Source organism: Lachnoanaerobaculum sp. OBRC5-5, assembly GCF_000296385.1.
GTDB lineage: Bacteria > Bacillota > Clostridia > Lachnospirales > Lachnospiraceae > Lachnoanaerobaculum.
In genome coordinates this window covers 1,781,076-1,835,424 of sequence record NZ_JH815185.1, presented here as the reverse complement: position 1 = coordinate 1,835,424, position 54,349 = coordinate 1,781,076, and the positions used below count along the sequence as shown (strand labels likewise).

Below are 54,349 nucleotides of genomic sequence, written 5' to 3'. Positions count from 1 at the left end.
GAGACTATGGCATGAAAAAATTATACATTTATTGCCTAAAAATTTGCCTATAAAAATATTCTCTTAAATATTTATACATATTTATAGTATATAATAGTGAATACTTTACAATAACTTATTTTATATGGAGGAAAAGTGAAGAAGAAGGTTTTAACAGGTATTGTTGTAGTTCTATGTATCATGCTTGGAATTATATTTATATCAAGAGAAATGGACGGAATTATAGGGTCAAAGGAGAAGGTTACGCAGGCGCAGTTATACCAGGTTGAGGGTGATGATGTAGCGCTTGTATACAATTATTCTTTGCAAAAGGCCAAAGCAATATATAAAGACGGAGTGGTATATGTACCTCTAAATTGGACCAGAGCCATACTCAATGATAAATTTTATTACAGTGATGATGAAAAGCTTCTTTCATACGCTTTGCCTACAGAAATAGTATATGCAAATTTTGAGAATGTGGATAATAACGGAAAGCCGCTTTTGCTTGAATCTGACGGAAAGGTTTATCTGTCTATTGAAACTATAAAGGCTTACACAGATATTTGGGTAGACTCATATACTGACAGTGAAATTAAAAAGGTATATATCAATAATACTTTCGGTAAATATGATGTTGCCACAATAAAGTCAAAGTCCGGACTGAGAGTGAATGCCGACAATTGGTCTGCAAGTATAGAGGGTATAGAACTTAAGAAAGACGAAAATGTTACAATAGTGGAGCAAAATGAGAAGTGGTATAAAGTTTTCACACAAAGCGGTTTGATGGGATATGTAAAGAAAAATCACTTGAAAAATTTCACACGGGCCGAAAGACAAAGTGCATTTGTAAAGCCGGAATATACTTCCATATCAATGGATGAGAAGGTAGTTCTCGGATGGCATCAGGTAACGACAACTGCCGCAAACAGCGGTATGGAAAAGGTTGTTGCAAATACAAGCGGGATGAATGTAATATCACCGACATGGTTCAAACTTTCAGATAATAAGGGAAATTATACCTCTATAGCAAGTAAGGATTATGTGGATGCGGCACATAAAAAGAACTTACAGGTATGGCCTTTAATTGATAATTTCAGTAAGGATATCAGTACATTAAAGATATTGTCTTCTTCTGCAAACAGAAAGAATCTTATTTCAAATCTGATTGCGGATGCAAAGAAATATGGCTTTGACGGAATAAATATAGACTTTGAGTCGCTCACACAGGACAATGCACCGCATTTTATTCAGTTTATAAGAGAGCTTTCCGTTTCATGCAGAAACAATAAAATAGTATTAAGTGTGGATGTTCCTATTCCGGCATCCTACAATATGTATTATGAGAGAGATGAGCTGGCTGAAGTTGTGGATTATGTAATAAACATGGGATATGATGAGCATTACAGCGGATCTGATGAAGGAAGCAGTGCTTCTATAGACTTTGTAAAAAATTCCATTACAGACAGCCTTACGGAAGTACCTAAGGAAAAACTTATAAATGCTGTTCCGGTATATACAAGAGTTTGGACCAAGGAAAACGGTAAGGTTACATCAACGGCACTCGGAATGGTAGGAGCGGCTACATGGGTTAAGGAAAATAATGTAAATCTTACCTGGGACGATGAGGTAGGCCAGTACGTAGGGCAAACCACAGTGGGAAATGCCACCAAGTACATATGGATGGAAGATGAGCGTTCTATGAAGCTTAAAATGGATGCGGTAAAGGAAGCTGATTTGGCGGGGGTAGCAGTTTGGAAACTGGGACTTGAACCGAAAGAAATCTGGGATATAATATCATTTAAATAATATTGGATATTTAAAATAAAATGTAGTAATATATAATTGTTTGCAAAACTTCAGTCATATTGATGTGGCTGATTTTTTGTGCAATTTTGAGTAATGAAAGGGTAGTAAAGTGAAAAAGAATAAATTTGTCCCGACAGTTTTGGGGCTTACCATGTTGATGTCCTTTAATGCCTATGCAGGTACAAAAGGATGGACATTAGAAAATAACAAATGGAAATATTATAAAGAAGATAAGGCTTTAAAAGCTTGGCAACAGATAAATAATAACTGGTATTTCTTTAATGAAGACGGAAGTTTAAAAACCGGCTGGTATATGGATGCTTCAAATAATTGGTATTTTTTGGACAGCAGTAAAACTTCCAATGAGGGAGTACTTTTATCAGGATGGCAGTGGATAGACGGATATTGCTATTATTTTGAAGGAACAGATAATACTACATTTGGAAAAATGTATTCAAATACTGCTGTCAGCGGATATAGAGTTGATGCTTTAGGAAGATGGATTAATGAAAGCGGAACAGAGTATTATGAAGCCGGTAAGGGGATAAGTACAGGTAATGCTTCACAGAGCTCATCGAATACAGCAAAGAAACAAGGTACTGCAGTTGGTTCGGGAAAAAGTAGTGGAAGCGGAGGCTTGGGCAAGGGCGGAAGCTCCGGTAAAAGCGGAGGCTGGGGTAGAGGTGGAAACTTAGGAAAAAGCAGCGAATCAGATAGTCGGGGAAAGGGTGAAAGTTCAGGTATAAGCGGCGGACCAGATAGCCGGGACAAAGGTGAAAGCTCCGATAAAAGCGCCGGCTCAAATATTGGCGAAAATACCGGAAGAAGCGATGGATTAAGCGGATTAAATCAAGGAGAAAAAAGAGAAGAAAGCAGAATATTAAGAGAATCAAAAAAGGACGGAAGTTTCAGTAAAAGTGAAGGCTCGATAAGTCAAAGAAAAGAATTAAGCCCGGATAAAGATGATACCCAAAAGCCGAATGAGAGCCCTGTAAAGCCTGCTACATCTTCAAATGTAGAGATACCGAAAGAAGAGGAAAAACAGAATACTCCTCCAAAGAATAATAAAAATCCCGAAACGGAAAGAAAAGAGAGCACACAGGACAGGGCTGAAAAGATAAAAGAATCATTGATTACTCCGGAGAATAACAATGTTGTTCAGTATACGACTGAAGACGGTGAAATCAGAACCATTATCTGGGTAAAGGGAATTAACGGTCCTTTTATGGGAGAAGGCGGAGATTTTCATAAAGAGATTATACAAGGCGGTAAAGATACTTATGTAACATATACTGTACCATATTCAAGCGGAGACGGATGGTATGATGTTAATAAAACGACAAGCGGTGGAAATATCGATATAGATAAAAATCTTTGCTTTGCGGCGGTATCATCAAATATGCTTCATTGGTGGTTTGATCAAAATATTGAATATGTTGACAGATATATAGAAAAAAACGGAGATATAATTCGTGCAAACAGAAAACTTTCAGATTTAAAAACTTCTTTTGAAAGTCCGGAAAACAGTAAGTTATTTGAACTTTATAAGGTACTGTACGGATATAATGAGAGAGGCTTTTATTCGGATCTTTTGATGGATTTGTTCATTAACGGATATACTCCAAAAACAACGGGTGCTACTAATATAGAGAGTGACGACCTCATTCCAAATAATAACGGCGGATTTTTCTATGATGTTTTTAAAGGGGAAAAACTTACAGACCGTACCTATGGCGGAAACTATGAATCCTTAAGTAATCTTCTTAAAGAAATTCTGGGTAATGGTGGAATAGTAGGAGTTTCTCATAAAGTGTTTTCAAGGAGTAATCATATTGTAACTTTGTGGGGTGCGGAATATGATTTGAACGGAAAGCTGAAAGCTGTATATGTCAGTGATTCTGACGATCAGGATGAAAGAAATGTAGGTATGAAACGTTATGAAATCCGAAATGTCGGGGGAAGGGCAAAATTATCTACAAACGAGACTGATAAGTCTGCAGGTGCTGAGGTAGGCTATCTTCATATCCTGTATCAAGGAACAAATCAGTGGAATAATTATTTTAGATAATAACAAAGGTCTGAATCTTACACAAGTAATCTTGTGATATAGATTCAGACCTTTTATTATACAAAATTATACTATCTTAGAAATATTTTTTGAAAGAATTTCATCAAGCTCGGTTGAGAATTGTCCGTTTGAAATTAAAACGTCAATATCCCTAAAATCTGTGAGTTTAAAAAATCCTCCTGCTTCTTCCTTTGTGTTGTCGCAAAGAAGTATAGTCTTGTTTGCATTTTCTATCATACTCTTTTTGACAAGTCCCTGAGAATCATCACCCTCAAATATACCCTTTGTATTGATGGCTTTACAAGAAATAATCGCAAGCTCAGCATTGAAGTTTTTGATAAAGCTTGAAGCAAATTCTCCAACTATGGACAAACTTTTATGTTTTAATACACCGGGACACAGAAAACATTTCAAATCCTGTGCATTTGAAAGTTCATTTGCGATATTGATACCGTTGGTAATAATAGTGATATTATGCCTTAATTTAAGCAAAGGAGCCAGCTGACAAACAGTAGATGATGAGTCTAAAAATATAACCATACCGTCCTTTAAAAGCGGTGCTGTCTTGCCTGCAATAATCTGTTTTTTATCCAAATTTTCTATCCTTCTCATACCGATAGGGCTTTCATTGGCTGATTTAACAATCACAGATACATAGCCGTGGGACCTCTTAACAATACCTTCTTCTTCCAGTGCAATCAAATCTCTTCTTATAGTAGAGCGTGAAGCAAAAACTCTATGACATAAGCCGTCTATACTTGATATACCGTTGCTCTTATTTAAAACATCAAGTATCTGTTGTTTTCTTCCATTCGAATCCATAAATAATCCTCTTACTTTTATTTTACAGTAACTTCCGTTAAGCAAATACCGGAGTTGCCGACAGGTTTGAACAAAAAAATTCACACATGAACATTATAGCATAAAATAAAAAAAAGTATTCAAGAATATATCCATATATATATTTTTATTATTAAATGTGTTATATTGTATTCACTGAAAAACATTTTCGGCAATGTTTCGTAGATATGAAAATAAAAACAAAAAAGAAAAAGTTTTGGAATTTTTTGGGGGTTATAGCATGTCTCCGAAAGATTGCCGATTTTATTATTGAAAGTTGGTGAAGTATGAAAAGAGTATTGGCTTTCGATATGGGAGCGACATCCATCAGAGGTATTATCGGATATGTTAAGGATGGAAAACTTGTAACTGAAGAAGTTATGAGAATGGCCCATAGTATAAAGAATAAAAACGGAAGATTGTATTGGGACTTTGATGCTATTTTAGAAAAAATAGTAAGTACTATCATTGAGAACAAGGATGTATCATGCATCGGTATTGATACATGGGGTGTTGACTTCGGAGTGATAGACAAGGACGGAAAACTGATAGACATTCCATTCTCCTATAGAGATGAGAAATATGCTGTAGGAAGAGAAGAAGCGAAAGCAAAGATAAGTGAGCTTGAAATATTCAAAAATTCCGGAAATCAGATAATGACCATAAATACAATATTCCAGTTGCTTACATTAAAGAAGTTAAATCCTGATATATATGAAAAAGCGGATAAGATGCTTATGATGCCGGATTTGATTTTCTATATGCTTACAGGAAAGAAAATAGGAGAAGAAACTATCTGGTCTACAACAGGACTTTATGATATGGGACAGAGAAAAGTTTCAGACACTATATTTGAGAAACTTGAACTTAAAAAGAGTTTGGTTCCGGAGATTGTAAAAGCTACAGAAGTAGTCGGAAATACAAAAGATTCCGGAATAGAGGCATTAAGGGGACTTTCAATCGATGTGATACCGGTATGTACTCATGATACTGCAAGTGCACTTCTTATGACAGACAGCTTTCTGGACGAGGACAGTATGTTCTTAAGCTGTGGAACATGGTCACTTATAGGTAGCGTGGTGGATAAATGTATCATAAACGAAGAAGCTTATGAGAACAATCTTACAAATGAATTGGGATTTGACTCAAAGCCTATGTTTTTCAAAAATATCACAGGACTTTATCTGTTGGAAAAGTACAAAGCGCAGCTTGAAGCAAAGCTTGGCAAAAAGATTCCATTTGATGATATCAGTGATTATGTAAACAAACTTGATAAGAAACTTTCACTCATAGATATGGATGCGGAAATATTTGCAAAAGAGGGTATTGATGTAAAGAGTGAGATTGATAATTTTATAAGAAATCAAGGCGGTGATACTCCTGAACATGACTTTGACTATTTTGCGGTTATTTATGAGAGCATGGTAGCAAAGTATATGGAAGTAAAAGCCGACATTGAAAAGATTTTAAATAAGAATTTCAAGAAGATCCATATGATCGGGGGCGGTGCTAAGTCAAGCGTACTTACATCTATGATTGCAAATAAAATGGGGGTAGATGTAAAGGCGGGACCTTACGAGAGTTCAGCTCTTGGAAATATTCTTCTTTCACTATTACATCTGAATGAAGTAAAAGATTTAAAAAGCGGTATTGAATTGATCTTAGGATCATGTGAGATAAAAAGAATAGATTCAAAATAATAAGGAGGGAATTATGAATCATCCAAAGATAGGTATCAGACCTACAATCGACGGCAGATGGGGCGGCGTTAGAGAGTCACTTGAAGAACAGACAATGGGAATGGCAAAAAGAGCGGCTAAACTTATAGAGGACAACCTTAGATATCCTGATGGAGAAAAGGTAGAGGTTGTAATATCACCTACAACTATCGGTGGCGGTGCAGAGGCTGCTGTTTGTGAAGAGTTTTTTGCAAATCAGAATGTAGTGGGAACACTTACAGTTACACCATGCTGGTGCTACGGAACAGAGACAATGGACTTGAATCCGAACACAATCAAAGCTGTTTGGGGATTCAACGGAACAGAGAGACCGGGTGCTGTTTATCTTGCGGCAGTTATGGCGGCATATGCACAGAGAGGACTTCCTGCATTCTCAATTTACGGAACAGAAGTTCAGGATAAGGATGAAACAACTATCACAGCAGACGTTGCAAAGAAGATCTTAGACTTTGCAAGAGGAGCGGTTGCTGTCGGTATAATGAAGAATAAGTCATATGTAAATATCGGTTCAGTATCTATGGGTATTGCAGGCAGTGTGGTAAACGTAGACTTCTTACAGAAGTATCTCGGAATGAGAACCGAATGGGTAGATATGACAGAGGTTCTTAGAAGAATTACACTTGGTATCTATGATCATGAAGAGTTTGCAAGAGCTCTTGCATGGGTAAAGGAATACTGCAAAGAGGGTATGGATATCAATGCAGGTAAGGACTTCCCTGAGATAATCAAGAAATCAAGATATATTAAGGATGACGAGCAGTGGGAATTCTGCGTAAAGCATGCAATGGTAGTAAGAGATATCCTTGAAGGAAATCCGAAGCTTGCCGAAATGGGATGGCATGAGGAGTCACTTGGAAGAAACGGTATTGCAGGCGGATTCCAGGGACAGAGAATGTGGACAGACTGGCTTCCAAACGCAGACTTTACAGAGGCTATTATGGCTTCAGGTTTCAACTGGAACGGTAAGAAGATGCCGACACCGTTTGCAACAGAGAATGATACATTAAACGGTGTAGCTATGATGTTCGGATGGCTTTCTACAGGAAAGGCTCCTATCTTCTCAGACGTTAGAACATACTGGTCACCGGATGCGGTAAAGAGAGTCAGCGGAAAAGAGCTCAGCGGATATGCTAAGAACGGTATCATCCACCTTATCAACTCAGGTGCAAGCTGTCTTGACGCAAGTGCGGCAGCTAAGGATGAGAACGGTAACGGAACAATGAAGGAATGGTGGAACCTTACAGATGAAGATGTTAAGGCATGCTGTGAGGCTACAGACTGGTGCAGAGCCGATTATGAGTACTTCAGAGGCGGCGGTTTCTCATCACACTTTAAGACATCAGCAGAGATGCCTGTTACTATGATAAGAGTAAATATGGTTGAAGGTGTAGGACCTACACTTCAGGTAATAGAAGGACATACATGTGTACTTGATGATGATGTACATAGAATCCTTGATGAGAGAACAAGCAAGACTTGGCCGACAACATGGTTCGCACCGAAGATTGGCGTAGGCGCTGCAGATTCAGTATACAATGTTATGGCTAAGTGGGGTGCAAACCACGGTGCAACAGTAGAAGGACATGTAGGAGACAGACTTCTTACATTGGCTTCAATGCTTAGAATCCCTGTAGCATTCCACAATATTGAGGACGAGAGAATATTCAGACCACATTCATTTAACGGATTCGGAACAGCTGATTTAGAGGGACAGGACTACAGAGCATGTGCTTACTACGGTCCGCTTTATAAGTAAAAATTAAATACAGGAGGGCAGTATTGCCCTCTTGATAGTAAAGGGGAAAAAATATTATGTTGATGGAGAAGGAAAGACTGCTTCTAATAGAGTACGGAAAGAAACTTGTAAAAGCGGGACTTACCAAGGGAACAGGTGGTAACCTGAGTATATTTGACAGAAAGAACGGACATGTGGCAATCACTCCTTCAGGAATAGATTTCTTTGAGATACAGCCTGAGGACATAGTTATCATCGATGTTGACGGAAATGTGATAGAGGGAAACAGAGTTCCTTCATCAGAGTGGGCAATGCATGTAATGCCATATAAGTACAGAGATGATATCGATGCTGTTATTCATGCTCATACAATGTATGCAACCGTTATGGCTTGTCTCAGACAGGAACTTCCTGCAACTCATTATATGATCGCTGTAGCAGGTGAGAATGTAAGAGTGGCTGAGTATGCTACATACGGAAGCCCTGAGCTTGCAAAGAATGCTTTTGAAGCAATGAAGGACAGAAAAGCTGTTATTTTGGCAAACCATGGAATTCTTGCAGGTGCAAATGATTTGCTTAACGCTTTCAATATTATAGAAGAAATTGAGTACTGTGCCGAAGTTTACACCAAGGCTAAGGCTATCGGTGAGCCGGTAATATTACCTCACGAAGAAATGACTCTGATGGCAGAGAAGTTCAAGACATATGGTCAGAGGGTTAGTATCAAAGATAAATAGGAGGGAGATCTTATGTCAGCATTACTCACAATGAAAAATATAAAGAAATCTTTCTCCGGAGTTGCAGCATTAAAAAATGCCGAACTTGAACTTAATAAGAGTGAAGTAGTAGCACTGATGGGTGAAAACGGTGCCGGAAAATCAACTCTTATGAAGATTTTGACAGGAATATATTCTAAGGATGAGGGTACTGTAACTTTTGAAGGAAAAGAAGTAGAGTACAAGTCTGTATCCGAATCTGAAGAGGCGGGAATTGCAATCGTACATCAGGAATTAAATATGATGAACGATCTGACAGTGGCACAGAATCTTTTCATCGGAAAAGAGAGAAAAAAAGGAATCTTTATAGATGATGCAAAGATGGCTGAGGATGCCAGAGAACTGTTCAAAAAGCTTAATGTAGATATAAATCCTAATGTAAAAATAGGAAGTCTTACTGTAGGAAAGCAGCAGATGGTGGAGATTGCAAAGGCTATCTCAACAAATGCAAAGGTTATAGTTTTTGATGAGCCTACAGCAGCGCTTACAGATTCCGAAATAGAAGAGCTTTTCAAAGTTATAAACGATTTGAGAGCTAAGGGTACGGGAATAATTTATATCTCACACAGAATGGACGAAATTAATGTCATCTCGGACAAGGTTATTGTTATGAGAGACGGAGAATATGTAGGCACTTTGGTAACAAAGGAATGTACAAAAGACGATATCATTAAGATGATGGTCGGAAGAACAGTCTTTATGGAACCAAAGACCAAATCTGATGTAAGTGCGGATGCGGAAGTTGTACTCAGATGTGAAAATCTGAACAGAGGAAAGTACGTAAAGAATGTTTCCTTTGAGCTGAGAAAGGGTGAGATACTCGGTTTCTCAGGACTTATGGGTGCAGGAAGAACGGAAGTTGCAAGACTTATCTTCGGTGCGGACCCGATGGATTCCGGTAAGATATATATTCACGGTAAGGAAGTAAGTATAAAATCCACAAAGGATGCCGTAAATGCAGGTATCGGTTATCTGTCAGAAGACAGAAAGAGATATGGACTTTTGGTAGATAAGTCTGTAGAAGAGAACACCTGCCTGTCTTCACTTGAAAAATTCACAAAAGGACTGTTTATAGACGGGTCAAAGTCAAAAAGTGTCAGTGAAAAATATGTTCAGGAATTAAGAACCAAAACACCAAGTGTTACACAGATTATAAAGAAACTTTCAGGTGGAAACCAGCAGAAGGTCGTTATAGCGAAGTGGTTGGTAAAGGATTCTGAAATATTGATATTTGACGAACCTACAAGAGGTATAGACGTAGGTGCAAAGAGTGAAATATATGATTTGATGGAAAGATTGGTTAAAGAAGGCAAATCCATAATAATGATTTCATCGGAATTGCCGGAAGTACTCAGAATGAGCGACAGAGTCGTAGTAATGTGTGAAGGCAGAATAACAGGTTGTCTTGACATTTCTGAGGCCAGTCAGGAGGGAATCATGACATGTGCAACAAATAGACAGGGGGCAAAATAATGAACCTAAAAAAGATTTTTTCAAATCAGCAGGCAGTGGTTATCGCCGCGCTGGTAGTAATATGTATAGTGTTTTCACTGTTAACAGATAAGTTCTTACAAGCTACAACATTTACAAACATTTCAAAGTCTGCTTACTATGTAGCATTTATGGCAATCGGAGTTACTTTCGTTATTGCTACAGGCGGTATCGACCTTTCAATAGGTACAGTTGCTATATGCTCTGCACTTATAGGCGGAACCTTTATGGAAAAAGGTACACCGATGTTTGTTGTTATATTGATAATGCTCTTGGTTGGAGCCGTATTCGGACTTATAAACGGTATTTTGGTATCACATTTTGAGTTGCCGGCATTTATCGCTACACTCGGAACCATGATGGTATCAAGAGGCTTGGGCTCAATCGTATCAAAGACAAAGACAATATCATTCCCGCAGGGAAGCAGTGCAGGTGCTTGGTTTAGAGAGATATTCATGGTAACAAAGGATGGCGGCATCCTTCCAAAGAATTTCCCTACAGGATTTATACTTTTGGCAGTATGTGCAGTAGTAATGGCAGTAGTGCTTAACAAGACAAGACTTGGAAGATATATTCTTTCAATAGGTTCAAACAAGGAAGCTACAAGACTTTCCGGTATTGATGTAAAAAAATATGAGACACTTGCTTATGTATTCTCAGGTGTGTTCGCAGCACTTGCAGGACTTGCATATGTAGCGGTATTCTCAACAGCACAGCCAAATACAGGTAACGGATTTGAGCTTGATGCTATCGCGGGAGTAGTTATAGGTGGTACATCACTTTCAGGTGGTGTCGGTTCAATCGTTGGAACAATTATAGGTGTGTTTATCATGACAGTACTTAAGATCGGTTTCCCATACATCGGAGTACAGTCACATTATCAGCTCTTCATCACAGGAATCATATTAGTATTCGCTGTGTATATGGATATCTTAAATAGAAAAAGAAAGGGTTAATTAAGGAGGAAATTATGAAGAAGAGATTTTTAGCAGTTGCAGTAGCAAGTTTGATGGCAATGTCATTAGCGGCATGTGGCGGATCAAGCAGCAGTTCAAGTGAGGCTGAGAAGACAACAGCAGCACAGGCAGACGGATCAAAGTCTGAGGAGACAAAGGCGGAAGCAAGCGCTGACGGAAAGAAGATCAACGTTATCGCTAAGGGATTCCAGCATCAGTTCTGGAAGGCAGTTGAGAAGGGTGCAATGCAGGCAGGAACAGATTTAGGAGTTGAAGTATCATTCCAGGGTCCTGATAATGAGTCAGCTATTGCACAGCAGATCGAGTATTTAGATGCAGCTATAGCACAAAAGCCTACAGCTATCTGCTTTGCGGCACTTGATACACAGGCAAGCTTGGGTTCAATCCAGACAGCAATGGATGCAGGTATTCCGATTATCGGATTTGACTCAGGTGTTCCGGATGCACCGGAAGGAGCTATCAAGGCTAATGCATCTACAAACAATCTTGTAGCAGGACAGTTGGCAGCAAAAGAGACATATGAGCTTATCAAGGACAAGATTGACGGTGCTTCAGGTACAGTTAGAATCGGTGTTGTTGCTCAGGAGTCAAACTCACAGTCAATCGTTGAGAGAACAAAGGGCTTCGTTGAAGAGATGACAAAGCTTGTTGGAGAAGACAAAGTTTCAGTTGAAGGACATGACAGCTTAAAGAAAGAGAAGGCAGGCGCTCCTGTTGTTATCGATGTAGGTATACCTGCAGAAGTTAAGGATGCAGACGGTGCAGCTGTTGCATCAGCTATTTTAGAGAAGTCAGACCTTATCGCAATCTACGGTTCAAACGAGTTCGCAGCAAACGCAATCATTACAGCTAACGAAGGTCTTGATAAGATCGGCGAAGGCAAAGTTGTTGCAGTTGGATTTGACGCAGGTAAGAAGCAGCTTCAGGCAATCAAAGACGGTTTATTTGCAGGTAGCGTAACACAGGATCCTGTACAAATCGGTTATAAGGCAGTTGAGCTTGCAGTTAAGGCGGCAAACGGCGAGAGCGTATCAGATGTTGATACAGGTGCTTTATGGTACACAAAGGACAACATGGAAGATCCAAAGATTGCTCCATGTTTATATGAATAAGAGGTAAATATGTTAAAAGGTATACCCGAGATAATATCACCGGAACTTTTAAAATACCTTTGTGAAATGGGTCATTCTGACAGACTTGTAATTGCAGACGGCAATTTCCCCACACATAGTGTGGGGAAGAATGCCCATATCATAAGAATGGACGGTCATGGTGTATGTGAGATATTGGATGCTATATTAAAGCTCTTTCCGCTTGACACATATGATCCGCACCCGGTCAGCATTATGGAAAAAGTACCGGGAGATACGGTAGCGACTCCTATTTGGGACGAGTTCAAAGAAATCGTATCAAAATATGATACAAGAAAAGATGCTATCGGAAGCATCGAAAGATTTAAATTTTACGATGAAGCAAGAAAAGCATATTTGATTATTGCGACATCTGAGAAGGCACTCTATGGCAATATAATGTTGCAAAAGGGTGTTGTATAATTTTGGTCAGTAAGTGACAGATAATTAGGGGGATTCATTATGGCTAACAGAATCATATTAAATGAAACATCATATCATGGACAGGGTGCTATTTTAAGCATTACAGAAGAAGCAAAGCTTAGAGGTTTCAAGAAAGCTTTTGTTTGTTCAGATCCGGATTTGATTAAGTTCAATGTAACAAAAAAGGTTACTGATTTACTTGATAAAGAGGGTCTTGAGTATGAGATTTATTCTGATATAAAAGCAAACCCGACAATTGAAAATGTTCAAAGCGGAGTAGCGGCTTTCAAAAAATCAGGTGCAGATTATATAATAGCTATCGGTGGCGGTTCATCTATGGATACCTCTAAGGCTGTCGGAATAATTATTGCAAACCCTGAGTTTGAAGATGTGAGAAGTCTTGAGGGACTTTCACCTACAAAGAACCCATGTGTTCCTATATTTGCAGTACCTACAACAGCAGGTACAGCGGCAGAAGTTACTATAAACTATGTTATCACAGATGTAGAGAAGAAGAGAAAATTTGTGTGTGTAGATCCACATGATATTCCAGTAGTAGCATTCGTAGATCCTGATATGATGTCAAGTATGCCAAAAGGACTTACAGCTTCAACAGGTATGGATGCACTTACACATGCTATCGAAGGATATACTACAAAGGGTGCTAACATTATTACAGATATGTTCAACTTAAAGGCTATCGAGCTTATTGCAAAATCACTTCGCGGTGCAGTAGAAAACACTGCAGAGGGAAGAGAAGGAATGGCTATCGGACAGTATCTGACCGGAATGGGATTTTCTAACTGTGGACTTGGAATAGTTCATTCAATGGCACATGGTCTTGGTGCATTGTATGATACACCTCATGGTGTAGCAAACGCTATTATTCTTCCGACAGTTATGGAATATAACGCTGATGCGGTTGGTGAGAAGCTCAGAGATGTGGCTAAGGCTATGGGCGTAGAAGGCACAGAGAATATGAGCGAAGCGGAGTACAAAAAGGCAGCCGTTGATGCGGTAAAGAAGCTTTCTGAAGATGTAGGCATTCCAAAAGATTTGAAAGAAATAGTAAAACCTGAGGATGTAGACTTCTTGTCACAGTCAGCAATGGATGATGCCTGCAGACCGGGCAATCCAAGAGATCCAAAGCTTGAGGATATTAAAGAATTATTCTTAAGCTTGATGTAAAATTGTTACCTTCTATATTATTTTAATAAAAGGGTGTATACTTGCTTTAGGGTGAGTATATGCCCTTTGTGCTTTACTTACTAAATTTTTATTTACAAATCCGGGTAAATAAAGTGTAAGCATAACACCGGTCAAAAATTTTTTCCGGCTTTGTGAAAAACAATTGAGTACTGAAAATTTAAATAAATGGAGGTTATATGGAAAAGTTTAATAAAAGATGTCCATACTGTGGAAAGATTATGGAAAGGGGAGAAATTCCCAGAGGTGAAGGGGAGTCACCTCATGATATCAAGTGGATTCCTGAACGCAAAAAAGGTAAATGGTATGAGGAGTTATTATACTTCTTGTCTCAGGAAGGTGAAGATAAGGTAATAGAATTAACGAGTAAGTATTATCCCACAATATGGGATGAGAAGAAGTGCATAGCCTATCTTTGCAGAGAGTGCAAAATAATAATAATAGATATTTAACAGTAAGAAGGATTTATATAAGACAACTGACTACCGGTATAATATATCATATATTTATCAGATTATTATGAAAGGGGGATTATGGGAAGTTATTATATGAAATGCCCTTATTGCGGCAGAGCAATGGAAAAGGGGAGTATACCTTACGGCGGAAGATATTCGCTTAAGTGGAAGAGTGAATATGAAAACAGAAGCAGTCTAAATTATATGTTCAATTTTGATAAAAAGGATGTAAAGCTCGCTTCTGTTTGGGGTGAAATATGTTGTACCGCCTATCTCTGCAGAGTTTGCAGGAAGATAGTAATTGATGTATGACTTTAATATAGCTGTTTTAAATACAGCTATTTTTTATGTGTATGTAAGATTATGGCAGTGACATGCAAATTGATTGACATTTTGCATGTCACCTTTTCTTTGGAAATTTGGATATGGATTTGCCAAAGAAAGATTCAGTATAAAATCCGTAGCGGAATTTTGTAATTGCAAAAAGAAAGAATACCACATAGTACCTTACATTATAAAGTACTATGTGGTATCATCGTTATAAATTATATGTAGTATTATCATGCAGTATGCTTTTATATATAAAATTATTAAAAAGTAAAGCATTTATCATTTGATATTTTGTTTAGAATTGGAGTTTTGCTATATTTATATAAATATAGCAAAAAAACATAATAAAGCAAAAAATAATATAGTATTAAACATCAAATTGAAAAGTAGTATAATACAAGTATAATTTATTATTTTAACAGTTCGGTCAGATAAACATCATAAATAATATATAGAATGGAGAAATATATGAAGATAGGGAGAATAGTGATAGCTGTAATAGTTGTTGCGGCAGTGGCTTTTACAGTATATAGATTTGTCGGTTCAAAGAAGGTGGAGGTAGTAACAGATACCAGACCGGGGGTTATGACAGTGGAGCCTGAAAGAAGGAATATAGTAATATATACGGAGCAGATAGGAACAATCGCTCCTACTCAAAGCGTATCGGTATTTCCTAAGGTCGGAGGTGAGGCACTTTCGGTTAATTTTAATGTGGGTGATAATGTAAATGCCGGAGATGTTTTGGCAACAATAAATTCCGATGCACTTACAGCGCTGAAAATTCAGATGGATGCGGCAAAGGTCACTATGAATGATACCGCTACAGCACTTTCAAGAACTCAGGCACTGGCAGATACGGGAGCTGTTGCCCCACAGGTACTTGAACAGGCAAGATCTGCCGCAACATCCGCAGCATTAAACTACGAGGCTGCCAAGTCACAATATGATTTACAGTCTTCATATACAAGTATTAAAGCACCTATTTCGGGAGTGGTGGAGACCAAAGGTGTGGAAGAACATGATATGATCGCTCAAAGTACATCTATTGCAACTATATCAGGCAATAGCGGAATGGAGGTAAAGTTCGGGGCGACGGTGGATGTTCAAAATCATCTAAAAGCAGGCGATCAGATAAAAGTTTTACATAACGGTGCTGAGTACAATGGCAATATAACCGAAATATCAAATGCGCTCTCAAGTTCCACAGGACTTTATGATGTAAAGGCAAGCCTTGAGGGAGAAGCATTACAGAGCGGAATGAAAGTAAAGCTTACACTTTTAAAGAATAAGGCTGATAATGTGTTGACTCTCCCCATCTCGGCAGTGATGTATTCGGGAAATGATGCATATATATATTTATACAGGGACGGCAAGGCTGTAAAGAAAAATGTAAATGTGGGAATTTATGACAGTGATTATATAGAGATAAAGGAGGGACTTAATACTTCCGATAAAGTAATATCTACATGGAGCAATGAGCTCTATGACGGAGCCGAGGTAATGCTCTCTCAAAATGATGGTGCAGAAAGCAGTGCTGATGAGACTGTAGGCAATGCAGAAACAGAAAGTGCAGGAAATAAGTAGGAGGATTTATGATTGGATTAACAAGGTTTTCATTAAAAAGACCGGTAACTCTTATTCTTGCAGTAATAACGGTTTTGTTTTTCGGATTGCGCTCTGTTATGAATGCACCTATGGAGCTTAATCCCGAGATGAGTTTGCCGATGATGGTTGTATCCACTATATATCCGGGAGCATCTCCGGCAGATATAGATGAACTTATATCAAAGAAAATAGAGTCAGAGGTCTCAACACTGACGGGAATAAAGACTGTAAGTGTAAGTTCCATGGAAAATGCCTCTACCATGCTTTTACAATATGAGTTCGGAACAAATATGGATAAGGCATATATCAACTTAAAAAAGGTATTGGATTCTGTAAAATCAAGCCTGCCAAAGGATGCACATGAGCCGAATATTATAGAGATAGATATGAATGCTCAAAGTGATATACAGCTAAGTATTGCCGGAGGTACGGACGGCAATTTGCAGGACTATGTGAATACAAATATTGTTCCTGAATTTAAGAAAATGTCTTCGGTTGGAAGTGTTTCCATATCGGGAGGGCAGTCAAGTTATATAAGAATTGAGCTGATACCAGAAAAGCTTGCACAGTATAATTTAGCTATGTCGGATATCGGAAATATAATAAGCAGTGCGGATTTTTCTACACCTGTAGGCAAGGTTGACTATGGAAGGCAATCACTAAGTGTAAGTATAGGTGCCGACTATAAGGATATCAACAGATTAAAAGATATTGTAATACCGCTAAAAACGGGAGATGTAATACATTTATCGGATGTAGCAAATGTATATGACGCTTTGGAGGAGAAAAATTCTCTGAGCCGTTATAATGGTGAAGAGGTGGTTTCAGTGGCTATTACAAAGCAGCAGTCATCCACTTCGGTTGAAGTATCAAAGCAGGTTAACAAGGTTATAGAGGAGCTGAAGGCAAATAACAAGGATTTGACCATTACTACGATATTTGACAGCTCAAAATATATCAAGGAATCAATCAGTGATGTATTTAAGACACTTATAATGGCGGTAATACTCTCAATGATAGTTCTGTTTATATTTTTTGGAGATATCAAGGCTTCGCTGATAGTCGGAAGTTCAATACCGATATCTGTTATGGTAGCTCTTACACTTATGCGTGCGGCAGGCTTTTCACTAAATCTTATATCCATGGGCTCATTGGTACTTGGAATCGGTATGATTGTGGATGCGTCCATAGTCGTACTTGAAAGCTGCTTCAGATCAAAAAGTGATAAAAACTTTTTTGATGCCGCCGTGGAAGGTACAGGTATTGTGATAAATTCAATAACAGGTTCTATAATAACCACCTGTGTAGTATTCCTTCCTCTTGCAATGCTTAAAGGTCTTTCAGGACAGCTCTTTGCACAGCTTGGTTACACCATAGTATTTTGTATGGTTTCATCATTATTCTCCGCAATAATGATAGTTCCGCTTCTATATCTCTTTTTTCATCCTGTGGAAAAGACTGATACATTGGCAAACAGAGCGCTTTTAAAAGTACAGGATGGCTATAGAAATACGGTAAAAAAGATAATACCGAAAAAAATCACTGTAGTCGGAATATCGGTAATACTTCTTGTAATATCCTTTATACTTGCCGGAAATGTCGGAATGGTGCTGATGCCCGAATCGGATGACGGTCAGATAGCAATAAGTATTTCCGTAGCTCCGGGACTTAATATCAAGGATGTGGATAGAATTGCAAAGCAGATAGAAGATTTTGTGGCGGCGGATCCGGATGTGGAAAATTATCAGATGACCTTTGGAAATTCTGAAATGTTTTCAGAAAAAACCGGTATTTCAATAACTGCATATTTGAAAAAGAAACGCAGCAGAAAAACCAAAAATGTAATACAGGAGTGGCAGCCTGTGCTGACAAAAATCCCTGATACTTCAATATCCGTAAAGAATCAGTCTAACAGTTCAAGCGGAGTATCAAACCGTGCTGTGGAAATCAATCTTCAAAGTACCGATTATAATCTGGTAAGAAAGACCGCAAATGAAATAGTAGATAAAATGCATTCATTAAATTATTTATTAAATGTACATTCAAGTGCAGAAAATGCGGCACCGATTGTTAAGATAAATGTGGATCCTGTACAGGCTGAGGCGATAGGAATGACTCCGGGAAGTGTTGCAGGTATTGTATATCAAAATCTTACGGATACGGAGGTAATGAAATATTCCTCAGGAGATTCTACGATTACTGTAAAAATGAATTATCCGGATGAAAGCTATGACACCATCAATGAAATAGAAAATATACTGATAACAGGTGTTACAGGAACTAAAACTCCGCTTTCAGATCTTGCTACAGTGTCATTTGAGGACAGTGCGGTTACTATTACAAGATCGGATAAAAAATACCAGGTTTCCATTACAGCGGATAAGGTGGCAGGATATAAGGGAGATGCCAATAGTGAGGCTGATGCCTTTGTGGACAGTGTGGGGCTTCCAAACGGAGTGGAAAGAGCCACCAATGCATATAATGATATGATGAGTGATGAGATGACATCACTGCTTAATGCATTACTTACAGCCATATTTTTAATATTTATAGTAATGGCAATGCAGTTTGAATCACCTAGATTTTCACTGATGGTAATGTTTACCATACCGTTTTCATTGATAGGAGCATTCGGACTCCTTTGGTTATTTGATGTACCGATAAGCATGATGTCAATGATCGGATTTTTGATGATGGTGGGTACCGTTGTAAATAACGGTATTTTATATGTGGATACGGTAAATCAGTATAAGGTGGAGATGCCTCTTGATGATGCCCTTGTGGAGGCAGGAGCGACAAGAATAAGACCTATACTTTTGACCACCCTTACAACAATTATATCTATGCTTCCGATGGCTCTCGGCTATGGAACGGATATGCTCCAGGGACTTGCACTTGTAAATGTAGGAGGTTTGATAGCTTCAACGCTTCTTGCACTGCTGCTTTTGCCTACTCTTTATAAAATGCTTGATAAGGCAGGTAAAAAGCTTACAGGAAATCATTTAGAAGCGGGACTCGATATTGACTGAAAGATAAATGCAATTAAATAATTAAAGTCAGTATGCTGACCGGGGGGCTTACCTTAACCGTATGGAAAGCTTGATCAAATAGAAATATAAATTGAATATAAAAGTAAGATTTGAATAATAAAATTATTGTAAAATTAAATATAGAGATGTATTTAACAAAGCTATTATAGATTTATTATATTGTGAAAGAGGTGAATATGAATAAAAAAGGCAGAAAAATAATAGCCCTTGCACTTTCAGGCAGTATGCTTATGACTACAACCGTATTTGCAAGAACTCCAAGATTTAACAGAAGTAATGAGGAGTGGGCTGCACTTGAAGACAATAATCTTGAGTACGGCGAGATAGAAGATTTGATAGCTGAGTACAATGCTACAGTGCGTTCAAATGAAGTGGCTTTAGCAAAGTTTAAAAGAAACTACGGAAGAACAAATACTGAAGTGTCTGATAAGTACAGAGAAAATGCAGAAGAAATTTTAAATAATTTGGATGACCCTGATCCAAGCGATCCGACATATATAGCAAAGCTTTCAAGCGTAGCGACTGCAAGAGCAACGGCACAAAATCTTTTATCAAGTGCGGATTCCACACTTGAAGATGCAAATATTATAAGACTTGGATATGAGCAGGCGGAAAAGACTTTGGCACAGAGCGCTGTTACAAATATGATTTCATATAAATCGGGTCAAGTAGCAATAGATGTGGCTAAGGGTAATCTTGAACTTGCAAATATTTCATTGAATATGGCAAATGCAAAGTTAAATGCCGGAACGGGTACAAATATAGATGTATTAAGTGCTAAAGAAAAGGTACTCAATGCACAGAATGCTTTGGCTAAGGCGATATCAGATAACAATACGGTACTTAAGAAATTGCAGGTAATGACAGGATGGAGCTATAATGCCACGCCAAATGTAGGAGATATACCGGCTCCCGATATGAACAGAGTATTTGATCCGAGTGCTGATTTACAAAAAGCATTGGAAAATAATTACACACTGAGAATAAATGAAAAGAAATTGGAAAATGCAAGTGCAGACTCCGACAAGCAAAGTTTGAAGCTGACTATAGAAGATAATAAGAAAAATATATCAACAGTTCTTACAGTGGCGGCACAAAATATAGCAGCTGCAAAGGAAAGCTATAACTATGCAAACAGTTTTGCAAATCTTCAAGAGGCTAATCTGGCTACTGCAAATCAGAGATTTTCACTTGGAATGATAAGTAAGCTTGAACTTGATACACAAAGGGTAACAACGGAGAATGCAAAAAGAGCGTTGGAGCAGAGCAGATATGCCATAAATCAGGCAATAGCAAACTATGATTGGGCACTAAAAGGGCTTGCATCAACATCATAAGGAGGCTTATAAATGAAAAACAAAATAATAGCTTTGTCTCTTTGTATGGCACTTGCCGCACCTGTAACATCATATGCATATGTGACTTCTCCAAAGAATCCGTCAGATGTAGGAAAGACACAGGCACAACTTAACGGATACAGTGAAGAGACCTGGAATAAACTTATGGATAATACTTTGGAGTATGGAGAAATAGAAGATTTGGTAAAAAACTTCAATGTAAACATATCATCAGCTTGGAGTAAGTTTAATGAAAATGTAGACAGCTTGAGTACGGCACTGGATACACTCAAAGCGGCAAAAAGAGAGATGAGCGGTAATGCGACTGTGGCTATGAACGACGGTGATATTGTAAATACAATGCTATATAAGGCACAGGGCAAGGGCCTCGGTATGAGTATACAGGCAATGAGCATTGCAAAGGATAAACTGTCAAGGCAGGTGACAAGTACCAATGCACCTATAAGAAATGCACAGGATCAGGTTGTGGCAGGTGTAAGAGCACTTATGATCGGATATAAAAATATAGAAAATCAGGAAAAGATACTTGACAGTATGATAAAGATGTATGAAGAAGTGCTAAGAGTCACAAACCAGACAGGAAGTTTGGGATTGTCAACCAATGCGGACATTATAAAGGCTCAAAGCGACCTGACAAATGCAAGAGCGAATCTTTTGAATCTGAAGGCTAATAAGGACAAGCTTTATCGTACTCTTATAACTATGTGCGGTTGGTCTCCTGATGCTGTCGTCACCATTGCGGATATACCTGATGTAAGTGATGACGATATAAATAAGCTAAATCCAAGTGTGGATATAAACACAGCCATCGGAAACAATGCAACACTTATAAAGAACAGACATAATACATCTTCAAAGTCAAGTTCATTTGTTGAAGCCAAGCTGTATCAGTCAAATCAGGATGAAGATATGTTAAGAGCAAATATAAATGAACTTTATAATAATATAATAACAGATAAAAGTAATCTTGCAGCGGCAAATGCCGGATTAGAAGCGGCCAACGCTACCGGGACTGCACTGGATACACAAAGAAGACTTGGAATGCTCTCAACGGCGCAGTATCTTGGAGGAAAGCTTTCGGTTATACAAAAGCAGGCGGAATTGGAGAGTGCAAGGCTTCAACTAAAGACGGATTACAATACATATATGCAGGCACTATCCGGAAATATTGCTATAGAGTAATACTTAAAATGTATCAAAAACATAATAAATATTAAGATAAAATAAATTGCAAAATTGTCTGTATTTGATATAATTGACTAAATCAGATTTGATTCGGGTTAACAGTTCAATGAAGGATTGTATATATTAAGGAGGATATGATAATGGGATTTTTTGATCAATTAGGTGATGTTGCAAAGAACTTGGGTGCAGCTGCAGGTGACCTTGCTAAACAGGTTAGCGATAAGACAAATGACGCTTTAGAGATAAGCAAGCTTAATTCAAAGATTTCAGCAGAGAGAGTTGAAATTGAAAAGGAAAAGAAGAAAATCAGTGAGACTCTTATAGAAAAATTTGCAAAGGGCGAGGAAGTACCTGAGGAGATAAAGGGATTCTGCGAGGCTATTAAGGAGCATTTCCTCAATATAGACAAGCTTAATGAGGAAATCGAAAAAGTAAAGAATGCTGTAGGCAAGAAGGCGGAAGAAGTTAAAGATGCCGTAGCTGAAAAAGCTGAGGATGTAAAAGATGCCGTTGCTGAGAAGGCTGAGGAAGTAAAGGATCAGGCTGTAGATACATTTAATGAAGCTAAGGAAGCTGTTGAAGACAAGGTAGAGGATGTAAAGGAAGATATCAAGGAAGGTGTCGACAACATTCAGAATTAATGCATTGATATTTCTATAGAAATTAATTAAAATAAGAGAGTAAAACCTTATGGTTTTGCTCTTTTTTATAAGAGGAAAAATATGTTTTGCTCATAATAAATATATTTTGGAGGTAGTAGTGAAAAAAAGAATATTAGCTGTAATGGCATGCGCATTGTTGGCATTGTCAGGTTGTGCGAAGACAAATGTAAATGAGAGTACTTCAGGAGCGGAGAGCACTGCAGCAGAGAGTACACAAACAAGTACTGCAGGTGCAAATGAAGAGAGTCTTGGAACCATAAAGCTCGGTGGATTAAAAGGACCTACAAGTATCGGACTTGTAAAACTCATAGATGATGCAAACAAGGGAAGTCTTGCATACAGTGTCGATTTTGATATGGAGACTGCACCTGATGTGATGGCACCGAAGCTCTTAAACGGAGAAGTTGATATTGCGGCATTGCCTGTAAATATGGGTTCGGTACTTTTCAATAATTCTGACGGAAAAGTTACTATGCTTGATATCAGCACTCTCGGTATACTTTATATACTTGAAAAAGGAGATCAGAGTATAAAGAGCGTTGAGGACTTAAAGGGTAAGACAATAATAGCACATGGTCAGGGTGCAACACCTGAGTATTCACTCAGCTATATCTTATCAGGACATGGACTTGATATAAATACCGATGTGACTATGGACTGGAAATCATCTGCTGATGAAGTTCTTGCAGCTGTTGAAAATGCAGACAATGCGGTAGTTATGTTGCCACAGCCATTTGTAACTGTAGCTCAGACAAAAGTACAGAACTTGAATACCGTTTTGGATCTTACAAAGGAGTGGGATGCGCTTGGAACAGGTGGAAAACTTATTACAGCAGGACTGTTTGTAAGAAATGATTTCCTTGAATCGAATAAAGAACTTGTAGATGAGTTTATATCTAACTACACAGATTCGGTTAAATGGATCAATGAAAATGTGGAAGAGGCATCAAAGCTTGTAGAGGCAAATGATATTATAAAAGCACCTATTGCAGCCAAGGCAATACCGTATTGCAACCTTGTTTCTATTACAGGTGATGATATGAAGAGCGCTACAGAGGACTATTTGATGACATTGTTTAATTTAAATCCTAAGTCGGTAGGTGGTGCATTGCCGGGAGAAGAGTTCTACTATACCGGAAAATAGTCTATGAATAAAAATAAAACACATAAAATCACAGCAGTGCTTCTTGCACTGCTGTTTTGGCAAATAATTGCGGTAATATTGAACAGATCGTTTTTACTTTCTTCACCTTTAGAAGTGGCAAAGGCATTGTTTGAGCTTGGACTTAGCAATACATTTTGGAAAGGTATGTGGAAAAGTATATTTAAAATACTTTCGGGATTTTTATCAGGTGCCGGAGCGGGAATACTTCTGGCAACACTGTCATATAGATTTAAACTGTTTGAGATATATATTTCACCATATATTACAGTTATACGATCGGTACCTGTTGCATCATTTGTAATTATAATACTAATAGGGCTTGGAAGTGAGGCACTTTCGGTACTTGTATGCTTTTTCATGGTAATGCCTATATTTTATGCAAATACATTGGAAGGACTAAAGTCTGTAGACATTAAGATGCTTCAAATGGCAAAAATATTTAAACTTGGAAAAAAGGCAAAACTTATATACATATACCTGCCGGCACTGGAGTCATTTTTAATATCATCAAGTGTGGCTTCAATGGGAATTGCCTTTAAATCCGGTATTGCAGCTGAAGTAATAGGCAGACCCAAAGATACTTTGGGATATTTCCTGTTTGATGCAAAGATATATCTTGAAACTTCAAAGGTATTTGCCATAACATTGATGGTGATACTTTGCAGTGCAATATTTGAAAGGTTGGCAGTATTTATTGCAAAAAGGTTCTTCAGGTTGATAAAGAAGGTGTATTGATGTTTTTAAAAAATATATGCAAAAGTTTCGGAGAGACGGAAGTTCTAAAAGACTTTAATCTTGAAATAGATGAAGGTGAACATATTGCGCTGATGGGTAAGTCCGGAAAGGGAAAGACCACTGTCTTAAATATTATAATGGGTTTTGAATTGCCGGATAGTGGTGAGACGGAAATTCCAAATGAGATATCTGCAGTGTTTCAGGAAGACAGACTCAGCGAAGATTTCAGTGCAATTTCAAATGTATGCCTTATGAGTGCCGATAAAGAACGCTCAAATGAAATATTAAAAAAACTTGGAATAGACGGTGCAAAAACGGTAAATACCATGAGCGGAGGCCAGAAAAGAAGAGTTGCACTTGCCAGATGTCTTGTAAGAGATGCCGGGCTTTATATATTTGATGAGGCCCTAAAGGGACTGGATGAAAAGACAAAAGCGGTGGCAATGAGTGTTATAAAAGAGTATACTTGTAAAAGTAGTGTGATATTCGTGACACATGATATAAATGAAGCAAAAGAGTTTGCAGACAGAATAGTGGAGATTTAAATATTTATGGGAATAAAATTGGAAAAGCTCATGGACCGGCATATAGAGGGTATAACCCTTTTTGAGGTATCATATAAGTTTGCGCCGATATATGCAAAGAATCATTTTGCAAGAGCGAAGGATGAGTTTGTTATTTATTGTATTGACAGCGAGAAAAATAAGGGTGTTTTGTGGTTAAAGAATAATGAATATAAGTTTATTCCCATAAATACTGAGGATAGAAGTGCCAACCTTCTGCTTAATACGGATGACGGCATAATTTTAGTCAGTAAAGATAAGGCTGTAAAAATTGAAGCGGACAGTGAAGTATTTACTCCTATAAATATAGAAAACCCTTGTATTGCTGAAAATATAACAGAGATTTCAACTTTGGGAGAGAGCGAAAATTATCCTGTTATTTGTCGTGTAAGCGTGGAGGCGATGGCTGCCAACAGCTTCACATTTTTTAAATATGATAAAGACAAAAATACTATAAAATTTGAAGATATATTACAGCCTGTATTTACAACAGAAAATACAATGAAAAGATTTTTTGACTCATTGTCTGAGGCGGACGGGCTTTATTATAAGATGGATTTTAAATATAACTATCCTCAAATCGGAAGTATGATGATAAAGGATGATGCTATATATGTATTCTTAGAGTCGGATATTGTAAACCCGGCAGGTCTCAGTACTTATAAGTATTATTGGTATGTGGAAATAACCAAAGACGGAGTTTATAAAAAGAAAATTTGGGGAGCGGAAAGACTGGATAAACTACAGGGGAAGCGTGGAGTCAGAGGAAAATTCAGTGCAGATAAGAAATATCTGATATTATCTCCTATTTTTAAAACAGATGAATGGAAGGGTAAACAAAAACTACTGAGGCTTTCCGATTTGGAACTTTTGGATATCACATTGCCAAGAGGATACTCAAAGTTTAGAGTGCTGGATATTTTTGACGAACATGCATTTATCAGCGATGAGGTGGATAAGATAGCGCTTTGCAAAATGACAGAAAGGTAATATTGTGAACGGTATAAAGAGAAAATATATAGCATATATTATGATTTTTACAATTATAATATATGCGATAGTAAGATATTTTAATGTTGTAGAAGGCTATGTAAAAAATATAACCAAAGCATTGATGCCGTTCGTGGTAGGTGCCATAATGGCATATATTATAAATATTCTTATGGATGCATATGAAGATTTACTCTTGAAAAAATTTCATAACAAAAAAATCATAAGAATGGTATCAATAGTCTTGTCAATATTTACCTTTATGCTTGTGATAGTATTGCTTCTTGGAATAATTATCCCACAGCTTGTAAAAATATCATTTTCTATAATGTACACCAATCCAAGTGATTTAAAACGGTTGATAGTTGATATAAGTAATAATGAGCAAATAAACAATATTTTAAAAATGTTTAATATTGATACCAATAATATAGATATTGCCGGCTATATGACAAGGCTGATTAAAGAAGTAATGTCAGGTGTGGGAAATGTATTGAGCGGAGTATTAAGCGGAATATCGGGATTTTTTAATACGATATTTTCTTTATTTATGGCAATTGTTTTTGCAATATATATACTTGTTGATAAGGAAAAGCTGGGAGTACAGGGAGATAAGCTTCTTAAAGCATTCATTCCTTCAAAAAGAGATTTTATCATTGACATCCTTAGTATATTTGATAACAGTTTTAAGAGGTATTTTGTCAGTCAGGTAAAAGAGTCGATAATACTTGGGGTATTATTATACATAGTTATGTCAATAGCAAGATTACCGTATGCTTCATCTATTTCTATTTTGGTTGGTGTGACCGCACTTATACCGGTTATCGGGGCATATGCAGGACTCTTTATCGGTGCTTTGATGATACTTACAAAATCCGTGCAGAGCATGATAATATTTATAATAGTTCACACATTGGTACAACAATTTGAAAACAATATAATATATCCGAGAGTTGTAGGAAGCTCTGTAGGACTTCCGGGCATGTGGGTTATTGTTGCCGTTTCACTTGGCGGAAGCATCGGAGGAATATTCGGTGTACTTGTTGCAGTACCGGTAGCGGCAGGACTTTATTATATTCTAAAGAGAGAAACACAGAAGCGATTATAAAGTTTATAATTATATTGATTCAGATATGTATTTTGTGTTAAATCTATATTACATTTGCTTGATAAATCGACCTTAAACCATTATAATCTTTCTTAGGGAGAGCGAGGTATTATGTAATACATCCTGAAAGCAGAGGGTTTTTATGCCAAATACAAAAAAAGAACATGAGCCTGATGAGAAAAATCCTTTTATAAAGCAGACAATTATAGAGGATAAAAAAGAGCGTAATAAAAAGGCTGTCTCAGCGGCTTGCCTTGCTATTGTTTTTGGAATGGTTGCAGGACCAAGTATGGCATTGACATCACATATTATAAACAAAAACATACTTAGCAAAAAGACAAAGACCACTATTGAAATTCCGAAGGAAGAAACTACAGTTGAGAGTAGTGAGGAAGCGGAATCTTCAGAACAGGTGGAAGACATAGTTGCATCTGCTATAGAAAGTATTGATTTGAACGAAAAGAATCTGGTGCAGATGTATGAGAGCCTGAGTAAGGTTGCAGAAAAAAAAGATAATACTATTGTAAAAATAAGTGCCGTCACTACAGACACTGACTGGTTCAACAATACATTGCAAAATGAAAGCAGTTGTTCGGGAATCATAATAGCAAAGTCGGGTGACAGCCTTATTGTTTTGGCTCCAAATATGGAAAAAGAGGGTGGAATAAAAGTCGGTTTTTATGACGGCAGTAATCAGGAAGCTACAGTAATCGGAAGTGATCAGCTGACAAATTTAATGATACTCTCTGTAGATATTTCTTCCATGGAAGAAAAGATAAAAAGCATTGAGCCTGTTGTACTGGGTAATTCATACCAGCTGAAAAAGGGTGCTTTTATATTGGCGGTAGGCAGTCCGGTTGGAGTATCAAGAAGTATCGATATCGGGAATATAACCGCAATTGACAAGAATGCAAGTTTTTTTGACGGATACGGAAGGGTAATATACTGTGACAAACATTTGGACAGCATAGGAACATTTTTGATAGATACATCAGGGAATCTGGTAGGTGTGGTTTCCAATCTTGATGACAGTTCATCCATATCAATGGCATATGGTATATCCGATTTGAAGGTGCTGATTGAAAATATGACAAATGGTGTAGGCTCTGCATACTTGGGAGTTCGTGCACTTGATATAGACAAGGAAAGAGCGCCTGAGGGTATGCCAAACGGTATTTATGTCTCAGAAGTCAGGGCAGATTCACCGGCCTATAATATAGGGATACAATCAGGAGATATTATTTCCATGATTGGCAGTGAGGAAGTAAACTCCATAACAGGGTTTAAAAATATAATGGAAAAGCTAAAACCGAACCAAGTAGTAAATATAAAGGTGAATCGTTCAGGCAAAGACGGATTTACAGAATTGAATTTTGAGACAACTATTGGTGCCAGGAGCTAGAAGGGTAGAAAATGAAATTTATTGAAAGCTTAAAAGAAGGAATGCATATTTCAGAGGTTTATCTGTGTAAATCCAAAACTATTGCAGTATCCAAGACAGGTAAGGAATATGCCAGCCTCAGTTTGCAAGACAAGACAGGAAGCATTGACGCAAAGATATGGGATCTTTATTCTCCGGGTATCTCTGATGTAGATGCTATGACCTTTGTAGTGGTTGACGCTGAAGTTACATCTTTTAACAACACATTGCAGCTTAAGGTTGCAAGAATAAGAGAGGCTGATGCAAAGGAATATACAGCATCGGACTATGTACCGGTATCTAAAAAAGATATTGAAAAAATGTTTGTAGAGTTAAAAGAAAAGATAAAATCAGTGAAGAATCCTTTCTTGAATAAGCTTTTGACCGCTATTTTTATAGAGGACTTTGAATTTCAATCTACATTTAAAGCATCATCGGCAGCAAAGACCGTACATCATGGATTTCTTGGTGGATTACTTGAGCATACTCTGGGAGTGGTGAAGCTTTGTGAATATTTTTGTGATAATTATGAGTCGTTAAATCACGATCTTCTTATCACATCCGCACTTTGTCATGATATAGGAAAGACCAGAGAGTTGTCGGCATTTCCGGCAAATGATTATACTGATGAAGGTCAGCTGGTGGGACATATTGTAATAGGTGTGGAGATATTAAAAACTCAAATTGATAAGATTCCGGGATTCCCGAAGAAGCTTTCAAATGAGCTGATACATTGTATACTGGCTCATCACGGAGAGCTTGAATACGGCTCACCTAAAAAACCTGCGCTTATAGAAGCTTTGGCACTCAATCTGGCAGATAATGCGGATGCAAAGATGGAGACATTTATTGAGCTGTTGGCACAGGGACAGGACGGAGCTACAGGATGGCTCGGTTATAATAAGTTACTTGAGAGCAATTACAGAAAGACAAGTGTATAATATAAAGTCGAGAACGTAGACTGATTATCAAAACAGTCTTATAAGTTTAGTTATGGAGATATATGAAAACTGATAATACGGCAAGTTACAAAAAAGGTGAAATGATAACAGTTGATATAACAGACTTTGGAGAAAATGGCGAAGGCATCGGAAAAACCGATGCCTTCACATGGTTTATAAAAGATACTGTTATAGGAGATAAAGTCACAGCAAAGGTTATGAAAACAAAGAAAAGCTACGGATATGCAAGACTTGACAGCATTATTAAGGAGAGCCCCGACAGAATAGAGGCCAAATGTCCGGTGGCAAGAAGCTGTGGCGGATGTACATTACAAAGCCTTGATTATAGTGCGGAGCTTAGACTAAAGCAAAACAAAGTGGAAAATCATCTGAAAAGAATAGGCGGATTTGACCTCTCAAATGTGGAGATAGAAGAAATTATCGGTATGGAAGACCCGATAAGGTACAGAAATAAATCCCAATTTCCGTTCGGAAGAAAGGACGGTAAGAACATCACAGGATATTTTGCAGGCAGAACTCACAGCATTGTAGAGTTTGATGATTGTATTATCGGGATAGAAGAAAATAAGACCGTACTGAAGGCTGTGCTTGATTTTATGGAGAAGTATGATATACCTGCCTATGATGAGGAGAGTGGCAAAGGTGTGGTGAGGCATGTGCTTATCAGAAAGGGTTTTGCCACAGGCGAGCTGATGGTCTGCATAGTTATAAATGCAAACAATCTGCCACATAGTGACAAGCTTGTAGAGATCCTATGTAGCGCACTTGGAAGTGATTTAAAGTCCGTTTCCATCAATATAAATAAAAAGAATACCAATGTCATATTGGGAGATACAACAGTTACTCTTTATGGCAACGGATATATAGAGGACTATATAGGTGATGTAAAGTTTAGAATATCACCACAGTCCTTCTATCAGGTAAATCCTGTGCAGACAAAAAAACTATATAGTAAGGCATTAGAGTATGCTGCACTGACCGGTAAAGAAACAGTATGGGATATGTACTGCGGCATAGGAACGATTTCACTTTTCCTTGCAAAGTCTGCAAAGTTTGTCTACGGCGTAGAAATAGTGGACGCCGCCATACAAAATGCAAGAGAGAACGCAAAGCTTAACAATATAGAAAATGTAAAATTTTTTGTAGGCAAGGCGGAAGAAATCATCACAGGTGAATACGAAAACGGAAATATAAGAGATATAGATGTCATAGTGGTAGACCCGCCAAGAAAGGGGCTTGATAAACTTGCGATAGATACAATGCTAAAGCTACTGCCAAAGAGAATAGTATATGTAAGCTGTGATTCCTCTACACTGGCAAGGGATTTAAAGATGCTGTGCGAGAAGGAATATGAGCTAAAGAAACTGACGGTGGTGGATCAGTTTTCGAGGAGTTATCATACGGAGAGTGTGGTGGTGATGGAGAGAAAGTAAGTAGAAGCCCTTGAATTTACGCACTTTTATGAGTAGTTTATGTTTTAAAGGATCGATTGATAAGAGTGAGGAAAACATCTGAGAAAGTATATTTAGAATTGTAGCTGTTGAACTCAACACAGTAGGTACAAAGGCTGAACCTGTTAGATTAAACAAAATAGGAATCTAGCTCATATCTCAACAGAATTTTGTTAATAAATTGGTGGTAGAGTAGGGGTATGAAACAACTGTAAATCAGCGCCATGTGGATTTCTATTATGTCATGAGGCTTAGAGTTGTAAGTTATTCTAAGCGAATGGAATCTAAGAAAATTAGGGATGTGAACGGACAGAATCGAAGTGATAGCTTCAGTCCACATTCTCCTAAGATATGATTTGAAAATGACTAATAGATTAGCGGATAAAATCTACTGAAAATGAGTGTAAAAGTGATGGTGCTATAAGCTAGTATTTTGAAAACGTGTATTGAAATAATGATAACTTTAAAGGGGGCAATCTTATGTGGAGAGACAGCGAGACCGAGCTGGATTTTTTGGATTATGGATATTTAATAAATAGTGTTACTGACATCGTGCAAAACGATGATCTTCTACCAGCATGTATAGGATTGTATGGTGATTGGGGGAGTGGAAAATCAAGCGTTATACATATGAGTAAGTCTTTGCTTGAAAACAATGACAAAGATATAAAATGCATGATTTTTAATGGTTGGCTTTTTGAAAACTATGAAGACGCTAAGAGTGCATTACTGGGAGATATATTAGACGCAATAACAGATAAAAGGGAATTGTCAGAAAGAGCCAAAAGTTTAGTTAAAGTATTGTGGAATTCTATAGATAAGCTTAAATTAGCAAAAAGGGTAGTTGGGGCTGGGGCGGACTTTATGCTTACTGGAGGAATGGCAACATTGACCAGTTTAACCGTCAGAAATGTCATGTCTGCTGTTTCTAATAATGTAGATAATATAGACAATGATATACTAAATAAAATTCAGCAGAATGTTAAGGATGAACTAAATTTCACAGAGCTTAGAGAGAATATTCGTTCTTTTCAAAAGAACTTTGCTAATATCCTAGAGGAATCAAAGATTTCACGTCTTGTTGTATTTGTTGATGAACTGGACAGGTGTCGTCCTGATACAATATTAGATACATTGGAGGCGATTAAGCTTTTCTTATTCACAGGAAAAACAGCATTTGTAATAGGAGCAGATGAGAGACAGATTGAATATGCAGTAAAGAGTAAGTTTAAAGATATACCTGGCCAAGAAATAAGTATAGGAAAGGAATATATGGAAAAATTGATTCAGTATCCGATCAGAATTCCACGCTTGGACACATTGGAAGTATCAAGGTACATTTCATGCTTGTTTCTTCAAAAAAAATTATTAAAAGATGACTTTAGGAAATTCTTGGAGGCATTTCATACAGCACAAAAAGACGACTTTACGAATGTTGATTTAAATAAGATTTTAGCAAATCTGAATTTGAACGAATCAGAAAGTATTATATCAGCCATGCAACTGGCAGAGTTAATGACCCAAGCACTAAATGGTAATCCAAGACAATATAAACGTTTTTTAAACATGCTTGATTTAAGAATTCAGCAGGCCAAATATAAAGGAAAAGAACTGAACAAAAAGATTCTGACAAAAATAATGATGCTAGAATACTATCGACCTATTCAGTTTAAAAAATATGCAGAATTATCAAAAACAGGTGATCTGAAAGAAACGTTGAAAGAAGGAGAGGAAAACGAAGGGGATACGCAAGAAGGAATAGAGGATGAATGGCTTTTGAGGTGGTATAAAACAGAGCCACATATAGCAAATGAGGATTTGAGATTATATTTTTATTTTTCTAGAACTTCTTTAGAGGAGCGTGTAAGTATATTGAAAGCAACAATGTCGGTATCAGCTCAAAGAGTTTTTGACATTGTTATTTCTGAAGGAGGAGAGTCTATAACTAAGGCAGAAGAAGAAATGAGGAATCTGTCTATTGATGATGGAAAGGCTGTTATAGAAGCGTTTGTAAATAGAATAGTTTCTTCTGAAAAAGTGAAAATAGAACAAGTGAAGATTCTTACTGGGCTTTCGTTAACTAAAAAAGAGTTGTATGAGGAGGGGATGAGCCAGTTGAAATTAATCTCAGCGTCACAGTTAACAGCTGGTGCTGCTCCATATATAGCTGAATTTGCTAAACAAACTCATATGGAAGAAGAATTAGAAAAGATAATGTCTAACCAGTGGAAAGATAATATTATCTTGGTCAAAACAATAAGAAATAGCTTGAGGAAGGAAAGATAAATGGGAACATCGACAATTTATCAAGGACCGGTAAAGAACAATCCTTTACTACCGGATGGATATTTAAATGATCAAGAGGTAGAGTTAGGTGGTTCTGTACAGCCCAATGTAGATTGGAAGACAGTAAAAACAAATTTGTCAAGAATTATAAATGGTACCTATAGTGGAGATAGAAAAAGAAACTATGAGCATGTAGTTGGACAGTATGTAAAGGCGGCTGGTGGCTATACAAGATTGGTTCATTCGGCGAATTCAGGTGTGAGATCGGGTCGAGCATTGGGTGGATTCTTTAACAATATAAGTAATTATGGAATCGAAAACTTATTACACAATTTACAAATTGAGTTTGAGGATAAAAGTGCTAATGAAGTAATTTCATTAGTGGTTGATGCACTAGCACCTCAAGCAGTAACAAAGGAGGATATAGTAGCTCGATCAGCAATGATGGATGCGATGTCCTTTGTTTATGAATATATAGAGCAAAATAATATGGATTTTGATTGTTTAAATAATATGCCTTCGGAATTATCCGTAAAATCAATGTGTGCGTATATACAATCATATATATGGGGGCTTATGCAGAGGGACTTACAAAGTAGATTTGAAAAGTACGAATCTGATATTGTTAAGGCCAATACAATTAGAAATGATTTTAAGGAAATAGTTTACAGTACAGTTGATGTAGAGTTTAAAAAGCTCAAGGAACAAATAGACTTTAGCTCAAAAAATGTAATTCCCAAAATCATGGGGGATTGTTTTATTGCATTGGAGGGATTAGAGTGATTATTAATTTTGTTCATAGTGATAAGGATATATATATTGCAGAGTGTGAGAACCTAAGAATTAGTTATAATGCAGCAAAACAATTTCGATATACTTTTTGGCAACATGATTTTAGCTGCTCTTCTTGGTTTTCTGATACAGGAATAGATTTGTTATACATTTCATTTTCTGTTTTTATAGCGGATAGGTTATGTAAAAGAGAAGATGCATCAGATAACTGGAGTAGAAATATTGAATTACATATTCCTGTTTTAGAATGCACTTTATGGAATGAAAATGTATTACTGTTGCAGAACACCTTGAGTTTTCTGAGCGGAGATCATTGGAAGATTGTTTTTCGTCCAAGAGAAAAATCAGATATAGAAGTATTTGCTGAAAACCGATGGAAGAAAAAAACGCATAGTGAAAAAACTCAGATGTTTTCAATGGTATCAATGTTATCTGGAGGAATGGATTCCTTGATAGGTGCTATAGATCTATTGGAAGCAGGAAAAAAGGATATATTATTTATTAGCCATTATGGAGGTGGAAAAGGTACAAAAGAATTCCAAGATAGGGTAATTTACTCATTGCAAACCGAATATGAGTTATTGGAAGATAATTTTTTACAATTTCATGCATCGGTTGTTGATGGTGTAGAAGATACAACACGAACAAGATCATTTATGTTTTTTTCACATGCTATTGTAATGGCTACGGCATATAGCAACTGCAGTAAAATGATTATCTCAGAAAATGGATTTATTTCCCTAAATATTCCTCTTACATTCTCTAGAATAGGTACAAGTAGTACGAGAACTACGCACCCATATTATATGACTTTGATTAAGGAATTACTGAACAACGTAGGAATAACTTTGAATATTTATAATCCATATCAATTTAAGACCAAGGGAGAGATGTTGATTGAATGTAAAAATCAAGAGATATTAAATGCGAATATTGCAAATACAATGTCATGTTCTCATCCAGATGTAGGTCGTCATCGTGGCGAGAAAGAAGCTATGCATTGTGGCTACTGCTTGCCATGCACTGTGAGACAAGCTGCTTTAAAAAGAGCTAATATGTCAGATACAAGTAGGTATTATGACAGACAATTTAAAATAGGCGATGAAGCAAAAATGTGCTTAAATTCATATTTACAAGGTTTGGATATGTTTCAGTCAAAACAAACTTTCATGCGTATTCAGATGAATGGACCCATTAAAGAACATGTAGAAGAGCTTGCTAATCTTTATAATCGTGGGATTAATGAGATTTCCAGCTATTTAGAGGAGTTTAAATGAATGAGTTTTTAATGGATGCACATATGCATTTTGATCTCTATAAGGACAAAATAGAAGTTTTACACTATATTGAAGCTGTGAAATCATATACCATTGCAATGACAAATTTACCTGATATTTATAATAGATACGAGAATTTAGTTGGTAGATATAAATATACTCAAATTGCAATTGGTTATCATCCGGAATTAGTAAAAGACTTTCCAAATCAGATTGAATTATTCAAGAAATTATCAGTAAAGCCACGGTATATTGGTGAAGTCGGGTTGGATGGTTCAACCAATGATAAACGTATATGTCTTGATCAAGAAAGAATATTTAGCGAAATACTAGAATTCCTAACAGGGAAAAATAAAGTGTTAAGCGTACATAGTAGACATGCTTCTAAGGATGTTTTAAAACATTTAGATGGATTTGCGGGAATTGTTATTATGCATTGGTACTCAGGAAGAATACAAGATCTTGAGGAAGCTATCGATAGAGGATACTACTTTTCAATTAATCCACAAATGTTAAAAAGTGAGTCAGGAGCTAATATAATTTCTAAGATACCAGTACAACGTATACTACTAGAAAGTGATGCTCCATTTATTCCGTCACTAAAAAGTCAGTATTCTATTGACTTTAATGATATTATCTATGAGTATTTTGCTAATATGTATAATGTGACAAAGAATCAGGTGGAGCATCGAGTAAAGGCAAATTTTGAAGAAATTGTCAAAGCCGAGGATAGCATTTAAGTAAAGGCGATTTAGTATTTTGCGTGGCTTAAGGGAAAATAAATAAATTTACTAGAAGAATGGGTGAAGTAAAATTTGAAGATATTATATAATAATGTTATCGATAGATGTAAAACCTCAGAAGAACTAAAAGGTGCAGCATATTCATAACTTCATGAAGCGATAGTAACTATGACAACTAAGGAATAGAATTGTAGTGATTTAGTACAAATGATTTCTGTGCGTGGAATGACAAAAAATATGGATATATATTTGTTGATTGAAGAGCATGTATTACATAAAGAGGGCTGTAAGCGTAAGGTATTGGGTGCTAATAATCTTGATATTCAATTAATGCTTAAACCAATATATGAAAATAAGAATGCAATATATCTGTTACAAGATATGGAAGATGAAATGCTAATTAAATAATTTGTGAGCGTTTATTTGTCAAGCTTCTTGATATGAGAAATTGCAAAGATAAAGTCTAGCTATTTATTTACACATTAAGATTGCGAATGTATAGTAGATGTGGTTTCTGTGTTTGTTGGATATAAAATTAAGATAACCTACTTGAATAGGAGTTGAGATAGGGTAGATGAGATGAAGGAGGTGAAGGGAATGAGTAATCTAGGTGCATATCAATGGTTGACTACTGTGGCGAAGAAGGTCGGAGGTCCTAAAAATTTTGTCTTAATAATTGCTGGAACAGGTGCAGTGCTATATAAAGGTAGTGAGATTGTTGTTAAAAAGATAATAAAGAAAATTAATAAGGAAGAATTACACGGAACATCAGATTCAATGGTATATTCTGTAACTGCAGAGGGGGTTAGCAATGATGGATTAAAATTTAAGATAGGAGACAAAATTAGAGTACTTGAAACAGATAAGGATGCCATTTTGATTGAGAAAATTGGAGAAGATAATAATCCATATTTTGTGTCAGAGGAGATGCTGAAAAATATATCAAATTATAAGAGCTAGAAGGAAAATAGTATCAGAAGATGAGTTTCGATGAACTGTAATTGAAATGGAATAATTGCTGGATGAACTGGATGATGTTTAGTATGAATATAATGAAATTTATGGTATACATATTTATGTGATTAATGCAATTTCTAGCATATTTCCACTAGATTTGACTCACTGTGAGCATAGCTGGTACTTATAAAATTAAGATTAATTAGGAAAGTGGTAAAAAATGACTAGAGAAGAACTTAAAGAACAGATTGATGAGCTTATGCAACAGTATGCCAATGAAGAAATTGATGGTGATACATATGCGCGAAAGATGATGGAATTAACCACATCTGTACAGAGAGATAATAACTGAACTTGATAATTCAAAGATAAGGTAAGGATGCAAAACTATACCACATAATTACAATGGAGATTTATACAAAATCGAAGTAGTAAAAAATTGCAGGATGTGGGATTAGATATTAAGAGTATATATGCTTAGACAAAATTATGGAGAAAATGGTTTTGCTTATTCATTATGTTAGCGGTTGGCGTACAACTGATGTAGGCGTAAAGTTTTCAATGTGGCATAAAGGTGTGTTGAATTCTGATGCATGGTACCTAGAACTATCCGATGAAATTGCAAAGTTTCTCAAGAATAAATAATCGAAAAAACCTCACCGCTTGACTTAAAACTAGTAGTGAGGTTCTGGGTTTAGGTTGTTGAGTCCACAGGCAATTCCTTCATTCCAGAGCAGTTGAATGCGTAGAATCTTATGCTGATACAATTGTGGATACCAGAGTAAACCTTAGAGCAAGTAAGGATAGGTTTGAGGCTTGCAGTTAAGAGACATAAAGTAGGTGTGGAATTGGAGTTTACAAAGTATTTGTTGTTAATATCCGGATGTTTATCGTTTTCAGGTACGAGAGTAGGTTTGACTTGCGGCTTTTCTATGTTGGTTGAAGTCTTGCTGTTTCGTGACTTACATTTTCCCACTTGAGAGAGGGAGGTGCTTGAGCGAAACTTGAAGATATATGTAGATGTGTTTACTCTGACTGTGCTAATATAAAAAGCAAAGATAAGTTTATAATTGTTTTATTCACAGCGAGAGGATAAGGTAATGTATCAAAGAGTCATACCAAATAACTATGGATAGGTGCTGAAAGATTTATATTGAAACACAAGTATCCGCTTATAGGAAAAGATACCTACGACTCTCTGGTGCAGTTCTTCAAAAACCAGATAAATAATGTAGGTATAGTTTTATTAGAATGAGGAGTTTTTGCTAAAGATGAATAAAAAAACGTTAGCCATTGCACTAACTAGACAAATGAAATTGCTAATTGATAGTGATTCCGAAGACGTAGATGATATGGAGATTCTTGATTACCAGAAGATAAAACTCGAAGGTATGGATTTAGAAGATAAATAGTAAAGGTAACTGTTATATAAGTGTTATAATATTTCTGTTTATTAAAATGCAAGACATGAGATAGCCAGTTATGATTCGGAGATTAATGTATGGGAATTGACGAATATTGGAAAGGTTATCTGGACTAGAAGAAAATTAGTATATAAGCATGTTCCTAAAGATTGGCCTGAAGCGCATTCTTATTCCATTGGTATTTCAGATGTAAAGCAGAATGAAAGAATAAAAACAACCACGACCTTTGATATACATGACTTTGATTAAGTAACATATTGTAAGTGGGAAATGCAGGATTCTGATAGAGAGAATTGTTTCTGGAAAGAGATTCATTATTTTGTGTAACGATAGACACAAAGTTTAAGTGTAATTAGAGAAGGGGATAAATGCGTGAAAGAACAAGTTATTGAAAAATGGCCAACATTGAAAGAAGTTCAGAAATATTAAGGTGTTAAATGTGACACTATTTTGCAGTGGATTGCAAAAAGAAATATGCTGGCATATAAAGTCGGCCGCCTCTGCAAATTTAAACTGTCAGAAGTTGATGATTGGTTTAGTTCAATTGGAGTTGGAGATGATAATTCTGCGCCAGATGAATATGCTGTTCGTTTTTTAGAACTCATGATTTTATAGAATTATAATGTGGTAGTGTATCTACCATCAAAAAGACAAGATAAGCCAAAGAAAGGTATGGATGAAAATATGGATAATCAAGTACACAATGCGATTGTGAGTTTTATATGGGGTATTGCTGATGACTGTCTGTGTGACGTATATGTTCGTGGTAAGTATCGTGACGTTATTCTCCCAATGACAGTTATCCGTCGTCTTGATGCTATGTTAGAGGATACAAAACCGGCAGTTCTTGCAATGAAGGAAAAGATGGATGCAGCAGGTATTACTAATCAGTGGCCAGCTCTTTGTAATGCAGCAGGACAGGCTTTCTGCAACTCTTCCCCATTTTTATTAAAAGACCTTACCAGTAGAGCAAAGAAACAGACTCTTAAAGTTGACTTTGAAGTATACTTAGATGGCTTCTCACCTAATGTTCAGGAAATTTTGGAGAAGTTCAAATTCCGTAATCAGATTGATACGATGATTGATGCAGATATTCTAGGTGCAGTTATTGAAAAGTTTATTTCTCCAACTATCAACCTTAGTCTTAAGCCTGTGTATACAAACGATACTATGAAAACAATAAAGCTTCCAGCTCTGGATAATCATGGTATGGGAACTGTATTTGAGGAATTGATTCGTAAGTTCAATGAAGAGAATAACGAGGAAGCTGGAGAACACTGGACACCACGTGATGTTGTAGATCTTAGGGCAGATTTAGTTGTTATGCCCGTTGCTGACAAACTTATGGATGCAACTTATTCTTGTTATGATGGTGCGTGTGGTACAGGTGGAATGCTTACCGTTGCACAAGATCGACTTTTGACTCTTGCAAAGAGACGTGGAAAAAATGTATCTATTCATCTTTTTGGACAGGAACTTCAACCAGAAACATACGCGATTTGTAAAGCCGACATGCTGTTGAAGGGTGATGGTGAACAAGCTGAACATATAGCATATGGTTCTACACTTTCGGCGGATGGTAATGCTAATAGACAGTTTGATTTCATGCTTGCAAATCCACCATATGGTAAAAGCTGGAAAACTGATGCTGAGAAGATGGGTGGTAAGAAAGATATTCTAGATAGCCGATTTAACGCTTATTTGGAAGATGGCACACAGTTTTCGATGATTCCAAGAACCAGTGATGGGCAGCTCCTGTTCCTTCTGAATAATGTTGCGAAGATGAAAAATGACACTCCGCTCGGAAGTCGAATTGCAGAGGTGCATAATGGGTCTTCCATCTTTACAGGAGATGCTGGTAGTGGTGAGAGTAATGCTCGTAGATATCTGATTGAGAACGACCTTGTAGAAGCTATTATTGCTTTACCTGAGAATATGTTCTACAACACAGGTATAGGAACTTATGTCTGGGTGTTATCAAATAAAAAGGAAGATAGACGTAAAGGCAAGATACAGTTAATTGATGCAACTTCAATGAAATCACCTTTACGAAAGAATATGGGCAAAAAGAACTGCGAATTCACGCCTGAAATTCGTAACGAAATCATAAGAATTTTTCTTGAGATGGAGCAGAGTGAAATTAGCAAGATTTTTAATAACGATGATTTTGGACATTGGGCTGTTACAGTTGAACGTCCTCTTCGTTTGCGCGTTTTTCCGGAGCGCAAGATACCAGCAGGTGTGCTGAAAGATGCAGAAATGGCAGCTTTTGCTGAGGCTATTAATGACCTGGAACCTACTGTGACGTTGGATGATTGGAAGGCTTTTGAGAAGGCTACAAAGTTGAAAGTTTCACTCTTGAAAAAGGTACGTCCGTATATTACTGATAGGGACTCTAATGCATTGCCAATTGAAGGCGAGGCTGATGTTGAGCTGCGTGATACAGAGATTGTTCCTTTTACGTATGATGGAGGTGTTCAAGCTTTTATTGAAAATGAAGTTCATCCCTATGCCCCTGATGCATATGTAGATGAAAAGAAGACTCAGATAGGCTATGAAATAAGCTTCACAAAATATTTTTATAAGGTATCAGAACTTCGTCCTATGGAAAGCATTATTGCTGACCTTGAACTACTTGAACAAGAAACTAGCGGAATGCTCATGGAAGTTCTTGGAGGACTAAAGTAATGAAGAGATATAGTAGCTATTCTCCTTCAGGTACTGCATGGTTGGGAGATTTACCATCTGAATGGGAATGTAAAAAGATAGGCAGTTTGTTTTCACAACGAAAAGAGAAGGTGTCAGATAAAGACTATGCCCCTCTTTCGGTATCAAAAGGTGGAATTGTACCGCAATTAGATAGTGCAGTTAAAACTGATGCAGGTGATAACAGAAAACTTGTAAAAACTGGAGACTTTGTTATCAATAGTAGGTCTGATAGGAAGGGCTCATGTGGTATATCACCTTTGGATGGTTCTGTCTCTCTAATTAATATTGTTCTTGAGCCAAGACAGGAATGGAATGGCAGATATATTCATTATTTGATGAGAAGTCATATTTTTTCGGAAGAGTATTACCGATATGGCCGGGGAATTGTTTCAGATTTATGGACAACTCGCTTCAGCGAGATGAAAAATATTCTGTTACCTATCCCGTCAAGGCAGGAGCAAGACAAGATTGTTCGTTATCTTGATTGGCAAGTATCAAAAATAAATAGATTGATTGAAGTCAAGAAGAAAGAACTTCGAAGAATATGCGAGCTCAAGAAGACTGTTGTAAATGAAGCGGTGACACATGGTCTTAATCCTAATGTACCAATGAAATTCAGTGGCGTTGAATGGCTTGGAAATATTCCGGTACATTGGACAACTATAAAATTGAGACAGATTCTTCATCCTTTTAGTGAGAAAAACCATCCGGAGCTTCCACTGCTTTCTGTAGTTAGAGAGCAGGGGGTAATCATTAGAGACGTTGAGGATAAGGAAAGCAATCATAATTTTATTCCGGATGACCTTAGCGTTTACAAAATGGTGAAAAAGGGTCAGTTTGCTATGAATAAGATGAAAGCGTGGCAGGGTTCTTATGGTATTTCAGACTATACAGGTATAATAAGCCCAGCATACTTTATTTTTGATGTGGACTTCGAAAATTTGGAATATTTTCATTATGCAATCAGAAGTAAAGTCTATGTGAATTTTTTTGCTCAGGCTTCCGATGGAATACGTGTAGGACAGTGGGATCTATCAATTAATAAAATGAAGGAGATTCCATTTATTGTTCCTCCCGCTGATGAGCAGCAGGCTATCGTTGAATATATTCCTGCTGCATTTGCAAAATATGACACAACAATCGAAAAGCTAACAGAAGAAATAGAAGTCCTTCATGAATTACGAAATAGAATGATTTCTGATGTTGTGACAGGACAGATTGATGTAAGGGATATAGAAATTTCTGAATTTGAGTATGATGAAGAAACAGAAGAAGTTGATGATGAAGAAGCGGATGCCGAAGATGAGGAATCTTTCAGCGAGGAGGCGTAGGATATGATATGATATTTACTAATATAAAAGAAAGTGGACTTGAATCATTAATTGTAAAGTGGCTCATTGAGCAAAATGGCTATGAGCAAGGTGCCAACGCAGACTACAATCGTGATTATGCAATTGACGAAACTCACTTATTCCGTTTCCTTCAGGATACGCAACCGGATTCATTGGATAAGCTCGGAGTTTTTAAGTCTGATGTTAAGAAGAACCAATTTCTGAATCGTTTACAGGGAGAAATTTCTAAGCGTGGTATTATTGATGTTCTCCGTAATGGTGTGAAGGTTTACCCTGCCAGCTTGATTATGTTCTATCTGACACCGACTGAAAATAATTCCAAGGCCAAAGAAATGTACGAAAAGAATATTTTTAGTGTAACAAGGCAGCTGATGTATTCTAATGATGCTACGAGACTTGCTCTTGACATGTGCATATTCATCAATGGTCTGCCGGTCATTACTTTTGAGTTGAAGAATCAGCTTACAAAACAGGATGTTGATGATGCGGTTAACCAGTATAAGACAGACCGTGACCCTAGAGAACTTTTATTCCAGTTTAAACGCTGCATGGTTCATTTTGCTGTTGATGATGCAAGGGTGAAATTCTGTACAAAGCTTGATGGTAAGAGCAGTTGGTTCCTTCCTTTTGATAAAGGTTACAACGATGGTGCAGGAAATCCGCCTAATCCAAATGGGCTCATGACAGATTATCTGTGGAAAGAAGTTCTTACCAAGGATAAGCTTAGTCGTATTATTGAGAATTATGCTCAGGTAGTTGTTGAAGAAGATCCTGAAACAAAAAGGAAGAGTGTAAAGCAGATATTCCCCCGTTATCATCAGTTGGACGTAGTTGAAAGCTTACTTGCTGATGTGAAAGAAAATGGAATCGGAAAAAGATACTTGATTCAGCACAGTGCTGGCTCAGGAAAGTCTAATTCAATTTCTTGGCTTGCACATCAGCTGATAGGACTTGAGGAAAATGGCCATCCAATGCTGGATTCTGTGCTGGTAGTTACTGACCGAAGAATTCTTGATAAACAGATTAGAGATAATATAAAACAGTTCATGCAGGTAGCTAATACGGTTGCATGGGCAGAACATTCCGGTGATTTAAGAGACGCCATTAAAGATGGAAAGAGAATTATTATCACCACTATAGAAAAATTCCCTTATGTAGTTCCTAATATTGGAGCTAAACATAAGGACAATAAGTTCGCAGTTATTATAGATGAGGCGCATTCTGGTCAGAGTGGAAGAAACTCTGCACAGATGAACTTGGCTCTTTCCGGCCTTGCTTCTGAAGTTGAAATGGATAACGAAGATAAAATCAATGCAATGATGGAGGGACGTAAGTTACTCTACAATGCCAGCTACTTTGCATTTACTGCAACACCAAAGAATAAGACTTTGGAAACCTTCGGCGTTCCATATCAGGATGGAGATGAAGTAAAGCATCGTCCGTATCATTCATACACTATGAAGCAGGCTATTCAGGAAGGTTTCATTCTTGATGTGCTTAAATATTATACACCGATTGCCAGCTACTATAAGCTTATGAAGACTGTGCAGTATGACCCTATGTTCGACAAGAAACGAGCACAGAAAAAGCTTAGAGCATTCGTTGAAAGTGACTCATATACCATCTCTCAGAAGGCGGAGATGATGATTGAGCACTTCTACGAACAGGTGATTTCAAAAGGAAAAATAGGTGGACAGGCTCGTGCTATGGTAGTTACTTCAAGCATCCCAAGATGTATAGAGTATTATTATGCACTTAATAAGTGTCTTGCAGCTAGACATAGCCCATATAAGGCTATTGTCGCGTTCTCTGGTGAACACAGGTATCAGGGACAGGAACCACCATTAACATCTGCGACTATGAATGGATTCCCAGATGCGAAGATTCCTAAAACATTGAAAACAGATCCTTATCGTATTTTGGTTGTTGCAGATATGTTCCAGACAGGCTTTGACGAACCTCTGTTACATACGATGTATGTTGATAAGATGCTTTATGACATTAAGGCTGTTCAGACATTATCCAGATTGAACAGATGTCATCCAATGAAGCATGATACTTTTGTTTTGGATTTTGCGAATAAACCGGCAATGATTGAGCAGTCGTTCTCAAGGTATTATAGAACTACGTTATTGTCTGGTGAAACAGATCCTAACAAGTTGTATGACCTTATTACAACAATGGAAGAGTATCAGGTATTTTCAATAGCTCATGTGGAGCAGCTTGTAGACTTGTATCTAAATGGAGCAGAAAGGGATAGGCTTGACCCAATTCTTGATGCTTGTACTGCAGTTTATAAAAATCTTGATACTGAAGAGCAGATTAAGTTTAAGAGTTCTGCGAAGGCCTTTTGTCGTACATACGGATTCTTAGGAGCTATTCTTCCTTATGGTGATGCAGATTGGGAGAAACTTTCAATATTCCTTAATCTTCTGATTCCGAAGTTACCATCACCAAGAGATGATGATTTCTCAGAAGGAATCCTTGACTTGATTGACCTCGATAGCTATCGACTTGAAGCACAGAAATCAATGTCAATAAAGCTTGAGGATGCGGATGCAGAGGTCGCTCCTGTACCAGCGGGAAGTGCAGGTCATATTGTTAATTCTGAGATGGAATTATTGTCTAGTATACTTAATGATTTTAATGATATGTTTGGAAACATTGATTGGAAGGAACCAGATAATGTTCGTAGACAAATTATTGCAATTCCGGATATGGTTGCAAAAGATGAAAAGTACCAGAATGCAATAAAGAATTCTGATAAGCAGAATGCACGTATGGAAAGTGAACGTGCATTGCAGCAGGTTATTTTCTCAGTAATGGCGGATAATATGGAACTCTTCAAACAATTCCAAGACAATCCTTCTTTTAAGAAGTGGCTGTCAGATATGGTATTTAACATGACATATGAGCCTAATACCGGAAGCAAAGTTGTAAATTATCCCAAACAAAAATCTACAATGAGAATTGTTGCTGATGATATAGTTCCATATATAGACAAAAAATAAAAATGATGAAGTAGGCGCAGTATGAGTGAGGTATTATCTAAAATATCACATGGCGATTTCAACTCAGTCTTTCACGAAGTTACACAGCCGGAAAAGGTTAAGTGGATGATTGAATTACAGCTGCGCCTGTTTCATTTAAAAAATTATAAACAACAAGTTTAATTAAGAAGAGATGAAAATTCTCCTATAGCGTAATATTGGTAGGTAAGTATTCTTCTGTGACAGAAGTGAAAGATTTAAGGTTATCGGAAATGCATTTGCTGTTTTAGCACAGATAACTTGAGTTCTTAATAAAAATACTGGTGTCGATGTTAAAGGCACCTGTGTAGAATTAGGCAAAATTCTCTTATAGCGACTGTTAGTATTGTAAAAGACAAATGCGTTAAGAGTTCGTCTATAGACTTTATAGTTGAGAATAGAGTCAGTAGTGACAGCAATAATATGAGAATAGATTCTGAGTATCATATTTTAGAAAATCCTGTTAAGTGTGATGATAATATTATAAATATAGTTGTACGAGTAGATAAAGACGCAAGTGAAAATGAAGAATATTTATTCGATTTAGATAATGAATTAGCTAAAAGGTTACTTACATATATATATTTAATAGAAATAGTAGTGTGAAATTATAATTATTTTGCATGTAAATTTAGGTGGTATGCCGGTTATTGTATGTAAAGTATAGAGTATTGTGAAATGCTTGGTTTCTAAGCAATGGAGAAAGGCCCCTTTGGAAATAATCATGCATATTGATTTTAATGTCCAAAGTGCCATTCAAAGTGCCAAAATGGCACTTTGAAATTTTTTAATTCACTTCCTTTTGTGCTTTGTTTATTACATAATAAAGCACAAAAGGAAGTATAGCTATGAATATAGATAATATAAAAAAAATTATAGAGAAAAACAATGGTATAATTACTGCGACAGAAGCTGATAAATACGGTATTGACTCATGGTATCTTACGGATATGGTGAGAAAGGGAGAGCTTGAGAGAATTGCACGAGGAATTTATTTTGATAACGGTTTTGACAACTATGATGAAATGTATTTCTTTCAACTTCAAAATAAAGTGTGTATATACTCCTATCAAACTGCCTTATACATACATGGATTAACTGAAAGACTTCCATATGTAAATGAAGTTACGGTATATCAGGGGTATAATCCATGGAGATTTAAGGGGATGGTTAATGTACATCAAGTAAAAAAGGATTGGTATAAAATCGGTGTTGTAGAAAAAAATACAGACATGGGAAATCATGTCTATGTCTATGATATGGAAAGGACTATTTGTGATATAGTTAGAGATGGGAAAAGGCAGGAACCGGAGATATTTTCTAAAGCTTGGAAATTTTATATTAAAAATAGCTTGAAAGATATATGGAAGCTTAGAGATTACGCAAATATATTTGGGATATCAGAAAGGATTGAGAGTATTTTGGAGGTACTTGCATATTAAGTTTGAAATGTTTCAATTAAGAAGCATAATACACACTAAAAAGGAAGACTATGCAATTAGGATGGATTGATTTTTCAAAAGAAGACAGACAAAAGGCACTGGATGTTATCAATCTTCTAAGTGAGCAGGGGACGGTTTATGAGCTTGGGATAGGGACTGTATATTACATAGAAGTGGGACAGAGTAGTTATATATTGAAGTATTTTGGGAGGTGATGTTTTGACGGATAAGAACTGGAATCTTGAGCTAGATGAATATATACGCCAAGGTGAACCGGATAAGGTGGAAAAGAGTAATGCATGGAAAACTGCTATCGGACTTCAGGATGTAGACGGACTTAAGCCTTCAAAATACTTGATTGAAACTGCAAAAGATCATATTGAAGGCAAGATTAGTATTTCTGAAGCGGACAGGCTTATAAGCGGTTATTATAAAGAGAGAAAAGACAGGGATGGTGTGGAAGCAGATACAAAAGAAGCGGATATTGTATCTGTAAGAATCGCAAAATTACTTGGGGAGAAGACCTTTCAATTTTCACCGGTAGAATTACAAAATATTCATCGTAGATTATTTGAAGGTGTATTTCATTATGCCGGAAGAATAAGAGATTACAATATTACCAAAAATGAGTGGGTACTTAAGGGAGATACAGTACTGTATGCATCATTTGACAGTATCAGGTCTACACTTGATTATGACTTTTCACAAGAGAAGAACTTTTCCTATAAGGGACTGAATATACAGGAGGCCATTAGACATTTTGCTAAATTCACATCAGGAATATGGCAAATCCATCCGTTTGGAGAAGGAAATACAAGATCAACTGCAGTATTTATCATTAAATACTTAAAGACATTCGGTTTTACCATAAGTAACGATACATTTGCCCAAAATTCATGGTATTTCAGAAATGCTTTAGTACGAGCAAATTATAACAATCTGAGAGCAGGTATTCATGCTACAAGTGAATTTCTTGAATTGTTCTTTGAAAATCTTTTAATGGATACGAAGCATAATTTAAAAAATCGATATATGCATATTGATTTTGATGGACAAAGTGCCATTCAAAGTGCCAACAAATCAGTTTCAAAGTGCCAAAATGGCACTTTGGAAATGTCTTTGGAAGAATTAGCTATTATAAATGCCTTAAAAATTAATCCGGCATTAACTCAAAAGCAGATTTCGGAGATTGTAGGGAAGTCAGAGAGAACAATTAAGAGATGTACCGTAGAAATGCAGGAAAAAGGTTTAATTGCTAGAGAGAACGGAAAACGAAACGGTAAGTGGAAGATACTTATAGAAGTGAATTAAGTGAACTGAAAAGTTGGAATAAATAAATTTTGGTGTAGTCTTTGTACTACACCATTTTTAAATATGTGTGACTATAAGTACTTAATAAAAGCTATGATATTAAAAAAATAAAAAAATTTAAAAACAATGCAATAAAATGAAGTCCTCGTGCATTAATATAGTGAAAGGGTAAATAAGAGAACTTAAAAAAGACAGTATTATCCATATAAACGTCGACGGTGGATGATAAATTTACTAAGAACTCATGACCTTTCTAAAATAAAAACGCTTGTATTAACAGATTGGTAAAATTATTTTCACTGTACACGGAAAGGATGGAAAATATGAAAAAGTTTAATAAATTAGGTAAGAGTTTAATAGGTGCGGTTACAGTATCTTGTATGTTATTTGCAGCCGGAATGACAGGAGTTCCATATTATGGAAGCACCTTTGTTGCCAAGTCAAAAGTATCCAAATCATATAAAGCAACAAAGAAAATAACAGCTGATGAGGCTAAAAGAATCGCACTTGCACACGCAAAGTTAGCGGAAAAGGACGTAACTTTTGTTAAAGTGGAGCTTGAGCTTGAGGATAATAACAGATATGAGTATGATGTTGATTTTTACAGCGGAAATGTAGAATATGATTATGAGATAGATGCAGTGAGTGGAGCAATATTATCAGCTGACAGGGATATTGAGAACTATGTGATTCCTACACAGCCAAGTACATCATCGACTAATACTCAAACTTCAGAGATTTCAGTAGAAAGAGCAAAGCAAATATCACTTTCACACGCAGGAGTGGGCTCTGCAAGATTTAAAAAGGCAAAGCTTGATTATGAAAACGGTGTTAAAGTTTATGAGATCGAGTTCAAAGCTGGAAACTTGGAATATGAATATGATATCAATGTTTCAAACGGAGCTATAATCTCAAGCAGCGTAGAGGTAGATGATTAATAGAGATATATACTTACAGTCAGTCCGAGGTGAATACCCGGGCTGATTTTTTTTGCATAACAGTAAGTCGGGCTAAGTTTAAATTACTTCAAAGTAAATTGAAGTTTGTTTGAAGTGATATTGAAGTTGACTTTGAAGTGACAGTGAAGTAGTTCAAATAACCACTTGTTAGTAAATCCTAACTATGATATAATAACTTTACCGACGATAACGTCGGTAAAGAGGAGGTATACAATATGGCTGCTGCGAAGAGGCTTAGTGAGGCTGAAAGAAAAAAGGAAATTATGGATTCAGCCGCAAAAGTAATTGCCGCAAAGGGCTTAGGAAAGGCAACTATGGAAGACATCATCGCGGGAACAACTTTATCAAAGGGAGGAGTATATCACTACTATGGGAACGTAACAGAAATCTTTAAAGACATTATGATAGGCGGGATTGATTACAGAAACAATATCATTAAGGAGCATTTGGCTGAATGTGAAAAGGGTGGTGAGAGTAAGTTTATGGCAAAACAGTTGGTTGATAAAGTCATAGACAACAATCCTTTAATGCCTCTTTATGTTGAGTTTTTGATAGAGAAAAAAAGAAATCCCGAACTGAATAATATTATGGAAGAGCTTCAGGAACAGACAAAGGAAAGATTTAAAGCGATATGGAGTGATGACTCAGGATGGTTGTTTGATCCACAAATGTTTCAGTTTGTTACCGATTTTATGAATGCTCTGATAATGGCTTCTGATGTACTGTATGCAAGAGAAAATTTCAAAAATAACAGACAGCATTTGGAAGCAATATTTACTTACTTATTTGAACAAGTAAAGGAGAAAACTGATGGGAGTTTATAAGAAATTATTCAGATATGTGCCGAATGAAAAATATATCGGATATATGACAATCATAGTATCAAGTATTTCGGCATTCCTGGTGGTTTATGGGTATTATTATATATTTCTACTTCTAAAAGAAGCGGTAGTAAAGGGAAATTATGAAAATGCAGGATACTATTCTACAAGGATAGTTATCTGTTTAACTATAAGTGCGGTAATGTATTTGGTATCCGGTATTGTTTCACATAAGCTGGCATTCAGACTTGAAACAAACTTGAGAAAAAGAGGAATTGAAGGTCTTACCGATGCAAGCTTTCGATTTTTTGATCTGCATTCCTCAGGATATATCAGAAAAACTATAGATGATAATGCGGCAAAAACACATATGGCGGTAGCTCATATGTTGCCTGATAATTCACAGGCATTTTTGGTACCGATTTTTGCATTTATACTGGCATTTGCCATAAGTCTTAGAGTGGGAATTGTTATTATAGTTTTATCTGTTGTAAGCGGACTTATATTGATGGGAATGATGGGCAATAAAGATTTTATGAAGCTTTATCAGACTTCGCTTGACAAACTGAGTTCTGAAACTGTGGAGTATATCAGAGGCATACAGGTAATAAAGATATTCGGTTCAAAACTTAAATCCTTTAAGGCTTTGCATGATTCTATTATGGAGTATTCAAAATATGCTTATGATTATTCTCTGTCTTGTAAAACACCCTATGTAATATATCAGCTGATATTTTTGGGATTGATTGCAATTATCAGCATTCCGCTCAGCTTCTTTTTGACCGGTATAAAAGATCCTAAATTTATGGCTGTAGAGCTTATTATGATCTTTTTCTTAAGCGGTGTAATAATGGTTTCTTTTATGAAAATAATGTGGGCAAGTATGAATATATACAATGCAAACTTTGCCATTGACAGTTTGGAAGAATTATATGAAAAGATGCAGGAGGACAAACTCACATATGGAAACAGAGATCATTTTGACAATTTCAATATTGAATTTGAAAATGTGAGCTTTTCATATGGGGATAAAAAGGTTCTGGAAAACTTATCATTCTCATTAGAAGAGAAAAAAACTTATGCCTTAGTAGGGCATTCAGGTTCAGGAAAGTCAACTGTTGCAAAGCTTTTGTCAGGATTTTATAAGGTTGATAAGGGGGCAATAAAAATAGGTGGATATCCTCTTTCGGAATATACAAAGGAGGCAATCATAAGGAATATCTCGTTTGTATTCCAAGACAGCAAACTGTTTAAAAAATCAATATATGATAATGTAGCATTGGCTGATGAAAATGCAGGTAGAGATAAAGTAATGAAGGCTCTCAGTCTTGCAGGTTGTGATGAAATTATTGAAAAGTTTAAAGACAGGGAAAATACAATTATAGGTTCAAAGGGGGTATATCTTTCAGGAGGTGAAAAACAAAGAATCGCTATTGCGAGGGCTATTTTGAAAAATTCACCTATTGTAATTATGGATGAAGCGAGTGCGGCAATTGATGCAGATAATGAATATGAATTACAAAAAGCATTTAAAAATTTAATGCAGGATAAGACTGTTATAATGATTGCCCATAGAATGACAAGTATAAGAAATGTAGATGAAATAATAGTTTTGGAAAAGGGAAATGTAATAGAGCGAGGAGATAATGATTCATTAGTGAAAACCGGAGGGTTATACAGCAGACTCCTCAGTCTTTATGAAACTGCAAATGATTGGAGGGTGTCAAATGAAAAACTACTATAAGAAAAGATATGCTCTCTCAGAACAGGGTGCAAAAAATCTTACAAAAGCAACGATATATTGTTTTTTGACATATTGTATAAACCTTGGTCCGATGTTTATTTTAATGGGACTTATTAATCAGTTGGTCTTGGGAAATGTATCAAGCACCTTGCAGTATATTGTTATGGCAATACTTACTCTTGTTTTTATGTATATTTTATTATCAGAAGAATATGTAAGCCTTTATAATTCAACCTATAAAGAATCGGCAAATTTGAGAAAGGGAATAGCAGAGAATCTGGCACAGCTTCCGCTGGCTTATTTTTCAAAGCACGATCTCTCCGACCTTTCACAAACGATAATGTCTGATGTGGAAAGGGTAGAGCATTCTATGAGCCATTCCATACCAAAGGTTGTGGCTATGTGGTTATTCTTTCCTCTGATGGGACTTATTATGCTTATTGGAAACTGGAAGCTTGGACTTGCAGCAATTATTCCCACTCTTTTAAGCTTTATGATCAATCCTTTGGCAAAACAGAAGGAAGTTTCAGAGTACAGCAGGTACTTTAATGTGCTAAGAGATAATTCAGAGCTTTTTCAAGAAACAATAGAGTTACAACAGGAGATAAGCAGCTTTAATCAAGCTGACAAGGTGAAGAAAAACCTGTATGAAAAGATGGAAGAGAGCGAGAGGATACATCTTAATGTAGAGATAGTTCCAATGCTGGCGGTAGGTATATCTTCATCTCTCTCATATATAAGCCTTGCAGTAGTATTGGCTGTCGGAATACAGTTACTTATTCACAATGAGATCAGCCTTTTATATCTGATAGGATACCTGATAGGAGCAATAAAGGTTAAAGAACTTTTTGATGTTTCAAGGGAAGGAATGACCGAAATGTCCTATATTGAACCTGCAATTGTAAGAATAAAGGAGATAAAAAATGCAGCGCTTCAAGAGGGTGAAGATACAGACCTTTCAAGCTATGATATAGAATTTAAAAACGTTTCATTTGCTTATAATAAAGATGCAAAGGTATTAAAAGATGTGAGTTTTACGGCAAAGCAGGGTGAGGTTACAGCTTTGGTAGGTATATCGGGTTCCGGTAAAACTTCCGTACTAAGACTTATATCAAGGCTGTACGACTATGATACCGGAAGTATCTTAATAGACGGAAAGGATATTAAAAATATATCTACAGACTCATTGTTTAAGAATGTCTCAATAGTATTTCAGGATGTGACCTTGTTTAATACAAGCATTATGGAAAATATTCGTCTGGGTAGAGAGAGTGCAACCGATGAGGAAGTAAAGGAAGCGGCAGTGCTTGCAAACTGTATGGATTTTATTGAAAAATTACCGGATGGATTTAATACTCTAATTGGCGAAAACGGTGCTGAATTATCAGGGGGAGAAAGACAAAGAATTTCTATAGCAAGAGCATTTCTAAAGGATGCACCTGTTTTGATATTGGATGAGATATCAGCAAGCCTTGATGTGGACAATGAAAAGAAGATACAGGACAGTTTAAATAAGCTTATCAAGGACAAAACGGTTATTATTATCTCTCACAGATTAAAATCAATAGAAAATGTGAATAAGATTGTGGTAATAGATGAGGGAATTGTTGAGACGGCAGGAAATCATAGTGAGCTTATAAAACATTCAAAGATATATAAAAACTTGATTGAAAAGACAAAATTAGCGGAAGCATTTAATTATTAGGGGGAAAATATGAAAGAGCAAAAGCTGAAAATAAAGGATCTGGTGACTATCGGTGTATTTGCAGTTATATATTTGGTGATTATGTTCAGCGTGGGAATGATTGGAGTTATTCCGATTTTATTCCTGGTATATCCTACGATACTGGGTATTGTTAGCGGAACTGTTGTTATGTTATTTATGGCAAAGGTACAAAAACCGTGGGCATTGTTGATATTTGGAATGCTTACACCTATTTTTATGATGGTAGAAGGACATACTTACATTCTAGTTCTGCATGCATTTGCAGTGATACTTATAGCCGAGTTGATAAGAAGAGCAGGTAATTACAATTCATTTAAATACAATATGCTTTCATTTGCGATATTTAATACCTGGATCTGCGGTTCACTTATGCAAATGTTATGGGCAAGAGAAAAATATATTGAGATGACAATGATGATGGGCAATGAATATGTAGAAGCCTTGGAAAGGCTTGTCACATATCCACATATGGCATTGGTCTATCTGGGTGCTATAGCAGGAGGGCTTATAGGAGCGAATATAGGAAGAATATTACTAAAAAAACATTTTATAAAAGCAGGTATAA

Annotated in this window: 46 protein-coding genes and 1 pseudogene (1 of these 47 running past the window's edge); 45 read left to right on the top strand and 2 right to left on the bottom strand. The window is 36.6% G+C overall.

Annotated elements, in window-relative coordinates:
• The first annotated feature begins 135 nt into the window (after positions 1–135).
• Complete coding sequence (locus HMPREF1135_RS08710) at positions 136–1,788, top strand: glycosyl hydrolase family 18 protein (RefSeq protein WP_007594262.1); 1,653 nt, start codon at positions 136–138, stop codon at positions 1,786–1,788.
• 151 nt (positions 1,789–1,939) lie between these two features.
• Positions 1,940–3,856 (top strand): IdeS/Mac family cysteine endopeptidase, encoded by a 1,917-nt coding sequence (locus HMPREF1135_RS08705; protein ID WP_084761724.1) that lies wholly within the window; start codon positions 1,940–1,942, stop codon positions 3,854–3,856.
• A gap of 66 nt (positions 3,857–3,922) precedes the next feature.
• On the opposite strand, the gene HMPREF1135_RS08700 is transcribed toward HMPREF1135_RS08705, so the two are convergent.
• The gene (locus tag HMPREF1135_RS08700) at positions 3,923–4,678 is read right to left on the bottom strand and encodes a DeoR/GlpR family DNA-binding transcription regulator (protein WP_007594259.1); all 756 of its coding nucleotides are present in this window, start codon (positions 4,676–4,678) and stop codon (positions 3,923–3,925) included.
• A 305-nt stretch (positions 4,679–4,983) separates the two neighbouring features.
• On the opposite strand from HMPREF1135_RS08700, the gene HMPREF1135_RS08695 reads away from it, so the two are divergent.
• The 29 genes from HMPREF1135_RS08695 (at position 4,984) to HMPREF1135_RS14250 (ending at position 37,619) form a co-directional block, all read left to right on the top strand.
• Positions 4,984–6,396, top strand: a complete 1,413-nt coding sequence (locus HMPREF1135_RS08695; RefSeq protein WP_034214821.1) for a rhamnulokinase — start codon at positions 4,984–4,986, stop codon at positions 6,394–6,396.
• Between the two features lie 13 nt (positions 6,397–6,409).
• A complete protein-coding gene (locus HMPREF1135_RS08690) occupies positions 6,410–8,191 on the top strand; it encodes an L-fucose isomerase (protein WP_007594255.1) in 1,782 nt (593 codons plus the stop codon).
• Positions 8,192–8,247: 56 nt separating this feature from the next.
• Positions 8,248–8,907 carry an L-fuculose-phosphate aldolase gene (locus tag HMPREF1135_RS08685; protein ID WP_007594253.1) on the top strand — a complete coding sequence of 220 codons (660 nt, stop codon included), beginning with the start codon at positions 8,248–8,250 and terminating at the stop codon, positions 8,905–8,907.
• Between the two features lie 12 nt (positions 8,908–8,919).
• Entirely contained in the window at positions 8,920–10,419 is a 1,500-nt protein-coding gene (locus HMPREF1135_RS08680; protein ID WP_007594251.1) for a sugar ABC transporter ATP-binding protein, read from the top strand.
• On the top strand, positions 10,419–11,393 hold the full coding sequence (locus HMPREF1135_RS08675; protein WP_007594249.1) for an ABC transporter permease: 975 nt from the start codon (positions 10,419–10,421) through the stop codon (positions 11,391–11,393). The genes HMPREF1135_RS08680 and HMPREF1135_RS08675 overlap by 1 nt, the downstream gene beginning before the upstream one ends.
• A gap of 14 nt (positions 11,394–11,407) precedes the next feature.
• Entirely contained in the window at positions 11,408–12,526 is a 1,119-nt protein-coding gene (locus HMPREF1135_RS08670; protein WP_007594247.1) for an ABC transporter substrate-binding protein, read from the top strand.
• A 9-nt stretch (positions 12,527–12,535) separates the two neighbouring features.
• On the top strand, positions 12,536–12,967 hold the full coding sequence (locus HMPREF1135_RS08665; RefSeq protein ID WP_007594242.1) for an RbsD/FucU family protein: 432 nt from the start codon (positions 12,536–12,538) through the stop codon (positions 12,965–12,967).
• 39 nt (positions 12,968–13,006) lie between these two features.
• Positions 13,007–14,155, top strand: coding sequence for a lactaldehyde reductase (gene fucO / locus HMPREF1135_RS08660; protein ID WP_007594240.1), 1,149 nt, complete (start codon positions 13,007–13,009; stop codon positions 14,153–14,155).
• A 197-nt stretch (positions 14,156–14,352) separates the two neighbouring features.
• Positions 14,353–14,625 carry a PF20097 family protein gene (locus tag HMPREF1135_RS08655; RefSeq protein ID WP_007594238.1) on the top strand — a complete coding sequence of 91 codons (273 nt, stop codon included), beginning with the start codon at positions 14,353–14,355 and terminating at the stop codon, positions 14,623–14,625.
• A gap of 81 nt (positions 14,626–14,706) precedes the next feature.
• Positions 14,707–14,940, top strand: coding sequence for a PF20097 family protein (locus tag HMPREF1135_RS08650; RefSeq protein WP_007594236.1), 234 nt, complete (start codon positions 14,707–14,709; stop codon positions 14,938–14,940).
• Positions 14,941–15,426: 486 nt separating this feature from the next.
• Positions 15,427–16,542, top strand: coding sequence for an efflux RND transporter periplasmic adaptor subunit (locus HMPREF1135_RS08645; RefSeq protein ID WP_007594234.1), 1,116 nt, complete (start codon positions 15,427–15,429; stop codon positions 16,540–16,542).
• Positions 16,543–16,550: 8 nt separating this feature from the next.
• Entirely contained in the window at positions 16,551–19,592 is a 3,042-nt protein-coding gene (locus HMPREF1135_RS08640) for an efflux RND transporter permease subunit (RefSeq protein ID WP_007594232.1), read from the top strand.
• A gap of 197 nt (positions 19,593–19,789) precedes the next feature.
• Complete coding sequence (locus HMPREF1135_RS08635) at positions 19,790–20,950, top strand: TolC family protein (RefSeq protein ID WP_007594230.1); 1,161 nt, start codon at positions 19,790–19,792, stop codon at positions 20,948–20,950.
• Positions 20,951–20,962: 12 nt separating this feature from the next.
• Positions 20,963–22,153, top strand: coding sequence for a TolC family protein (locus HMPREF1135_RS08630; RefSeq protein WP_007594228.1), 1,191 nt, complete (start codon positions 20,963–20,965; stop codon positions 22,151–22,153).
• A gap of 143 nt (positions 22,154–22,296) precedes the next feature.
• Positions 22,297–22,797, top strand: coding sequence for a hypothetical protein (locus HMPREF1135_RS08625; RefSeq protein ID WP_007594226.1), 501 nt, complete (start codon positions 22,297–22,299; stop codon positions 22,795–22,797).
• A gap of 118 nt (positions 22,798–22,915) precedes the next feature.
• Positions 22,916–23,962 carry an ABC transporter substrate-binding protein gene (locus HMPREF1135_RS08620; protein WP_242824851.1) on the top strand — a complete coding sequence of 349 codons (1,047 nt, stop codon included), beginning with the start codon at positions 22,916–22,918 and terminating at the stop codon, positions 23,960–23,962.
• Between the two features lie 3 nt (positions 23,963–23,965).
• Entirely contained in the window at positions 23,966–24,718 is a 753-nt protein-coding gene (locus HMPREF1135_RS08615) for an ABC transporter permease (protein WP_007594223.1), read from the top strand.
• A complete protein-coding gene (locus HMPREF1135_RS08610; protein WP_007594221.1) occupies positions 24,718–25,263 on the top strand; it encodes an ATP-binding cassette domain-containing protein in 546 nt (181 codons plus the stop codon). The genes HMPREF1135_RS08615 and HMPREF1135_RS08610 overlap by 1 nt, the downstream gene beginning before the upstream one ends.
• A gap of 6 nt (positions 25,264–25,269) precedes the next feature.
• On the top strand, positions 25,270–26,271 hold the full coding sequence (locus HMPREF1135_RS08605; RefSeq protein WP_007594219.1) for a hypothetical protein: 1,002 nt from the start codon (positions 25,270–25,272) through the stop codon (positions 26,269–26,271).
• Between the two features lie 4 nt (positions 26,272–26,275).
• The gene (locus HMPREF1135_RS08600) at positions 26,276–27,379 is read left to right on the top strand and encodes an AI-2E family transporter (protein ID WP_007594217.1); all 1,104 of its coding nucleotides are present in this window, start codon (positions 26,276–26,278) and stop codon (positions 27,377–27,379) included.
• A gap of 142 nt (positions 27,380–27,521) precedes the next feature.
• Positions 27,522–28,781, top strand: a complete 1,260-nt coding sequence (locus tag HMPREF1135_RS08595) for a S1C family serine protease (RefSeq protein ID WP_007594216.1) — start codon at positions 27,522–27,524, stop codon at positions 28,779–28,781.
• Between the two features lie 11 nt (positions 28,782–28,792).
• Positions 28,793–29,740, top strand: coding sequence for a 3'-5' exoribonuclease YhaM family protein (locus HMPREF1135_RS08590; RefSeq protein WP_007594214.1), 948 nt, complete (start codon positions 28,793–28,795; stop codon positions 29,738–29,740).
• 62 nt (positions 29,741–29,802) lie between these two features.
• Positions 29,803–31,194, top strand: coding sequence for a 23S rRNA (uracil(1939)-C(5))-methyltransferase RlmD (gene rlmD / locus HMPREF1135_RS08585; protein ID WP_007594212.1), 1,392 nt, complete (start codon positions 29,803–29,805; stop codon positions 31,192–31,194).
• A 498-nt stretch (positions 31,195–31,692) separates the two neighbouring features.
• Positions 31,693–33,498, top strand: coding sequence for a KAP family P-loop NTPase fold protein (locus tag HMPREF1135_RS08580; RefSeq protein WP_007594210.1), 1,806 nt, complete (start codon positions 31,693–31,695; stop codon positions 33,496–33,498).
• The gene (locus tag HMPREF1135_RS08575) at positions 33,499–34,281 is read left to right on the top strand and encodes a hypothetical protein (protein ID WP_007594208.1); all 783 of its coding nucleotides are present in this window, start codon (positions 33,499–33,501) and stop codon (positions 34,279–34,281) included.
• Positions 34,278–35,567: a Qat anti-phage system QueC-like protein QatC gene (gene qatC / locus HMPREF1135_RS08570; RefSeq protein ID WP_007594205.1), complete on the top strand. Its 1,290-nt coding sequence runs from the start codon at positions 34,278–34,280 to the stop codon at positions 35,565–35,567. Before HMPREF1135_RS08575 ends, qatC begins: the two co-directional genes overlap by 4 nt.
• The gene (locus HMPREF1135_RS08565; protein WP_007594204.1) at positions 35,564–36,307 is read left to right on the top strand and encodes a TatD family hydrolase; all 744 of its coding nucleotides are present in this window, start codon (positions 35,564–35,566) and stop codon (positions 36,305–36,307) included. Before qatC ends, HMPREF1135_RS08565 begins: the two co-directional genes overlap by 4 nt.
• A 600-nt stretch (positions 36,308–36,907) precedes the next feature.
• Positions 36,908–37,270 carry a hypothetical protein gene (locus HMPREF1135_RS08555; RefSeq protein WP_007594200.1) on the top strand — a complete coding sequence of 121 codons (363 nt, stop codon included), beginning with the start codon at positions 36,908–36,910 and terminating at the stop codon, positions 37,268–37,270.
• Between the two features lie 217 nt (positions 37,271–37,487).
• Positions 37,488–37,619, top strand: a complete 132-nt coding sequence (locus tag HMPREF1135_RS14250; RefSeq protein WP_007594199.1) for a hypothetical protein — start codon at positions 37,488–37,490, stop codon at positions 37,617–37,619.
• A gap of 342 nt (positions 37,620–37,961) precedes the next feature.
• On the opposite strand, the gene HMPREF1135_RS14460 is transcribed toward HMPREF1135_RS14250, so the two are convergent.
• Positions 37,962–38,243, bottom strand: coding sequence for an ssDNA-binding protein (locus tag HMPREF1135_RS14460; protein WP_242824850.1), 282 nt, complete (start codon positions 38,241–38,243; stop codon positions 37,962–37,964).
• A gap of 295 nt (positions 38,244–38,538) precedes the next feature.
• Between HMPREF1135_RS14460 and HMPREF1135_RS13930 the strand changes: the two genes are divergently transcribed.
• From HMPREF1135_RS13930 to HMPREF1135_RS08495, 14 genes and pseudogenes are all read left to right on the top strand, one after another.
• Entirely contained in the window at positions 38,539–38,679 is a 141-nt protein-coding gene (locus HMPREF1135_RS13930; RefSeq protein WP_007594198.1) for a hypothetical protein, read from the top strand.
• 453 nt (positions 38,680–39,132) lie between these two features.
• Positions 39,133–39,306, top strand: a pseudogene (locus HMPREF1135_RS14545) (excisionase family DNA-binding protein); the annotation flags it as partial.
• 69 nt (positions 39,307–39,375) lie between these two features.
• Positions 39,376–41,379: a type I restriction-modification system subunit M gene (locus HMPREF1135_RS08545; protein ID WP_007594197.1), complete on the top strand. Its 2,004-nt coding sequence runs from the start codon at positions 39,376–39,378 to the stop codon at positions 41,377–41,379.
• Positions 41,379–42,731, top strand: a complete 1,353-nt coding sequence (locus HMPREF1135_RS08540; RefSeq protein ID WP_007594196.1) for a restriction endonuclease subunit S — start codon at positions 41,379–41,381, stop codon at positions 42,729–42,731. The genes HMPREF1135_RS08545 and HMPREF1135_RS08540 overlap by 1 nt, the downstream gene beginning before the upstream one ends.
• A 173-nt stretch (positions 42,732–42,904) precedes the next feature.
• Positions 42,905–45,763 carry a type I restriction endonuclease subunit R gene (locus HMPREF1135_RS08535; protein WP_330369996.1) on the top strand — a complete coding sequence of 953 codons (2,859 nt, stop codon included), beginning with the start codon at positions 42,905–42,907 and terminating at the stop codon, positions 45,761–45,763.
• A 441-nt stretch (positions 45,764–46,204) separates the two neighbouring features.
• Positions 46,205–46,387: a hypothetical protein gene (locus HMPREF1135_RS08530; RefSeq protein ID WP_007594192.1), complete on the top strand. Its 183-nt coding sequence runs from the start codon at positions 46,205–46,207 to the stop codon at positions 46,385–46,387.
• 242 nt (positions 46,388–46,629) lie between these two features.
• Positions 46,630–47,223: a type IV toxin-antitoxin system AbiEi family antitoxin domain-containing protein gene (locus HMPREF1135_RS08525; RefSeq protein WP_007594191.1), complete on the top strand. Its 594-nt coding sequence runs from the start codon at positions 46,630–46,632 to the stop codon at positions 47,221–47,223.
• 50 nt (positions 47,224–47,273) lie between these two features.
• Positions 47,274–47,438 (top strand): hypothetical protein, encoded by a 165-nt coding sequence (locus tag HMPREF1135_RS13925; RefSeq protein WP_007594190.1) that lies wholly within the window; start codon positions 47,274–47,276, stop codon positions 47,436–47,438.
• 4 nt (positions 47,439–47,442) lie between these two features.
• Positions 47,443–48,534, top strand: a complete 1,092-nt coding sequence (locus tag HMPREF1135_RS08520) for a Fic family protein (protein WP_007594189.1) — start codon at positions 47,443–47,445, stop codon at positions 48,532–48,534.
• Between the two features lie 323 nt (positions 48,535–48,857).
• Positions 48,858–49,472: a PepSY domain-containing protein gene (locus HMPREF1135_RS08515; RefSeq protein ID WP_007594188.1), complete on the top strand. Its 615-nt coding sequence runs from the start codon at positions 48,858–48,860 to the stop codon at positions 49,470–49,472.
• 236 nt (positions 49,473–49,708) lie between these two features.
• Complete coding sequence (locus tag HMPREF1135_RS08510) at positions 49,709–50,317, top strand: TetR/AcrR family transcriptional regulator (protein ID WP_007594187.1); 609 nt, start codon at positions 49,709–49,711, stop codon at positions 50,315–50,317.
• Positions 50,304–52,058, top strand: a complete 1,755-nt coding sequence (locus HMPREF1135_RS08505; RefSeq protein ID WP_007594186.1) for an ABC transporter ATP-binding protein — start codon at positions 50,304–50,306, stop codon at positions 52,056–52,058. Before HMPREF1135_RS08510 ends, HMPREF1135_RS08505 begins: the two co-directional genes overlap by 14 nt.
• Positions 52,042–53,763, top strand: coding sequence for an ABC transporter ATP-binding protein (locus HMPREF1135_RS08500; RefSeq protein ID WP_007594185.1), 1,722 nt, complete (start codon positions 52,042–52,044; stop codon positions 53,761–53,763). Before HMPREF1135_RS08505 ends, HMPREF1135_RS08500 begins: the two co-directional genes overlap by 17 nt.
• 9 nt (positions 53,764–53,772) lie before the next feature.
• A protein-coding gene (locus tag HMPREF1135_RS08495; protein ID WP_007594184.1) for an MptD family putative ECF transporter S component crosses the window boundary here: on the top strand, positions 53,773–54,349 show its 5' portion. The gene runs 5 nt beyond the window's last position; only the first 577 of its 582 coding nucleotides appear in the window; it begins with the start codon at positions 53,773–53,775; its stop codon lies beyond the right edge, outside the window.

Excerpts from the sequence above, each read along its gene's own strand:
- HMPREF1135_RS08635 (WP_007594230.1), top strand. The coding sequence starts at position 19,790 with ATGAATAAAAAAGGCAGAAAAATAATAGCCCTTGCACTTTCAGGCAGT.
- HMPREF1135_RS08575 (WP_007594208.1), top strand. The coding sequence starts at position 33,499 with ATGGGAACATCGACAATTTATCAAGGACCGGTAAAGAACAATCCTTTA.
- HMPREF1135_RS08680 (WP_007594251.1), top strand. The coding sequence starts at position 8,920 with ATGTCAGCATTACTCACAATGAAAAATATAAAGAAATCTTTCTCCGGA.
- HMPREF1135_RS08505 (WP_007594186.1), top strand. The coding sequence starts at position 50,304 with ATGGGAGTTTATAAGAAATTATTCAGATATGTGCCGAATGAAAAATAT.
- HMPREF1135_RS08605 (WP_007594219.1), top strand. The coding sequence starts at position 25,270 with ATGGGAATAAAATTGGAAAAGCTCATGGACCGGCATATAGAGGGTATA.
- HMPREF1135_RS08555 (WP_007594200.1), top strand. The coding sequence starts at position 36,908 with ATGAGTAATCTAGGTGCATATCAATGGTTGACTACTGTGGCGAAGAAG.
- HMPREF1135_RS08670 (WP_007594247.1), top strand. The coding sequence starts at position 11,408 with ATGAAGAAGAGATTTTTAGCAGTTGCAGTAGCAAGTTTGATGGCAATG.
- HMPREF1135_RS08650 (WP_007594236.1), top strand. The coding sequence starts at position 14,707 with ATGGGAAGTTATTATATGAAATGCCCTTATTGCGGCAGAGCAATGGAA.
- HMPREF1135_RS08615 (WP_007594223.1), top strand. The coding sequence starts at position 23,966 with ATGAATAAAAATAAAACACATAAAATCACAGCAGTGCTTCTTGCACTG.
- HMPREF1135_RS08645 (WP_007594234.1), top strand. The coding sequence starts at position 15,427 with ATGAAGATAGGGAGAATAGTGATAGCTGTAATAGTTGTTGCGGCAGTG.
- HMPREF1135_RS08640 (WP_007594232.1), top strand. The coding sequence starts at position 16,551 with ATGATTGGATTAACAAGGTTTTCATTAAAAAGACCGGTAACTCTTATT.
- HMPREF1135_RS13930 (WP_007594198.1), top strand. The coding sequence starts at position 38,539 with ATGAATAAAAAAACGTTAGCCATTGCACTAACTAGACAAATGAAATTG.
- HMPREF1135_RS08590 (WP_007594214.1), top strand. The coding sequence starts at position 28,793 with ATGAAATTTATTGAAAGCTTAAAAGAAGGAATGCATATTTCAGAGGTT.
- HMPREF1135_RS08515 (WP_007594188.1), top strand. The coding sequence starts at position 48,858 with ATGAAAAAGTTTAATAAATTAGGTAAGAGTTTAATAGGTGCGGTTACA.
- HMPREF1135_RS08705 (WP_084761724.1), top strand. The coding sequence starts at position 1,940 with ATGTTGATGTCCTTTAATGCCTATGCAGGTACAAAAGGATGGACATTA.
- HMPREF1135_RS08525 (WP_007594191.1), top strand. The coding sequence starts at position 46,630 with ATGAATATAGATAATATAAAAAAAATTATAGAGAAAAACAATGGTATA.
- HMPREF1135_RS08565 (WP_007594204.1), top strand. The coding sequence starts at position 35,564 with ATGAATGAGTTTTTAATGGATGCACATATGCATTTTGATCTCTATAAG.
- HMPREF1135_RS14250 (WP_007594199.1), top strand. The coding sequence starts at position 37,488 with ATGACTAGAGAAGAACTTAAAGAACAGATTGATGAGCTTATGCAACAG.
- fucO (WP_007594240.1), top strand. The coding sequence starts at position 13,007 with ATGGCTAACAGAATCATATTAAATGAAACATCATATCATGGACAGGGT.
- HMPREF1135_RS08690 (WP_007594255.1), top strand. The coding sequence starts at position 6,410 with ATGAATCATCCAAAGATAGGTATCAGACCTACAATCGACGGCAGATGG.
- HMPREF1135_RS08630 (WP_007594228.1), top strand. The coding sequence starts at position 20,963 with ATGAAAAACAAAATAATAGCTTTGTCTCTTTGTATGGCACTTGCCGCA.
- HMPREF1135_RS08610 (WP_007594221.1), top strand. The coding sequence starts at position 24,718 with ATGTTTTTAAAAAATATATGCAAAAGTTTCGGAGAGACGGAAGTTCTA.
- HMPREF1135_RS08695 (WP_034214821.1), top strand. The coding sequence starts at position 4,984 with ATGAAAAGAGTATTGGCTTTCGATATGGGAGCGACATCCATCAGAGGT.
- HMPREF1135_RS08655 (WP_007594238.1), top strand. The coding sequence starts at position 14,353 with ATGGAAAAGTTTAATAAAAGATGTCCATACTGTGGAAAGATTATGGAA.
- HMPREF1135_RS08545 (WP_007594197.1), top strand. The coding sequence starts at position 39,376 with ATGGATAATCAAGTACACAATGCGATTGTGAGTTTTATATGGGGTATT.
- HMPREF1135_RS08580 (WP_007594210.1), top strand. The coding sequence starts at position 31,693 with ATGTGGAGAGACAGCGAGACCGAGCTGGATTTTTTGGATTATGGATAT.
- HMPREF1135_RS08540 (WP_007594196.1), top strand. The coding sequence starts at position 41,379 with ATGAAGAGATATAGTAGCTATTCTCCTTCAGGTACTGCATGGTTGGGA.
- HMPREF1135_RS13925 (WP_007594190.1), top strand. The coding sequence starts at position 47,274 with ATGCAATTAGGATGGATTGATTTTTCAAAAGAAGACAGACAAAAGGCA.
- HMPREF1135_RS08510 (WP_007594187.1), top strand. The coding sequence starts at position 49,709 with ATGGCTGCTGCGAAGAGGCTTAGTGAGGCTGAAAGAAAAAAGGAAATT.
- HMPREF1135_RS08675 (WP_007594249.1), top strand. The coding sequence starts at position 10,419 with ATGAACCTAAAAAAGATTTTTTCAAATCAGCAGGCAGTGGTTATCGCC.
- HMPREF1135_RS08595 (WP_007594216.1), top strand. The coding sequence starts at position 27,522 with ATGCCAAATACAAAAAAAGAACATGAGCCTGATGAGAAAAATCCTTTT.
- rlmD (WP_007594212.1), top strand. The coding sequence starts at position 29,803 with ATGAAAACTGATAATACGGCAAGTTACAAAAAAGGTGAAATGATAACA.
- HMPREF1135_RS08530 (WP_007594192.1), top strand. The coding sequence starts at position 46,205 with ATGAGAATAGATTCTGAGTATCATATTTTAGAAAATCCTGTTAAGTGT.
- HMPREF1135_RS08665 (WP_007594242.1), top strand. The coding sequence starts at position 12,536 with ATGTTAAAAGGTATACCCGAGATAATATCACCGGAACTTTTAAAATAC.
- HMPREF1135_RS08500 (WP_007594185.1), top strand. The coding sequence starts at position 52,042 with ATGAAAAACTACTATAAGAAAAGATATGCTCTCTCAGAACAGGGTGCA.
- HMPREF1135_RS08625 (WP_007594226.1), top strand. The coding sequence starts at position 22,297 with ATGGGATTTTTTGATCAATTAGGTGATGTTGCAAAGAACTTGGGTGCA.
- HMPREF1135_RS08685 (WP_007594253.1), top strand. The coding sequence starts at position 8,248 with ATGTTGATGGAGAAGGAAAGACTGCTTCTAATAGAGTACGGAAAGAAA.
- HMPREF1135_RS08700 (WP_007594259.1), bottom strand. The coding sequence starts at position 4,678 with ATGGATTCGAATGGAAGAAAACAACAGATACTTGATGTTTTAAATAAG.